Annotated in this window: 54 protein-coding genes and 1 pseudogene (1 of these 55 cut by a window edge); 28 read left to right on the forward strand and 27 right to left on the reverse strand. The window is 75.6% G+C overall.

What is annotated here, in order from left to right; translation table 11 throughout:
• Window positions 1–115: 115 nt before the first annotated feature.
• A complete protein-coding gene (locus tag ACI79T_RS17490; protein WP_456611363.1) occupies window positions 116–745 on the reverse strand; it encodes a permease in 630 nt (209 codons plus the stop codon).
• 346 nt (window positions 746–1,091) lie between these two features.
• Here ACI79T_RS17490 and ACI79T_RS17495 point away from each other — a divergent pair, with 346 nt between their 5' ends.
• The 3 genes from ACI79T_RS17495 to ACI79T_RS17505 all read left to right on the forward strand — a co-directional run bounded on the left by ACI79T_RS17495 (window position 1,092) and on the right by ACI79T_RS17505 (window position 3,650).
• On the forward strand, window positions 1,092–1,337 hold the full coding sequence (locus tag ACI79T_RS17495; RefSeq protein ID WP_456611364.1) for a BatC protein: 246 nt from the start codon (window positions 1,092–1,094) through the stop codon (window positions 1,335–1,337).
• A gap of 68 nt (window positions 1,338–1,405) precedes the next feature.
• Window positions 1,406–2,659 carry a cupin domain-containing protein gene (locus ACI79T_RS17500; RefSeq protein WP_456611365.1) on the forward strand — a complete coding sequence of 418 codons (1,254 nt, stop codon included), beginning with the start codon at window positions 1,406–1,408 and terminating at the stop codon, window positions 2,657–2,659.
• A gap of 13 nt (window positions 2,660–2,672) precedes the next feature.
• On the forward strand, window positions 2,673–3,650 hold the full coding sequence (locus tag ACI79T_RS17505; RefSeq protein ID WP_456611366.1) for a sucrase ferredoxin: 978 nt from the start codon (window positions 2,673–2,675) through the stop codon (window positions 3,648–3,650).
• A gap of 16 nt (window positions 3,651–3,666) precedes the next feature.
• Here ACI79T_RS17505 and ACI79T_RS17510 read toward each other — a convergent pair whose 3' ends face one another.
• Genes ACI79T_RS17510 through ACI79T_RS17520 form a run of 3 tightly spaced genes read right to left on the reverse strand, consistent with a single transcriptional unit; the run spans window position 3,667 to window position 6,111 of the window.
• Window positions 3,667–4,857, reverse strand: coding sequence for an alkaline phosphatase family protein (locus ACI79T_RS17510; RefSeq protein WP_456611367.1), 1,191 nt, complete (start codon window positions 4,855–4,857; stop codon window positions 3,667–3,669).
• Window positions 4,854–5,588, reverse strand: a complete 735-nt coding sequence (locus ACI79T_RS17515) for a methyltransferase domain-containing protein (RefSeq protein WP_456611368.1) — start codon at window positions 5,586–5,588, stop codon at window positions 4,854–4,856. The genes ACI79T_RS17510 and ACI79T_RS17515 overlap by 4 nt, the downstream gene beginning before the upstream one ends.
• A gap of 37 nt (window positions 5,589–5,625) precedes the next feature.
• A complete protein-coding gene (locus tag ACI79T_RS17520; protein WP_456611369.1) occupies window positions 5,626–6,111 on the reverse strand; it encodes a VOC family protein in 486 nt (161 codons plus the stop codon).
• A 173-nt stretch (window positions 6,112–6,284) separates the two neighbouring features.
• Between ACI79T_RS17520 and ACI79T_RS17525 the strand changes: the two genes are divergently transcribed.
• Window positions 6,285–6,470, forward strand: coding sequence for a hypothetical protein (locus tag ACI79T_RS17525; protein ID WP_456611370.1), 186 nt, complete (start codon window positions 6,285–6,287; stop codon window positions 6,468–6,470).
• A 62-nt stretch (window positions 6,471–6,532) separates the two neighbouring features.
• Here ACI79T_RS17525 and ACI79T_RS17530 read toward each other — a convergent pair whose 3' ends face one another.
• From ACI79T_RS17530 to ACI79T_RS17540, 3 genes are read right to left on the reverse strand one after another with little or no spacing between them, the layout of a single operon-like run.
• On the reverse strand, window positions 6,533–10,324 hold the full coding sequence (locus tag ACI79T_RS17530; protein WP_456611371.1) for a DNA polymerase III subunit alpha: 3,792 nt from the start codon (window positions 10,322–10,324) through the stop codon (window positions 6,533–6,535).
• Complete coding sequence (locus ACI79T_RS17535) at window positions 10,321–10,830, reverse strand: SAV_6107 family HEPN domain-containing protein (RefSeq protein WP_456611372.1); 510 nt, start codon at window positions 10,828–10,830, stop codon at window positions 10,321–10,323. Before ACI79T_RS17535 ends, ACI79T_RS17530 begins: the two co-directional genes overlap by 4 nt.
• Complete coding sequence (locus tag ACI79T_RS17540) at window positions 10,830–11,153, reverse strand: DUF6504 family protein (RefSeq protein WP_456611373.1); 324 nt, start codon at window positions 11,151–11,153, stop codon at window positions 10,830–10,832. The genes ACI79T_RS17535 and ACI79T_RS17540 overlap by 1 nt, the downstream gene beginning before the upstream one ends.
• Before the next feature lie 242 nt (window positions 11,154–11,395).
• Here ACI79T_RS17540 and ACI79T_RS17545 point away from each other — a divergent pair, with 242 nt between their 5' ends.
• Genes ACI79T_RS17545 through ACI79T_RS17570 form a run of 6 tightly spaced genes read left to right on the forward strand, consistent with a single transcriptional unit; the run spans window position 11,396 to window position 16,769 of the window.
• Window positions 11,396–11,908 (forward strand): YbaK/EbsC family protein, encoded by a 513-nt coding sequence (locus tag ACI79T_RS17545; protein ID WP_456611374.1) that lies wholly within the window; start codon window positions 11,396–11,398, stop codon window positions 11,906–11,908.
• Window positions 11,905–12,498, forward strand: coding sequence for a GNAT family N-acetyltransferase (locus ACI79T_RS17550; protein WP_456611375.1), 594 nt, complete (start codon window positions 11,905–11,907; stop codon window positions 12,496–12,498). The genes ACI79T_RS17545 and ACI79T_RS17550 overlap by 4 nt, the downstream gene beginning before the upstream one ends.
• Window positions 12,495–14,153: a phytoene desaturase family protein gene (locus tag ACI79T_RS17555; RefSeq protein ID WP_456611376.1), complete on the forward strand. Its 1,659-nt coding sequence runs from the start codon at window positions 12,495–12,497 to the stop codon at window positions 14,151–14,153. The genes ACI79T_RS17550 and ACI79T_RS17555 overlap by 4 nt, the downstream gene beginning before the upstream one ends.
• Window positions 14,150–14,968, forward strand: coding sequence for a carotenoid biosynthesis protein (locus ACI79T_RS17560; RefSeq protein ID WP_456611377.1), 819 nt, complete (start codon window positions 14,150–14,152; stop codon window positions 14,966–14,968). Before ACI79T_RS17555 ends, ACI79T_RS17560 begins: the two co-directional genes overlap by 4 nt.
• On the forward strand, window positions 14,965–16,113 hold the full coding sequence (locus ACI79T_RS17565) for a glycosyltransferase (RefSeq protein WP_456611378.1): 1,149 nt from the start codon (window positions 14,965–14,967) through the stop codon (window positions 16,111–16,113). The genes ACI79T_RS17560 and ACI79T_RS17565 overlap by 4 nt, the downstream gene beginning before the upstream one ends.
• Window positions 16,110–16,769 carry a flavin reductase family protein gene (locus ACI79T_RS17570; RefSeq protein ID WP_456611379.1) on the forward strand — a complete coding sequence of 220 codons (660 nt, stop codon included), beginning with the start codon at window positions 16,110–16,112 and terminating at the stop codon, window positions 16,767–16,769. The genes ACI79T_RS17565 and ACI79T_RS17570 overlap by 4 nt, the downstream gene beginning before the upstream one ends.
• A 60-nt stretch (window positions 16,770–16,829) precedes the next feature.
• Here the strand turns inward: ACI79T_RS17570 and ACI79T_RS17575 are convergent, their stop codons facing one another.
• Window positions 16,830–17,804: a carbohydrate kinase family protein gene (locus ACI79T_RS17575; RefSeq protein ID WP_456611380.1), complete on the reverse strand. Its 975-nt coding sequence runs from the start codon at window positions 17,802–17,804 to the stop codon at window positions 16,830–16,832.
• Window positions 17,805–17,971: 167 nt separating this feature from the next.
• Entirely contained in the window at window positions 17,972–18,670 is a 699-nt protein-coding gene (locus ACI79T_RS17580) for a CDP-alcohol phosphatidyltransferase family protein (protein WP_456611381.1), read from the reverse strand.
• A gap of 66 nt (window positions 18,671–18,736) precedes the next feature.
• Here ACI79T_RS17580 and ACI79T_RS17585 point away from each other — a divergent pair, with 66 nt between their 5' ends.
• The gene (locus ACI79T_RS17585) at window positions 18,737–19,537 is read left to right on the forward strand and encodes a lipase family alpha/beta hydrolase (protein ID WP_456611382.1); all 801 of its coding nucleotides are present in this window, start codon (window positions 18,737–18,739) and stop codon (window positions 19,535–19,537) included.
• Window positions 19,538–19,543: 6 nt separating this feature from the next.
• On the opposite strand, the gene ACI79T_RS17590 is transcribed toward ACI79T_RS17585, so the two are convergent.
• The 4 genes from ACI79T_RS17590 to ACI79T_RS17605 form a co-directional block, all read right to left on the reverse strand.
• Window positions 19,544–20,353, reverse strand: coding sequence for an ABC transporter permease (locus ACI79T_RS17590; RefSeq protein WP_456611383.1), 810 nt, complete (start codon window positions 20,351–20,353; stop codon window positions 19,544–19,546).
• Window positions 20,350–21,261, reverse strand: coding sequence for an ABC transporter ATP-binding protein (locus ACI79T_RS17595; protein ID WP_456611384.1), 912 nt, complete (start codon window positions 21,259–21,261; stop codon window positions 20,350–20,352). Before ACI79T_RS17595 ends, ACI79T_RS17590 begins: the two co-directional genes overlap by 4 nt.
• 5 nt (window positions 21,262–21,266) lie before the next feature.
• Window positions 21,267–22,376, reverse strand: coding sequence for a sigma-E factor regulatory protein RseB domain-containing protein (locus tag ACI79T_RS17600; RefSeq protein ID WP_456611385.1), 1,110 nt, complete (start codon window positions 22,374–22,376; stop codon window positions 21,267–21,269).
• Window positions 22,377–22,438: 62 nt separating this feature from the next.
• Window positions 22,439–23,020 carry a TetR/AcrR family transcriptional regulator gene (locus ACI79T_RS17605; RefSeq protein ID WP_456611386.1) on the reverse strand — a complete coding sequence of 194 codons (582 nt, stop codon included), beginning with the start codon at window positions 23,018–23,020 and terminating at the stop codon, window positions 22,439–22,441.
• 69 nt (window positions 23,021–23,089) lie between these two features.
• Between ACI79T_RS17605 and ACI79T_RS17610 the strand changes: the two genes are divergently transcribed.
• The 3 genes from ACI79T_RS17610 (at window position 23,090) to ACI79T_RS17620 (ending at window position 26,406) form a co-directional block, all read left to right on the forward strand.
• On the forward strand, window positions 23,090–24,637 hold the full coding sequence (locus ACI79T_RS17610; protein WP_456611387.1) for a class I adenylate-forming enzyme family protein: 1,548 nt from the start codon (window positions 23,090–23,092) through the stop codon (window positions 24,635–24,637).
• Window positions 24,634–25,401: a crotonase/enoyl-CoA hydratase family protein gene (locus ACI79T_RS17615; protein ID WP_456611388.1), complete on the forward strand. Its 768-nt coding sequence runs from the start codon at window positions 24,634–24,636 to the stop codon at window positions 25,399–25,401. Before ACI79T_RS17610 ends, ACI79T_RS17615 begins: the two co-directional genes overlap by 4 nt.
• Before the next feature lie 81 nt (window positions 25,402–25,482).
• A complete protein-coding gene (locus ACI79T_RS17620; protein ID WP_456611389.1) occupies window positions 25,483–26,406 on the forward strand; it encodes a hypothetical protein in 924 nt (307 codons plus the stop codon).
• Window positions 26,407–26,480: 74 nt separating this feature from the next.
• Here ACI79T_RS17620 and ACI79T_RS17625 read toward each other — a convergent pair whose 3' ends face one another.
• Window positions 26,481–26,846 carry an HNH endonuclease gene (locus tag ACI79T_RS17625; RefSeq protein WP_456611390.1) on the reverse strand — a complete coding sequence of 122 codons (366 nt, stop codon included), beginning with the start codon at window positions 26,844–26,846 and terminating at the stop codon, window positions 26,481–26,483.
• Between the two features lie 35 nt (window positions 26,847–26,881).
• On the opposite strand from ACI79T_RS17625, the gene ACI79T_RS17630 reads away from it, so the two are divergent.
• Window positions 26,882–27,520, forward strand: a complete 639-nt coding sequence (locus ACI79T_RS17630; RefSeq protein ID WP_456611391.1) for a hypothetical protein — start codon at window positions 26,882–26,884, stop codon at window positions 27,518–27,520.
• On the opposite strand, the gene ACI79T_RS17635 is transcribed toward ACI79T_RS17630, so the two are convergent.
• Complete coding sequence (locus tag ACI79T_RS17635; protein ID WP_456611392.1) at window positions 27,517–28,689, reverse strand: AI-2E family transporter; 1,173 nt, start codon at window positions 28,687–28,689, stop codon at window positions 27,517–27,519. The two genes, ACI79T_RS17630 and ACI79T_RS17635, sit on opposite strands and share 4 nt — an antisense overlap.
• A gap of 31 nt (window positions 28,690–28,720) precedes the next feature.
• The gene (gene metF / locus ACI79T_RS17640) at window positions 28,721–29,629 is read right to left on the reverse strand and encodes a methylenetetrahydrofolate reductase [NAD(P)H] (protein ID WP_456611393.1); all 909 of its coding nucleotides are present in this window, start codon (window positions 29,627–29,629) and stop codon (window positions 28,721–28,723) included.
• 129 nt (window positions 29,630–29,758) lie between these two features.
• Here metF and ACI79T_RS17645 point away from each other — a divergent pair, with 129 nt between their 5' ends.
• The 3 genes from ACI79T_RS17645 to ACI79T_RS17655 are packed head-to-tail and all read left to right on the forward strand — an operon-like array spanning window position 29,759 to window position 33,401.
• Complete coding sequence (locus tag ACI79T_RS17645; protein WP_456611394.1) at window positions 29,759–30,955, forward strand: polyprenyl synthetase family protein; 1,197 nt, start codon at window positions 29,759–29,761, stop codon at window positions 30,953–30,955.
• A complete protein-coding gene (gene crtI / locus ACI79T_RS17650) occupies window positions 30,955–32,451 on the forward strand; it encodes a phytoene desaturase family protein (protein WP_456611395.1) in 1,497 nt (498 codons plus the stop codon). The genes ACI79T_RS17645 and crtI overlap by 1 nt, the downstream gene beginning before the upstream one ends.
• Entirely contained in the window at window positions 32,448–33,401 is a 954-nt protein-coding gene (locus tag ACI79T_RS17655) for a phytoene/squalene synthase family protein (RefSeq protein WP_456611396.1), read from the forward strand. The genes crtI and ACI79T_RS17655 overlap by 4 nt, the downstream gene beginning before the upstream one ends.
• On the opposite strand, the pseudogene ACI79T_RS17660 reads toward ACI79T_RS17655, so the two are convergent.
• From ACI79T_RS17660 to ACI79T_RS17670, 3 genes and pseudogenes are all read right to left on the reverse strand, one after another.
• Window positions 33,398–33,607 (reverse strand): annotated as a pseudogene (locus ACI79T_RS17660) (lycopene cyclase domain-containing protein); the annotation flags it as partial. The gene ACI79T_RS17655 and the pseudogene ACI79T_RS17660 overlap by 4 nt on opposite strands.
• The gene (locus tag ACI79T_RS17665; RefSeq protein ID WP_456611397.1) at window positions 33,604–33,954 is read right to left on the reverse strand and encodes a lycopene cyclase domain-containing protein; all 351 of its coding nucleotides are present in this window, start codon (window positions 33,952–33,954) and stop codon (window positions 33,604–33,606) included. The gene ACI79T_RS17665 and the pseudogene ACI79T_RS17660, both read right to left, overlap by 4 nt.
• Before the next feature lie 60 nt (window positions 33,955–34,014).
• Complete coding sequence (locus ACI79T_RS17670; RefSeq protein WP_456611398.1) at window positions 34,015–34,338, reverse strand: Rv2175c family DNA-binding protein; 324 nt, start codon at window positions 34,336–34,338, stop codon at window positions 34,015–34,017.
• A gap of 13 nt (window positions 34,339–34,351) precedes the next feature.
• Here ACI79T_RS17670 and ACI79T_RS17675 point away from each other — a divergent pair, with 13 nt between their 5' ends.
• The 3 genes from ACI79T_RS17675 (at window position 34,352) to ACI79T_RS17685 (ending at window position 38,510) form a co-directional block, all read left to right on the forward strand.
• Window positions 34,352–35,503 carry an alpha-hydroxy acid oxidase gene (locus tag ACI79T_RS17675; protein WP_456611399.1) on the forward strand — a complete coding sequence of 384 codons (1,152 nt, stop codon included), beginning with the start codon at window positions 34,352–34,354 and terminating at the stop codon, window positions 35,501–35,503.
• 82 nt (window positions 35,504–35,585) lie between these two features.
• Entirely contained in the window at window positions 35,586–37,571 is a 1,986-nt protein-coding gene (gene pknB / locus ACI79T_RS17680) for a Stk1 family PASTA domain-containing Ser/Thr kinase (RefSeq protein WP_456611400.1), read from the forward strand.
• 12 nt (window positions 37,572–37,583) lie between these two features.
• Window positions 37,584–38,510 carry a deoxyribonuclease IV gene (locus ACI79T_RS17685; RefSeq protein ID WP_456611401.1) on the forward strand — a complete coding sequence of 309 codons (927 nt, stop codon included), beginning with the start codon at window positions 37,584–37,586 and terminating at the stop codon, window positions 38,508–38,510.
• A gap of 102 nt (window positions 38,511–38,612) precedes the next feature.
• Here the strand turns inward: ACI79T_RS17685 and ACI79T_RS17690 are convergent, their stop codons facing one another.
• From ACI79T_RS17690 to ACI79T_RS17700, 3 genes are all read right to left on the reverse strand, one after another.
• The gene (locus ACI79T_RS17690) at window positions 38,613–39,647 is read right to left on the reverse strand and encodes a threonine aldolase family protein (protein WP_456611402.1); all 1,035 of its coding nucleotides are present in this window, start codon (window positions 39,645–39,647) and stop codon (window positions 38,613–38,615) included.
• Window positions 39,640–40,977, reverse strand: a complete 1,338-nt coding sequence (locus tag ACI79T_RS17695) for a class II 3-deoxy-7-phosphoheptulonate synthase (protein ID WP_456611403.1) — start codon at window positions 40,975–40,977, stop codon at window positions 39,640–39,642. Before ACI79T_RS17695 ends, ACI79T_RS17690 begins: the two co-directional genes overlap by 8 nt.
• Window positions 40,978–41,048: 71 nt before the next feature.
• A complete protein-coding gene (locus ACI79T_RS17700; RefSeq protein WP_456611404.1) occupies window positions 41,049–42,077 on the reverse strand; it encodes a 6-phosphofructokinase in 1,029 nt (342 codons plus the stop codon).
• A 214-nt stretch (window positions 42,078–42,291) separates the two neighbouring features.
• Here ACI79T_RS17700 and ACI79T_RS17705 point away from each other — a divergent pair, with 214 nt between their 5' ends.
• Complete coding sequence (locus ACI79T_RS17705) at window positions 42,292–44,442, forward strand: methyl-accepting chemotaxis protein (protein WP_456611405.1); 2,151 nt, start codon at window positions 42,292–42,294, stop codon at window positions 44,440–44,442.
• A gap of 69 nt (window positions 44,443–44,511) precedes the next feature.
• On the opposite strand, the gene ACI79T_RS17710 is transcribed toward ACI79T_RS17705, so the two are convergent.
• Entirely contained in the window at window positions 44,512–44,997 is a 486-nt protein-coding gene (locus tag ACI79T_RS17710; RefSeq protein ID WP_456611406.1) for a polyadenylate-specific 3'-exoribonuclease AS, read from the reverse strand.
• Between the two features lie 109 nt (window positions 44,998–45,106).
• Between ACI79T_RS17710 and glpK the strand changes: the two genes are divergently transcribed.
• Window positions 45,107–46,582: a glycerol kinase GlpK gene (gene glpK, locus ACI79T_RS17715; RefSeq protein WP_456611407.1), complete on the forward strand. Its 1,476-nt coding sequence runs from the start codon at window positions 45,107–45,109 to the stop codon at window positions 46,580–46,582.
• Window positions 46,583–46,616: 34 nt separating this feature from the next.
• Here the strand turns inward: glpK and ACI79T_RS17720 are convergent, their stop codons facing one another.
• Both ACI79T_RS17720 and ACI79T_RS17725 read right to left on the reverse strand, forming a co-directional pair.
• Entirely contained in the window at window positions 46,617–47,906 is a 1,290-nt protein-coding gene (locus ACI79T_RS17720) for a cation:proton antiporter (RefSeq protein ID WP_456611408.1), read from the reverse strand.
• 100 nt (window positions 47,907–48,006) lie between these two features.
• Entirely contained in the window at window positions 48,007–48,921 is a 915-nt protein-coding gene (locus ACI79T_RS17725; RefSeq protein WP_456611409.1) for an SDR family oxidoreductase, read from the reverse strand.
• 114 nt (window positions 48,922–49,035) lie between these two features.
• On the opposite strand from ACI79T_RS17725, the gene ACI79T_RS17730 reads away from it, so the two are divergent.
• Genes ACI79T_RS17730 through ACI79T_RS17740 form a run of 3 tightly spaced genes read left to right on the forward strand, consistent with a single transcriptional unit; the run spans window position 49,036 to window position 52,122 of the window.
• Window positions 49,036–50,568: a flavin-containing monooxygenase gene (locus ACI79T_RS17730; protein WP_456611410.1), complete on the forward strand. Its 1,533-nt coding sequence runs from the start codon at window positions 49,036–49,038 to the stop codon at window positions 50,566–50,568.
• Window positions 50,565–51,515 (forward strand): alpha/beta fold hydrolase, encoded by a 951-nt coding sequence (locus tag ACI79T_RS17735; protein ID WP_456611411.1) that lies wholly within the window; start codon window positions 50,565–50,567, stop codon window positions 51,513–51,515. The genes ACI79T_RS17730 and ACI79T_RS17735 overlap by 4 nt, the downstream gene beginning before the upstream one ends.
• Window positions 51,516–51,525: 10 nt before the next feature.
• On the forward strand, window positions 51,526–52,122 hold the full coding sequence (locus tag ACI79T_RS17740) for a TetR/AcrR family transcriptional regulator (protein WP_456611412.1): 597 nt from the start codon (window positions 51,526–51,528) through the stop codon (window positions 52,120–52,122).
• A 48-nt stretch (window positions 52,123–52,170) separates the two neighbouring features.
• On the opposite strand, the gene ACI79T_RS17745 is transcribed toward ACI79T_RS17740, so the two are convergent.
• The gene (locus ACI79T_RS17745) at window positions 52,171–52,932 is read right to left on the reverse strand and encodes a lysophospholipid acyltransferase family protein (protein ID WP_456611413.1); all 762 of its coding nucleotides are present in this window, start codon (window positions 52,930–52,932) and stop codon (window positions 52,171–52,173) included.
• 111 nt (window positions 52,933–53,043) lie between these two features.
• Between ACI79T_RS17745 and ACI79T_RS17750 the strand changes: the two genes are divergently transcribed.
• The gene (locus ACI79T_RS17750; protein ID WP_456611414.1) at window positions 53,044–53,862 is read left to right on the forward strand and encodes an alpha/beta hydrolase; all 819 of its coding nucleotides are present in this window, start codon (window positions 53,044–53,046) and stop codon (window positions 53,860–53,862) included.
• Window positions 53,859–54,539, forward strand: coding sequence for a hypothetical protein (locus ACI79T_RS17755; protein ID WP_456611415.1), 681 nt, complete (start codon window positions 53,859–53,861; stop codon window positions 54,537–54,539). Before ACI79T_RS17750 ends, ACI79T_RS17755 begins: the two co-directional genes overlap by 4 nt.
• Before the next feature lie 205 nt (window positions 54,540–54,744).
• Here ACI79T_RS17755 and ACI79T_RS17760 read toward each other — a convergent pair whose 3' ends face one another.
• Window positions 54,745–55,579, reverse strand: partial view of an ROK family glucokinase gene (locus ACI79T_RS17760; protein ID WP_456611416.1) — the 3' portion only. The gene runs 155 nt beyond the window's last position; the window shows 835 of its 990 coding nt (coding positions 156–990); its start codon lies off the right edge, out of view — the gene reads right to left on this strand; it ends in the stop codon at window positions 54,745–54,747.

The following is a 55,579-nucleotide window of genomic DNA, read 5'->3' on the forward strand; positions in this document are numbered from 1 at the left end:
CCCCCCCCACCCCCCCGCCCCCCCCCCCCCCCCCCCCCCCCCCCCCCCCCCCCCCCCCCCCCCCCCCCCCCCCCCCCCCCCCCCCCCCCCCCCCCCCCCCCCCCCCCCGCCGCGGTCAGCGGACGGCGAAGCGGTCGTTCTCGGCGTCGTGCTTGCCGGGCCACATCTTGGCGCCGAGCACGCCACCCAGGGCCGCCGCGGCGATCGACAGGCCCAGTCCGAGCACCGCCCAGCTGGCGGCCGAGCGAGCCGCATCGGCGGCCTGGCCGGCCTGGATGTCGGGGATGTCGGCCTGCTGGATCCCGGCGATGTCGGTGACCGCGCCGGCCAGCGAGCCGAGGAGGGCGCCGCCACCGAACAGGGTGAGCAGCACGATCGTCACCACGGCGAGCGCCCACACGAGGATGCCGTGGAGGAGGCCCTCGCTGAAGCCGCGCCACAGCGCGGTCGCCCCGGCGGTCAGGCCACCGAGGAAGAGTGCGATCAGCCCGTTGATCCCGCTGATCAGGTCGGCGTTGTTCCCGGAGTCCGTGCCGAGGTCCCACCACCCCAGGGCCAGCGTGGCCAGCTGGAGGAGCAGGAACGTGGGCACCGCGACGATCAGCCCGGCCCACACCGGGCCCCACCGCACCCGGTCGCGCCGCGGCGGTGCGAGCGAGATCTGCGTGGGCCGCCCGAGGTGCTCGTCGCCGTGGCCGCCCTGCGGGGCGGCCGCGACGCGGGTGGCACCCTCCGTCGTCCCCACGGGCGTGGCGGCTCCTTCGTTGCGGACGTCGGTCCCGGTGCCGGAATCGATTCGTGCACGACCTTCGGTCATGACCCTCTCCTTCTCGTCGTCGTCTCAGCAGGTCGGGGGATCAATGCCCGGCCTGGTGGGCAGCCCACCCCGGGCGCCGAGCCGTAACCTGATCGAGACATTGCGCGCCCCGCCCGGCCACTCCTCCGCCACACTCCTCCCCCGGCCGCGAACGCCGAGGTCACCGCCCATGTGTGGACCGGGAGCGTGCGAGGTACAGCAGCCCCCGCAGGGCCGCCGTCCGGTGGCCCGGTCGATCGGATCGGAGGAGCCAGTGGCGCTCGACGACGAGGACATGACGAGCACGGAAGGCCCGGCCGACGGTGGTGCGTCCGGCACCCCCGGCACGCACGACGGTGGTGCTGACGGCGGCGCCGACGGTGGCGCCGACGGCGGTGCCGACAGCGGTGCGGAAGGCCCGGCCGACAGCAGCGCCGGCACCGCGGACCACGGCGCATCCGGCACCCCCGGGGGCCACGACGGCGGTGCTGATGGCGGCGCGGACGGTGGCGCCGACGGCGGTGCGGACGGTTCGGCCTGACCGAGAGCCCGACCCCGCAGGGCCGGGCGGAGCAGTCGCTCCGCCCGGCCCTGCGGCGGTGCACGGACATGGCGCCCGAGCTCTTCGCCGAGCAGTACTGGGCGCAGCGCCCGCTGCTCACGCGGGCGGCGGACACCGGTAACTCCTTCACCGACCTGCTCGACCTCCCCGCGGTCGACGAGCTGCTCTCCCGGCGCGGCCTGCGGACACCGTTCCTGCGGATCGCGAAGGACGGCGCCGTCGTCGAGGCGAAGCGGTTCACCACCTCCGGAGGGGCCGGCGCGGAGATCGCCGACCAGGTCTCCTCCGACGCGGTGCTGCGACTGTTCGCCGACGGGAGCACCGTCGTGCTGCAGGGCCTGCACCGGCTGTGGCCGCCGCTGATCGAGTTCGCCGACCAGCTGGCCGCCGACCTCGGCCACCCCACGCAGGTGAACGCCTACGTCACCCCGCCGTCCTCGCAGGGCTTCAGCCCGCACTACGACGTCCACGACGTGTTCGTGCTGCAGGTGGCCGGGGAGAAGCACTGGACCATCCACGAGCCGGTGCTCCCCGACCCGCTGCGCACCCAGGTCTGGACCGATCGCGCCGAGGAGGTCGCCACCGCGGCCGCGCGCGAGCCGGTCATCGACGCGGTGCTGCGCCCCGGTGACGCCCTCTACCTGCCGCGCGGCTACCTGCACTCGGCCAAGGCCCTCGGCGAGATCAGCGCACACCTGACCGTCGGCATCCACTCGGTCACCCGCTGGGCCGCCGCCGAGTCGGTGCTGGACCTGGTGCGCACCCTGGCGGCCGAGGACCGCACCTTGCGGGGGTCGCTGCCCCTGGGCGTCGACCTCGCCGACCCCGACGTGCTCGCCGACGACGTCGCCTCCGTCGTCGAGGGGCTGCACGAGTGGCTGGGCCGGGTCGACCCCGCGGAGGTGGCCGACCGCCTCCGGGCCCGCACCTGGGCCCAGGTGCGGGCCGAACCGGTGGCCCCCCTCGCCCAGGCCTCGGCCGCCGCCGCGGTCACGGCGGAGACGGTGCTGCGGCTGCGCCGCCGGCTGCGCTGCACGCTGCGCGACGCCGACGACGGGCGGATCACCCTCCTCGCCGGGCGCCGCACGCACTCCTTCCCCTCCGACGTGCGCCCCGCGCTGACCGAGCTCCTGGCCGTCGGCGAGCTGAAGGCCGGCGACCTCCCCGGCCTGGACCCGGCGGACCGGCTCACCCTGGCGCGCCGGCTGGTGACCGAGTCGATCGCCACCGTGCCCGACGCCGCCCTGCCGGCGACCGGGCGCGCGGCCGCACGCGAGGACGCGTCCGGCCCCGGTCGGTGACCCGGTGGCGGGAGTGACCGACCCCGCGAGCGGCGACGACTTCTGCCGCACCGACGCCCCCGCACGCCCCCCGGGCCGGCTGGACGGGAACCGCTGCTCGGTGCAGGCGCTGGAGCGCGGCGACTCCGGCATCGCCACGGCCTCGCCGGTCTCGCGCTGGCTGCTGATCGAGCAGCCGGGGCCGTGGGGACGCCAGGCGCTGCTCCAGTCCCGGTTCGACCCGCGCGTGGCCCCGCTGCTGGCCGCCCGAGCGGACCGCGAGGGCGTGCGGGTGCTGCTGGTCCGCCGTCCCGGCGACCGGCTGTCCGACTCCGGCCGGCGCTGGGCCTACGCCGACAGCCGGCCCGGGCAGGAGGGGCTCTGGTGGTCGGTGCGCGCGGCCGACGCCGACCTGCTCACCGCGCCGTGGGACGGCTCGATCGGCGAACCGGCGCAGGGCCGGACGTACCTGGTGTGCACCCACGGCGGGCACGACGCCTGCTGCGCGCTGCGCGGCCGGCCCCTCGCCCGCGCGCTGCCCGCACCCGGCCCGGCCGACGTCTGGGAGTGCAGCCACCTGGGCGGCGACCGCTTCGCCGCCAACGTGCTCGTGCTGCCGCACGGCTTCTACTACGGGCAGGTGCCCGGGGACGGCGGGTTGGTCGTCGCCGCGCACGACCGCGGCCAGGTGGCGCTGCCGTGGCTGCGCGGGCGGGCCGGGCTCACGGCGCCGGTGCAGGCGGCCCAGCACTACGCGCGCGAGGAGCTCGGTCTGCTCGGCGTCGACGACCTGGCGCCGCTGGGGGCGGCGCGGCTGCCCGGCGGGGAGCCGGACGTGGAGCGGTGGGAGGTGTCCCTCGCCGGACCCGCCGGCCCCGTCGCGGTCACGGTCGAGAGCCGCCCGTCACCGGAGCTGGTCCACCTGACCTGCCAGGCGGCGCGGCCGGGCCGGGTGCGCACCTGGCACCGGCTCGCGGTCACGCCCCGGCCGGGAGCCGCGGCGGGGAGCTGAGCGGACCGGACGCCGGTCAGGCGAGGGCGCGCCCCCGGGCGGCCAGCAGCGGGATCGCCAGCTCCGTCGCCGTGAGCGACCCGTGATAGGCGGCAAGCCGGCTCGGTCCGGGCTCCAGGCGGGGGCTCACCAGCACCCAGCTGCCCCGGGCCAGCGCCACGACGTCGCCGATGCGGGCGGCGAGCGCGTCGTCCACCGGGCCGAAGATCCCGCTCGCGACGGCCTCCTCGCGCCCCACGACCCAGGCGCGGTCGCCGAGGACACCGCGCCACCGGTCCAGGACGTCGGCCTCGGCCCCGGGCTCGGTGTGCACGTAGCGGGCGCGCGGCTCGCCGGCGAGCAGCCGCACGCCGTCGGCGAGATCGGGCTCGTCGTCGAGGTCGAGGCGGGTGTGCGCGGGGACGTCGAGCATGCCGTGGTCGGCGGTGACCAGCAGGGCGGCGTCGTCGGGCAGGCCGTCGACGAGCTGCTCGACGATGCGGTCGACCAGCGCGAGCTGGGCCCGCCAGCTGGGCGAGTCGACGCCGCGGACGTGGCCGGTGAGGTCGAGCTCGGCCATGTACCCGTAGACCAGGGCACGCGGACCCGCGTCCAGGGCCGACCGCATGAGCGCCGTCAGGTCCCCGGGGCCGACCGCGCCGGTGTACTCGGCGCCGCGGTAGGCGGCCACGGTGAGGCCCGACCCCGCGTAGGCCCACGGCCCCACCGCGGTGACCGCGACGCCGTCGGCTGCGGCGTGCTCGAAGACGGTGGGCCGCGCCTGCCAGTCGGCGGGGTCGGGGTCGTCGGCCCACTGGGTGTGGTTGAGGACGCGCCCCTCCCCCGGCACCTCGGTGACGAAGCCCAGGACGCCGTGGCTGCCCGGGGGCAGCCCGGTGCCGATCGTGGTGAGGCTGACCGGGGTGGTGCTGGGGCAGGGCGCCTGGAGGTCCCCGGCCGGGCTGGCCAGCGAGGCGAGGGTGGGGGCGAGGTCGGCGTGGGCGCGGACCAGGTCGGCACCCAGCCCGTCGACGAGCAGGACCGCCACCCGCCGGGCGCCGTGCAGCGCCGAGGAGAGGCCGAGCGGATCGGCGGACAGGTCACCCCGCGGGACGGGCGCGCCGAGCGTCGCGGCCACACCCGGCAGCACGTCGGCCAGGGTGGCCACGCCGTAGGCCGGCCGGTGCAGGTCGGGTGGGAGCCCGCCGCCGTCGACCGCGCCGGTCACGCGCGGGTGGCCAGCAGGTGGAGGCCGGCGGCCACCTCGCGGTAGGGCGAGGCCTCGGCGAGCGCCAGCTCGAGGGCCCGCACGGCGGCCGGGTCGGCGCCGGAGGCGGCCTCGAGCAGGTCCGCGACGACGGAGACGCCGCGCCAGCTGCCGGGAGCGAGGCCCGCGCCGTCGACGAGCGCGAGGAGGTCCTCGGGGCTGAACCGGCGGCGGACCGGCCGGCCGGGGACGCCCCGGTCGCCGAGCACCGCGAGCGCCTCCGCGGGCTGCCCGGCGACCGCCCGGGCCAGCACGGCCCCGGCCCGGTTGGCGACGGCGAGGCTCACCCGGCCGCCCGGGCACAGCGCGCCGGCGATCTCCCGCAGGGTCACCGCCGGGTCGTCGACGACCTCCAGCACGGAGTGGCAGAGCGCGAGGTCGTACCCCCCGTCGTCGTCGGCGAGCACCTCGTGCAGCAGGTCGCCGTCGCCCTGCACGCCGCGGACCCGCTCCCCCACCCCCGCCGTCTGGGCGCGGCGGTGCAGGGTGGCGAGGGCGTCGGCGCTGGGGTCGACCACGGTGACGCGGTGGCCGAGACGGGCCAGGGGGACAGCGAACATGCCACTGCCACCGCCGACGTCCAGCACCCGCAGGGCCGTGCCGGCGCTGACCAGCGGGTCGAGCGCGGCCCAGACGGCAGCGGTCCGGGCGGGCAGCTGCTCGGCGGTCGGCGCGGCAGGTTCGGTCGGCACCCACCGGAGCCTAGTGGCGCCGGTGCGGCCGCACCGTTCAGGCGGGGACGCTGTCGGCGGCCCGCCGGATGGCGTCGAGGTCGATGCGGCGCATCTGCAGCATGGCCTGGGTGGCCCGCTGGGCCCGGCCGGGGTCGGGGTCGTTCAGCAGGGACATCAGCTCGGTGGGGACGACCTGCCAGGAGACGCCGAACCGGTCCTTCAGCCAGCCGCACATGCTCTCCTCGCCGCCCTCGGTGAGCCGGGTCCAGTAGTGGTCGGCCTCTTCCTGGTCGGCGCACATGATCTGGAACGAGACCGCCTCGTTGAAGGGGAACTGCGGCCCGCCGTTGAGCGCGGTCCAGGGCTGCCCGTCGAGCGTGAAGTCCACCGTCAGCACGTCGCCCTCCTTCATGGGCGGCGGCATGTCGGGGCCGTAGCGGGTGACATCGCGGATCGAGCTGTCGGGGAAGATCGACGTGTAGTGCCGCGCCGCCTCCTCGGCGACGCCGTCGAACCACAGGCACGGGATCTGCTTGGGCATGATCGGTCCTCCTTCGTGCACCGGCCGGGCGCCGGTGCTGGTGGATGGACCGCTCGTGGCCGCCGGACTCATCGGTCGCCGGCGCCCCGCGCGTCGCCGGGTGATCGTTTACCGGTCCGTCGGCTGGGGGCACACCCCTCGGCGTCCACCCCGCCGACGATCGAGGAGTTCCCATGGCCCGCTCCACCCGTCCCCGCCTGGTCCGCGCGACCGCGGCCGCGTTCGCCATCACCGCCGCCGCCTTCACGACCGCCGCGTGCGGGGAGGACGTCGTCGACGACGGCGTCGAGCAGAACGTCGAAGAGGGTGTCGACGAGGTCGAGCAGGAGGTCGAGGACGCCACCGACGACGAGGGCTGAGCCCACCGGGATGGCCCGCTCCGGGCACCGCCCGCGAGTGCGAGGGCAGGAGGGGCCATCCCTCAGTGGCCGGAGCTGCCCGGGCTGGAGTGCCAGAGCTTCCGGGGCGGGCCGGACGCTGCCCGCCGCGCCGCGTCCTTGGTCTCGTCACCGGCCGGCTTGATGTCGGCGTAGGGCGACATCCGGAAGCCGGTCGGGTGCACGAGCACCGGCCGCACCATGACCGGCCGACTGCTGCGTGATGCCGCCGCCCCGGTGATCGCCTGCTCGGTGATCTCCCCCGGCGCCGCCATCAGCTCGGCGACCGACTCCAGCCCGCCGGCCTCCCACGCCTCGTGCAGCGCCGGCAGCTCCCAGGCCCCGGTGGCCCGCAGCGACATCCCCCGCGGGCCGGTGCGCCGCAGCACCCCGCGGATCACCAGCAGCCACGAGTGGAAGACCGTCGCGGCATAGGGCCCCTGCGCGTCCTCGAAGAAGGTCGAGTCGGTGCAGCCGGTGCCGTCGTCGAGGGTCACGAACACCACCCGGCGCCCGGACCGGATCGGCGGCGTCTGGGTGGCCACCTTGACCCCGGCGACCAGCACCTCCGCCCCGCTGCGGCAGCCGAGGAGCTCTCCGGCCGGGACCGCCCCGAGCGCCGACAGGAACGGCCGGTAGAAGTCGACGACGTGCCGGCTGGCGTCGAGCCCGAGCACCTCGAGTTCCGCCCGCACCAGCTCGGCGTCGGTGAACTCGGGCAGCCCGCTGCTCTCCGCCCAGGTGGGGGCGGTCGCGTCGTCCTGCCCCGCCGTCCCGACCGCCGGCTCCTCCTCCAGCCCCATCAGGTCCAGGCTCAGCTGCCCGTCGGACGTGGCCCGGGCGCCGCTGCGGCTCCACCGGTCCAGCTCGCTGATCTGCAGCAGCAGGTCCCGCCGGGTCACCTGGTGGCGCCGCCGGGTCGGCCGGCCGGCCTCCCGGTCGCGCATCCCGAAGCCGTAGAGCGAGTCGAACCCACCGGCCAGCACCAGCCGCTCGACCACCGGCCGGGACACCGATGCGCGCGACCAGAAATCCGTCAGTGACCGATAGGGCTGCCCGGCGACCACCCGCGCCACCTCGTCGTCGGAGATGCCCTTCACGTCGGCCAGGGACAGTCGGATGCCGTAGCGCGTGGGGTCGGGCATCGCCGTCGGCATCCACTCCGGGCGCCGCCACCCTCTACTCTCACCCTCCACCTCACGGTCAGGGTCCGCCGCACCGCCGTCCGCACCGTCGTCCGTGGTCAGCCGCTCGACGCGGTAGCTGCCGGTCGAGGCGTTGACGTCGAGGCCGAGCACCCGGACGCCGAAGTTGCGGGCGTCGTCGAGGATCAGCCGCTTCGGGTACATGCCGGGGTCGTGGGTGAGCACCCCGGCGAGGAAGGCTGCCGGGTGGTGGGTCTTCAGCCAGGCCGACTGGTAGGTGGGCAGCGCGAACGCCGCGGCGTGCGCCTTGCAGAAGCCGAACGACCCGAAGGCGGCCAGCACCTCCCACACCTGCTCGGCCACCTGCACCGGGTAACCGGCGGCCAGCGCCCGGGGCACGAACCACGCCCGCACCTCCGGGTGGGCGTCCTTCTCCCCCAGGGCGCGGCGCACCTCGTCGGCCTCGGCCAACGTGCAGCCGGCCATCCGGGCGACCACCTGCAGCACCTGCTCGTGGAAGACCACCACCCCGGCGGTCTCCGCGAGCGCGAACTCCAGGTCGGGGTGCGGGTACTGCGCCTCCCGCCACCCGTTCCGGGCCATGAGGAACGGGGTGACCATGTCGCTCTTCACCGGCCCGGGCCGGAACAGCGAGATGTCGATGATGAGGTCCTCGAAGGTCTGCGGCCCGAACTTGCCGACCAGCTCCCGCTGCCCCGGCGACTCGATCTGGAACATGCCGAGCGTGCGGGTGCTGCGGATCAGCTCGAAGGTCGTCGGGTCGTCTCGCGGGACGGCGTCGATGTCGACCGGCTCCTCACCGACCCGCTCGATCTCGTCGAGGGCGTGCGCGATCGCCGACTGCATCCGGATGCCGAGCAGGTCGAGCTTGAGCAGCCCCAGCTCCTCGACGTCGTCCTTGTCGAACTGGCTCATCGGATAACCCAGGTAGCTGCTCTCCACCGGGGTGCGGTCCAGCAGCGTGGCATCGGAGAGCAGCACTCCGCACGGGTGCAGCGCGATGTGCCGGGGCAGCCCGTCGAGCCGGGCGACGAGGTCGAACAGCAGGTCCAGGTCACCACTGCCGCCGGCCCGCTTCGAGCCCAGCCGGCTGGCCCGCAGCTCCGGCAGGTCGCGCAGCGCCGCGTGCACCTGGTTGGCCCGGATGTGCGGGAAGGCCTTGGCGACGGCGTCGACCTCCGCCTGGGGCAGCCCGAGCGCGGCGCCGACGTCGCGGATCGCGTGCCGCACCCGGTAGGTGTCCATCATCGAGATGCAGCTGACCCGGTGGGCGCCGAAGCGGTCGATGACCGCGTCGTAGACCTCCATCCGGCGGGCGGACTCCACGTCGATGTCGATGTCGGGCAGCTGGTGGCGCAGCGGCGAGAGGAACCGCTCCATCAGCAGCCCGTAGCGCAGCGGGTCGACGTCGGAGATGCCCAGCAGGTAGGTGACCAGGCTGCCGGCGCCCGAGCCGCGCGCGGCCGCCCGGACCCTCAAGCTCCGGATGAGGTCGACCACGTCGGCCACGGTGAGGAAGTAGGACGGGTACCCGAGGGACTCGATGACCGCGAGCTCGTCGGCCAGCCGCCGGCGCACCCGGGCCGTGGGCGCCATGCCACGCCGACCCAGCCCGGCCTCGCAGCGGGCCCGCAGCACCTGCACGGGACCCATGCCCCGTTCGGCCGGCGTGGTGACGACGTCGAGCTCGGGGTACCGGACGCTGCCGATGCCCAGGTCGCCCGCCGGATCGACGGCACACTGCTCGGCCAGCCGGGCGGTGCGCTCGAGCAGCCGCAGGGCGGCGTCCCGGTCGGGGCCGACGACGTCCTCGGCGACCTCGGCCATCTCCTTGCCCGACTTCAGGTAGCCCTCGGCCGTGGTGCGGTCGACGTGCCGCGCGCCGAGCGGCACCAGCCGCCGGGCGGCGTCCAGCACGTCGGCGGTCGGTGCGTCCAGGGCGTCGACGTAGCGGACGGCGTTGCTGAGCACCACCGGCACGCCCTGCTCGGTGGCGAACCGCAGCATCGCCTGGGCCCGCGAGCGGTCACCGCGCCCGCGGTGGTGCACCAGCTCCAGCGCCAGCCCCGGGCCGAACACCGCACGCCAGGCGTCCAGCTGGTCGGCGGCCAGATCGGCCCGGCCGGCCAGCAGCGCCCGCCCCACCGGGGAGTCGGGGCCGAGCAGCGGGGTCAGCCCGGTCGCGTGCTCGGCGGCGATCGCCAGCGAGCTCACCGGCTCCCCGCGGGTGCCACGCAGGTGGGTGGCGCTGGTGAGCCGGCACAGCGACCGCCAGCCGGCGCCGTCCCGCGCCAGGAAGGTGACCCGGGGCAGCCGCGGGTCGACGCTCGCCCCGCCGCGGGCCGGAGCCCGGCGGCCGGCCGTCGCGGCCCGCGACCGCGGGGGCCGCGACGCGGTGAGGTCCTCCCCCAGCACGTGCGCGAGCGCCGGGGGCACGCTGGTGCCCAGCGACGGCGCCACCGCCAGGTCGACGCCGAAGATCGGCCGCACCCCGGCCGAGCGGCAGGCCAGCGCGAACTTCACCGCGCCGTAGAGACCGTCCCGGTCGGTCAGGGCCAACGCCGGCATGCCGTGCTCGGCGGCGCGGGCTACCAGGTCGGCCGGGTGGTTGGCCCCGTACCGCATGGAGTAGCCGGAGGCGACGTGCAGGTGGACGAAGGGGTCGCTCACCGCCAGGGCCCGGCGGACCGGGACACGGCAGCGGACGCCGACCCGCCGACCACGTGCGGCCTCGGGTAGCGGGGCGACTCGGGCAGCGGCGTGCTGCCGAGCGCGGTCTCGACCACGCCGAGGAAGGCGCGGACGTCCCGCACCAGGTCGTCGGCCTCCCGCTCGGTGACCGCCCGGGACAGCCCCGCCTCGGCGGCGGCGCGCTTGCCCGCCCCGGCGGCGAAGAAGGTGGCCCACTCCCCCAGCTCCGGCGCCACCTGCCCGAGCAGCACCCAGGCGCTGCGCGGCCGGCGCCGCCCGCCCTCCGGCCGGGTGCGGGCGGCCAGCACCGCGGCGGCGGCGCGGAGCGCGGCGAGGTGGGCGGTGGCGTACCGCTCCCGCTGATCGGTGGCCGCGGCGGCCGCGGCCAGCCCCCGGTGGGCCTGGCCCAGCAGCGCCGAGGCAGCGGCGGGCAGGGCGGGGGGAAGCGGCAGCTGCTCGGCCGGCACGGCCCGTGCGGCGCCCATCAGTCGTGCACCCGCACGAGCCACCAGCGGTTGCCGGACGCGTCCCAGGACAGGTCGTAGACCCCGGCGAAGCTCATCCGGGAGCGCCCGGCCCGGACCGCCTCGACCCGCCAGACCTCCCGCGGTGCCACCAGGTCGGCGGACGCACCGCCCGTGCCGGCGTCCCGCAGCCACCACGGCGCCGTCTCGACCCAGGAGTCGAGCAGCTCGCCCACGACGTACCGGGACTGCCCGCGCCAGAACTGCACCGGGCCCAGGGGGCCACGCTCGACCTGCACCTCTTCGCCGACCCGTCCGACGACCTCACCCAGCACCCGGCTCATGCCCGACTCCCCACGCCTCACCCCGCGCACACGCCACCCCGGAACCCCCCGCCGGCGGGGAAGAGCCGGGAGAGGCGGGCTGCACGTCGTTCGAACAGGTGTTCGAACGCCCGTTTAGTAGACCCGAGCGCCCCGCCCTCGTCAAGCCGCGCCGCGCCGTGTCCCGGCGCCCGTGCCGCACCGCCCCGCGGGATGGCGGACACGCCGGGCGGAGCGACCGGGGACGGTGGCAGGATCGGCCCATGCCTCCGCCGGACCACCCCCGGGTCACCGACGTCGCGCGGCTGCTCCGCGCGGCCGGTGCCGCCGGCGAGGTACGCCACCTGCCCGACAGCGCCCGTACCGCCGCGGCGGCCGCCGCCCAGCTCGGCGTACCGGCCGGCGCCATCGCCAACAGCCTGGTGTTCGACGTCGCCGGCAGCCCCCTGCTGGTCCTCACCAGCGGCGCCCACCGGGTGGACGAGGCCCGGGTGGCCGAACTCCTCGGCGTCCCGGCGCTCACGCGGGCCACCCCTGACTTCGTGCGGCGGCACACCGGCCAGCCCATCGGCGGGGTCGCGCCGATCGGTCACCCGGAGCCGATCGGCACGCTGGTCGACGTCGAGCTGGCCCGCTACGACGAGGTCTGGGCGGCCGCAGGGCACCCGCACACGGTCTTCCCGACCAGCTACGACGAGCTGCTCCGCCTCACCGAGGGCACCCCGGCCGAGGTGGCGGCCGCGACCGACCACGCGCCGGAGGCGGTCGACAGATGACGGGAACCCGTCCCACCGCCCGCATCGTCGAGCTGCCCCCGCCGTGGATGCGGGAGCACATGCACGAGGTGCTCGTCGTCTACGGCCTGGCGATGGGCTACGACTCCGGCGTCGTCGCCGGGCGGTACAGCTACGCGATCCAGCACACCGAGCGGCCCGGCTTCCGCGCCGTGGGCGCCTTCGCGCAGACCCCGGAGGGCGAGCGGCTGGTCGGGTTCGGCTACGGCTACCTCATCGCCCCCGGCCAGTGGTGGCACGACCAGGTGCGCGCCGCGCTGGACCGCCGGACGGCCAAGAAGTGGCTGCCCGGGGCCTTCGAGGTGTGCGAGCTGCACGTCCACCCCGACGCGCAGAGCCAGGGGCTGGGCCGGCAGCTGCTGCACGCGCTGGTCGAGGGCCTGCCGCACCCGGTCGCCCTGCTCTCCACGCCCGACGCCGACACCAAGGCCTTCCGGCTGTACCGCGCGGACGGCTTCGTCGACCTGGCCCGCGGCTACCACTTCCCCGGCGACTCCCGGCCCTTCGCCATCCTCGGCGCCCGGCTGCCGCTGCATCCACCCGCCCCCTCCGCGCCGAACTCCCGGGCGTGACCGCTCCCCCTGCCCCGCCCGTGGACGTCGTCGTCGTCGGCTCCGGCCACAACGGCCTGGTGGCCGCCTGCTACCTGGCCCGGGAGGGCCTGCGGGTGGAGGTCGTCGAGTCCGACGACGTCCTCGGCGGCGCGGTGTCCACCGTCGAGCGCTGGCCCGGGGTGCGCGTCGACCGCGGCTCCAGCGCGCACGTCATCGTCCGGCACAGCGGCATCGTCGAGGAGCTGGACCTGGCGACGCACGGGCTCAGCTACATCGACTGCGACCCGTGGGGCTTCGCCCCGGCCCCGGTGCCCGGCGACCCGGGCCCGGCCGGCCGGCCGCTGGTCTTCTCCGTCGACCTGGACGCCACCTGCGCCTCGATCGAGGCGGCCTGCGGCCCGGCCGACGCCGCCGCCTACCGGCGCTTCGTCGCGGTGTGGCAGCCCCGCAGCCGCGCGGTGGTCGCATCCTTCGGCCGCGCCCCGTCCGCGGGCGCCCTGCTCCGCTCCTTCTGGCCGCTCGGCGCGCCCGCCGAGGGCCGGCCGCGCACGCCCGGAGGCGAGCTGGCCGTCGACTTCCTCGGCTCGGGCGACGCGCTGCTGGACCGCTGGTTCACCAGCGAGCGGCTCAAGGCGGCGCTGGCGTGGTTCGGCGCCCAGTCGGGCCCGCCGATGTCCGAGCCCGGCACCGCCGCGATGGTCGGCTGGGTGGCGCTGCTGCACGACGTCCCGCCGGGGCACCCGGTCGGTGGCTCGGGCGGCCTGACCCAGGCGCTGCGTCGGCGGCTGGAGTCCGACGGCGGCCGGGTGGTGCTCGGCGACGGCGCCGCGCGGCTGCTGGTCGAGGACGGGCGGGTCGCCGGGGTGGAGACCCGGTCCGGCCGGGTCGTGCGGGCGCCGTCGGTGGTGGCCGCGTGCCACATCGGGGTCACGCGAGAACTCGCCGGCGACGCCGCACCCCCGGTGCTGGCCGACGCCGCACCGCCGATCGGCAACGGCTTCGGCCTGGTCGTGCGCGCGCTGACCGACGCCCCGCCGTCCTACCCGGGCGTGCCCGCCGCCGACGCCCTGCAGGGCCTCCAGCTGCTGTGCACCGACCGCGCCCAGCTGGCCGCCGCGCACGGCGACTGGGGCGCCGGCCGGGTGCCGCGCGAGCCGGTGCCGCTGGCCATGTCGTTCTCCGCGAGCGACGACACGCTGGCCCCGCCGGGGCAGCACGTGGTCACCATCTGGGGCCAGTGGTACCCCTACGCGCTGGCCGACGGGGGCAACTGGGACGCGCTGGCCGACGCCGAGGCGCGGCGCCTGGTGGCCGCGGTCGACCGCTACGCCCCCGGGTTCGCCGCCTCGGTGCGGGAGACGTACGTGCAGACCCCGCTGGCCCTGGAGCGGGAGCTGTCGCTGCCCCGTGGCAACGTCATGCACGTGGAGATGGGCCTGGCCAGCATGTTCGCCTTCCGCCCGGCGCCGGGGCTGTCGGGCTACCGGGTGCCGGGCCTGCCCGGCCTCTACCTCGCGGGCGCCTCCACCCACCCCGGCGGCGGCGTCTCGGGCAACTCCGGGCGGACGGCGGCGCGCACCGTCCTCGCCGACCGCCGGGCGCTGCGGCCGCGGGCCCGGGCGGCGGCCGGCCGGGCCCTGCGCCGGCTGCGGGCCGGAGGGGCGGAGGCGTGACGGCCGCGACCGCCGCCACGCCGGTGCCGGGCCTGCGCCGCGTCGTCCCCGTGGCGCTGGCCGGCGCGCTCGTGGCCACGGCCATCGCCTACCCGCTGAGCTCCGGCGGTCTGCGCGACGTCGTCTCCTGGACCATCGTGCTGCTGGGCTCCACCCTGTCGGTGGTGCACGCGGGCCTGAGCCGGGGCGTCCGCACCGGGCTGGGCGTGCTGGTGCTGGTCGCGCTGGTGGCCCTCGGCTTCGAGTCGGTCGGCCTGGCCACCGGCTACCCCTACGGCAGCTACACCTACAGCGACACCCTCGGTCCCACGCTGCTCGGCGTGCCGTTCCTGGTCCCGCTGGCCTGGCTGATGATGGCCTGGCCCAGCTGGCTGCTCGGCGGGCTGCTGGCCCGCCCGGTGCGCGCCGGCCTGCGCCGGCCGGCCCGCATCGGCTGGGCGGCGGCGGTCTTCGCCGCCTGGGACGTCGTCCTCGACCCGCAGTTGGTGCAGGCCGGCTACTGGACGTGGGCCGACCCCTCCCCCGGACTCCCCGGCATCGACACCGTGCCGCTGACCAACCTCGTCGGCTGGCTGGTCGCCGGGGTGGTCCTCATGACGCTGCTCGACCTGCTCGTCGCACGTACCCGGGCACCCGGCGCGCCCCGCGTCGGGCCGGCGGCGCCGCTGTTCGCCCTGGCGTGGATGACCCTGGGCGGCGCCCTCGCGCACGCCGGCTGGCTGGGGCTGCCCGGGTCCGCGGCCTGGGGCGCGGGGCTGGGCGCGGGCGTCCTCGTCGTCCTCGCGGTGCAGCAGCGGCGGGCGAGACGCCGGTGAGCGGGCGCCTGCTCCGCGTCCTGGCCGGCGTCTCGGTGGCCGGCGCCGCACACGCCGCCGTCAACACCGCGCTGCTGCGCCGCCCACCGGCCGATCCGCCGCCCGTGCGCCGCCGGGTCACCGTGGTGCTGCCGGTGCGCGACGAGGCCGAGCAGGTCGCCGGCTGCCTGGCCGCGCTGCTCGACCAGCGAGGGCTGGACCGGCTGCGGGTGGTCGTGGTCGACGACGGCTCCACCGACGGCACCGCCGACGTGGTCCGCGCGGTGCACGACCGCCGGATCCGGCTGGTCTCCGCTCCCCCGCCGCCCCCGGGCTGGCTGGGCAAGCCGCACGCCTGCTCGGTCGGGGTGGACGCGGCGGCCGAGGAGAGCGACGACGACGGCGTGCTGGTGTTCGTGGACGCCGACGTCCGCCTCTTCCCCGACGCGATCGCCGCCGCCGTCGCCGTCCTCGACGCGCAGCAGCTGGACCTCGTCTCGCCGTGGCCCCGCCCGCTCGCGGTCGGGGCGGCCGAGCGCCTGGTGCAGCCGCTGGCGCCGTGGCTCTGGACGACGACGCTGCCGCTCCGCCTGGCCGAGCGCTCCGCCCGCCCGTCGCTGGCCGCCGCCAACGGGCAGTTCCTGGTCGTGCGGCGCAGCGCCTACCTGCGGGCCGGCGGGCACGCCACCGTCCGCGGCGAGGTGCTGGAGGACATCGCGCTGCTGCGGGCGGTGAAGCGCGCCGGTGGCCGCGGCGGGCCGGTCGACGGGTCGCGGCTGGCCGCCTGCCGGATGTACGAGGGCTGGCCGGCGCTCCGCGACGGCTACGCCAAGTCGCTGTGGGCGTCGGTCGGGGGGACGCCGGCCGGCGGGCTGGCCGCGGCGGCCGCGCTCACCGCCGTCTACGTCGTCCCGCCCGTGGCGGCGCTCGGCGGTTCCCGGGCCGGGCTGGTCGGGTACGCGGCGGCGGTCGCCGGCCGCGTCGCCAGCGCGCTGTCCAGCGGCAGCCGGGCCTGGCCCGACGCCCTCGCCCACCCGGTGTCGGTGCTGGTGCTCGACGCGCTCATGGTGCGCTCGGTGCTGGGGCGGCGACGCGGCACGCTGCGCTGGCGCGGCCGGACGGTGGACGCGAGGAGCGCGGGCACATCGGCGACGATGGGCCGGTGACCTCACCCGACCAGCCTCGGCCGCGCACCTCGTTCGACCCGACCGGGATGGACGCCGGCGCGTTCTACCGGGTGCTGAACTCCGTCGTCGTCCCCCGGCCGATCGCCTGGGTCTGCAGCCGCTCGGCCGAGGGCGTGCACAACCTGGCGCCGCACTCCTTCTACACCGTCGCCTGCGTCTCGCCGCCGATCGTGCAGTTCACCTCGGTCGGCCGGAAGGACTCGCTGAACAACGTCGAGGCCACCGGCGAGTTCACCGTGAACCTCACCCCGGAGGCACTGTTCGAGCAGGTCAACGCCACGGGCACCGACTTCCCACCGGACACCAGCGAGGCCGAGCACACCGGGGTGCGCCTGGAGCCGGCCGACACCGTCGCGGCGATGCGCGTGGCGGAGTCGCCCGTGTCGATCGAGTGCACGCTGCACTCCACGATCCGCCTCGGTGACAGCACCGTCGTCCTCGGCCAGGTGCGGCACATCAGCGTGTGGGCCGAGGCGGTCCGCGACGGCCGGCCGCGGATCGAGCACCTCAAGCCGCTGGCGCGCCTCGGCGGGAACGAGTGGACGACGGTCGGCGAGGTGCGCGAGATCGCCCGCATCCCCTACCGCGCCTGGGCCGAGGACCCCTCGATCGGGCAGCGACTGCGCGACGGGTGAGCCGCGGACCGGTCGCGGGGGCCGCCGCGTGGCCGCGGCGTCGTCCGGCGGACGACGGTGTCACGCCAGGTGGGCGGCCACCTCGTCGGCGGCCTCGGCGCCGAAGGCCTCGGCGAAGCGGGCCAGGAAGCTCTCCCGGGGCAGGTCGTACTCCTGCGTGCCGATGACCTCGACCGCCGCGGTGGCGACGGCGGATCCCAGCTGGGTCGAGCGCTCCAGGCCCAGGCCCCACGTCCGGCCGGCGATGAACCCGGCGCGCAGCGCGTCGCCGCCGCCGGTGGGCTCGACCGGCTTGGTCTCGGGCACGGCGATGACCGACAGCGGCTCCTCGCCGGCGCGGCGCACCACGACGCCGTCCGCGGCGCGGGTGGTCACCCAGGTGCCGACCCGGGCCAGGACCTCGTCGGCGCTCCAGCCGGTCTTCTGCAGCAGCAGCGCCGACTCGTACTCGTTGGTGAACAGCAGCTCCGCGCCGGTGACCAGGTCGCGGATCATCTCGCCGTCGGCCCAGGCCAGCTGCTGGCTGGGGTCGGCGACGAACGGGTAGCCGCGGTCCCGGCACTCCTGGGTGTGGCGCACCATCGCGGTGGGGTCGTTGGGGCCGACGACGACGAGGTCGGGGCTGCCGATGCGGTCGACGACCGGCGCCAGCTCGATCTGCGAGGCCTCGGCCATCGCGCCCGAGTAGAAGGAGGCGATCTGGTTGTTCGCCTCGTCGGTGGTGCAGACGAACCGCGCGGTGTGCTTGAGCTCCGACCAGTGCACGCTGCGGGTGTCGACGCCGTGCCGGGACAGCCAGGCCTCGTAGTCGGCGAAGTCGCTGCCGACGGCGCCCACGAGCACCGGCGAGAGACCGAGCAGGCCCAGCCCGTACGCCATGTTCGCGCCGGCGCCGCCGCGGTGCTGCACGAGGTCGTCGACGAGGAAGGAGAGCGAGACGTTCTCCATCTGGCCCTCGACGAACTGCTCGGTGAAGCGACCCGGGAAGGTCATCAGGTGGTCGGTGGCGATGGAGCCGGTGACGACGACGGGCACGGGAGGGGCTCCTCGGGGACGGTCCTGGCGCCGGGCGCGGTGCGCCGGTACGCGGGGAGCCGCAGCGGTGAACGGGTGGGGAACGGCAGTGGTCGCCGCATCGCACAGACTAGGTGCCGCGCCGCGAGGACGCCCTGCCGAGGTGGCCGCCACCCCTCCCGGACCGGTCAGCCGGCGGTGGGGACCTCGCCCGAGCCGGGGCCGCCCAGCTCCCCGCGCAGCCACCGGCCCAGCTGCACGGTGCCGACCGCACCGAGCAGCACCCCCGCGGCCGCGCCGGCGGTCACCGTCAGCACCGCGCCGTCCACCCCGGCCACCTCGAGCCCGGACACCACGCCCGCCCCGCCGAGCGTGAGCCCGGCCATCGCCACGCGGGTGGGCCGCTCCCACAGCGAGATCGGGCCGGTCCGGTGGACGCCGGCCTGCCCGGCGCGGGCGCGCAGGTAGTCGGGCAGCCAGCACAGCGCGCCGAAGGCGACGGCCAGCCAGCCGGGTGCGCCGGCGACCCACATCGCCGCCGCGTACGCCACCTCGGTGAGCCGGTCGACGACGGAGTCGAGGACGAAGCCGCGCTGCGACGCGCGGCCGGTGCCGATCGCCAGCGCGCCGTCCAGGCTGTCGAGCAGCCCGGACAGCCCCACCAGCAGGCCGGCCACGACCAGCCAGGCACCGCCGGTGGCCGCCGGGGGCACCGCGGCCACCGCGACGACCACCCCGGCGGCGGTGGCGACGACCGGGGGCAGGGCGGCGAGCGGCCGGGCCAGCGCGTGCGCCAGTGACAGCCACCCGCGCACGAGCGGCGCCTGCGTGTCGGCGCCGCCGTGCCAGCGCGACCACTCGGCGAGGTACTCCTCCCGGTCCAGCACGCCGTCCCCTCCCGCGACCGGGCGCCGTCCGGTGGCGCCGGCGCCTGCACCAGGGACAGTAGGTGAGTGCTCGCCGGCCTCTCCCCCGCCCGCCGCCGTCTGGTCGTGGCGGTGCTCGCCCTCGTCACCGCCGCCGTCGTGGCCCTCGGGGTGCTGCTGGTCACGCGCGCCCCGGAGGTCGAGGGTCCCGCTCCCACGGCGCGGCCGGGCCCGGTGCTGCTGGTGCCCGGGTACGGCGGGGGGACGGCGTCCCTGCAGACGCTGGCCGACCGGCTGGCCGCGGCGGGCCGCGATGCGTCGGTGGTGCCGTTGCCCGGCGACGGGACGGGTGACCTGGGCGAGGCGGCCGCGGCGCTCGACGACGCGGCCCGCGCGGCCCTGGCCCGCACCGGGGAGGAGAGCGTGGACGTCGTCGGCTACTCCGCCGGCGGGGTGATCGCGCGCCTGTGGGTCGCCGGCGACGGCGCGGGGGTGGCCCGTCGAGTGGTGACGCTCGGCTCGCCGCACCACGGCACGGGCCTGGCCGACCTGGCCGGGCAGATCGCCCCGGCCTCCTGCCCGGAGGGGTGCCGGCAGCTGGCCACCGACAGCCCGGTCCTCGCCCGGCTCAACGCGGGCGACGAGACGCCGGGTGGGACGGGCTGGGTGTCGGTCTGGACCACGCTCGACCGCACGGTCACCCCGCCGGACTCGGCCCGGCTCGACGGTGCGCTGAACCTGACCGTGCAGTCGGTCTGCGCCGACAGCCGGGTCGGGCACGGCCAGCTGCCCGGCGATCCACTGGTGCAGGCGATCGTGCTCGAGCAGCTCACCGCCGGGGCGCCGGTGCCGCTGGAGGCCGCCGACTGCGCCCGGCTGAGCGGCTGACTGCGGTCAGCTGGTGATGTCCTTGGTGGTGAAGTTCGCCCAGGCGGCGGCGAGCAGCACGCCCACGTAGATCCCCTGCAGCGCGATGCCGCGGGTGATGTCCCGCCAGAGGATCGGGTCGCGGAAGAAGTCGACGAACGCCAGCCAGTAGCGCGTCGGGAGATACGGCGCGAGAGGCGAGGCGGCGTCGAGGGTGAACAGCAGCGACGACGTGACGAGCACGGCGAGCGCACCCATCGTCGCCCCCAGCGGGGAGTCGGTGGTGGTCGAGAAGAACAGCGCGAACGCCGCGACACCGAGCATCGACACCGCGACGTAGCCGATCGCCAGCAGGGTGCGGACGGCCAGCTCCTCCGGCGTCAGCGACGTCCCGGACACCGACGTCGCGGCCCCCGGTTCCGCGTCGAACAGCGTCGTCCCGACGAGGTAGCCGACGGCTGCCACCACCACCACGGTGACCAGCACGAAGGCGAGGACGGCCACGAGCTTGGCCACCAGCAGCCGGGTCCGCCCGGCCGGCCGGGCCAGCAGGTAGCGCAGCGTGCCGGCCTGCGCCTCGCCGGCGACCGAGTCGCCGGCGACCACGGCCACCGCGATGGGCAGGAAGAGCGGCAGCACGATGGCCAGCGCGGCCAGGGGGTACAGCGCGCCGTTGGTCAGGACGGCGGAGAGGAACGGTGGGCCCTCGCCGGGCCGGGGCGCCAGATCGGTCCAGGCGAGCAGCACCGCCACGAGCACCGGCAGCGCGTTGAGGACGGCGATCGTCGCCCAGGTGCGGGGCCGGCGGAACAGCTTGCGCAGCTCGACGGCGATCACCGCGGGCGCTCCACCCGGTCGGCGCTGGTGGCCGCGGCCGCCAGGACCACCTCCTCCAGCGTCGGGCGCTCCGGCGCGAGACCGGTCACCGCGATCCCCGCCCCCACCAGCAGCGCGTTCACCTCGGCGGGATCGCCGCCGCGCACCACCACCCGCTCGCCGTCGACGGCGGCGACCCGGCCGTCGAGGGTCGTCCGCACCCGCTCGGGGGTGGGCGTGCGCACGACGGTCGCGCCGGTCGGGGCGGTCAGGGTGGCGAGGTCGTCCTGCAGCACCAGCCGGCCGCGGTCGAGCACGCCCACGCGCGAGCAGAGCTGCTCGACCTCGGCCAGCAGGTGGCTGGACAGGAAGATCGTCGTCCCGCCGCGGTGCAGCTCCAGGAGCAGCTCCCGGATCTCGGAGATGCCCTGCGGGTCGAGCCCGTTGGTCGGCTCGTCGAGGACCAGCAGCTCGGGGCGCCGGAGCAGCGCCCCGGCGAGGCCGAGGCGCTGCCGCATGCCCAGCGAGTACGCCTTCACCGGCCGGCGGCCCACGCCCCCCAGCCCGACCTGGTCGAGCACCTCGGCCACGCGCCGGCGCCGGTCGCGACGCGCCCCACCGGGACCGGCGGCGTCCAGCAGCGCGAGGTTCTCCCGGCCGGAGAGGTGACCGTAGGCGGCGGGCGCCTCGATCAGCGCGCCCACCCGGGGCAGCACGCGGCGGGCGGCGCGCGGCATCCGTTCGCCGAGCAGCTCGATCTCCCCGCGGGTGGGGAGCACGAGGCCGAGCAGCATCCGGACGGTCGTCGTCTTTCCGGAGCCGTTGGCGCCGAGGAAGCCGTAGACGTCGCCGGCGCGCACGTCCAGGTCGATGCCGTCGACCGCCCGGAGCCGCCCGTACTGCTTGGCCAGGCCCCGCGTCGCGATCACCGTGCTCACCGCTGCCGCCCCAGCACCGGCAGCTGCGCGGCCGCCTCGACCAGCGCGTCGGGGCTGATGGTCCCGGTGAGCAGGAACGGTTCCGCGTCCTGGGGGTCCACGAGCATGAGCCCGACGGGTCCGGCCGCGATGCGGGTGCTGGTCTCGTCGGTGACGGCGGCCGGGCTCTGCGCCAGCGTGCGGCGCAGGCCCTCCGCCAGCCGGCGCGGGACGGGGGCGACGACGAGCAGCGTGACCCCGCGCCCGTAGAGCCCGATGCCGGGCGGTGCGCCTTCGAGCGTCCGGCGCGGCAGGCCGGCCACGGTGGCGGGGAATCGCACCGGGCCGAGCCGGCTCCCCGCCTCCAGCACGATTTCGGCCTGCTCCGCGGTGCGCACGGTCGCGCCGGGGGGTGGGACGAAGGCGGTGGTCGTGGCGTCCGGGACCGACAGGTCGAGGTCCAGGAACCGGGTGTCCAGAGCGGGCACCTCGGCCCCTTCGCCGAGCACCACCACCTGCAGCGGCAGGCCGCTCGCCCGGTCCACCCACACGTCCACCCGCTGCACCGCCGAGGCGGGCTCCGCCGGGGTCAGCCGCAGCCCGAGGGCGTCCCGTCCGGCGACCCGCCGGGCCCCGGTCCGCGTCAGCTCCGCGCCGGTGGCCTCGGACAGCAACCGGCGGCCCAGGGTCGAGGGCAGCAGGTCCGGCGGCGCGGGCAGGGCGAACGGCGTGGCGGCCGCGCGCGTCGCGGCGGCGCGCTCGTACTCCCACGTCCAGGTGCCCCGGGCGTCCCGGTGGATGCCCGTCTCGCCGGCCGCGGTGACGACGGCGACGCGGTGGTCGTCGGGGCCGCGCCACCACACCCGCATCTCGGTGCGGTCGCTGAACAGGTCCGCGACGGAGTCGAGCTGGCGGGTCACCGGCAGGGCCAGCCCGCCGGCGGACTCGGCGTACCCGGAGTAGGTGACGTCGTCCGAGGCGAGGACCGCCGCACGCAGCTCTGCCGCGGGGATCGCCGGGTCGGCGACCGGCAGCGCGCCGACCACCGCCGGCAGCGCCACGAGGACGGCGACGACCACCCCCACGACGGCCCAGCGCGGAGCCGCCGCCCGCGTTCCGGACGCCATGGCGGCCACCGTAGCCCGCGGCCACCGGCCCCGCGGGTCGCCGCGAGACCTCCGGCGGAGGCTCAGGGCGAGACGGCGGGATCGGCCCGGAGGACGCGGTCGGCCCACAGCTGCAGCACCCGTCGGTCGAGGTCACCGTCCGGGCGCAGGACGCTGGTGAGGGCCAGGCCCCGGTAGAGCGCGAGCAGGGCCTCGATCTCCGTGCGGTCCTGCGGGGAGTGCGGGAAGAACCCCGTCACCAGGTCGCGCACCGCGGCGCCCACCCGGCGCTCGGCCGGGAGGAGCGCCTCGCGGAGGACGGGCTCGGTGCGAGCGGCTGACCACAGCTCCAGGCCGGCCAGGAAGAGCGGCCCGGACATCACCCGGTGCAGCAGGTCGACCTCGCTGCTGACCCTGCCGGTCGCGGCCTCCGCCCGCACCTGCTGGATCTGGGCGTCGGCGACGTGCGAGACCGCCGCCACCAGCAGCGCCTCCTTGGTGGCGAAGTGGTGCAGGAGCGCGCCGCGGGACACCCCGGCACGGTCCTGCACCCGCTGCGTCGTCGTCCCCGCGTACCCGTGCTCGACCAGGCAGTCGATGGTCGCGGCGAGCAGTCGCCCCCGGGTGTCCGCCCGCCGCTGCTCCTGGGTCCGTCGCTCTGCCACGGACACAGGGTAGGTGGTGACAAACCGTCCGGACGGACTGTAAGTTCCCGGGCGACTCGAGAGGGAGTGATGGCCGTGCTGACGGTGGAACTGGTGCGACGGGGCGCCCGGCGGTTCGCGGACCGGACGGCGGTGCTGAGCGGCGACGCGTCGCTCACCTTCCGGGAGGTGGACGACACCGCCAACCGGATGGCGAACGTGCTCATCGGCCTGGGGGTGGCGCGCGGCGACCGGGTCGGCCTGCTGGTCGACAACGGCCTCTGGTCGGTGCCGATCGACTTCGCCTGCCTCAAGGCCGGCGTCGCCCGGGTGCCGCTCAACGCCCGGCTGTCGGCCGACGAGCAGGCCCGCATGCTCGTCGCCACCGGCGTCCGGCTGCTGGTGCACGGCGCCGCGCTGGCCGAGCGGGCAGCAGAGCTCGCCGCCCGGGTCGACGGGCTCCGACTGGTCAGCCTCGGGCAGACCCCCGACGTCGAGACGCTCGACCTGCTCGACGAGATGGCCGCCGCCAGCGCCGCCGACCCCCGGCTGCCGGCCGAGCCCACCGACCCGGTGCTGATCCTCTACACCTCGGGCACCACCGGCTCGCTCAAGGCCGTGGTGCACACCCAGGCGAGCTACGCGGCGATCTGCGCGAACATCCTGGGGAACCTGGTCTCCCCCGGCCGCGACTCGGTGATGCTGCACGCGGCCTCGCTGATCCACGCCAGCGGCACGTTCGTGCTGCCGTACTGGATCCGCGGCGGCGCCGCCGCCGTCCTCCCGGGCTTCGACCCGGCCGGCTACCTGGACTCGCTCGCCCGTTACCGGGCCACCGAGATCAACCTGGTGCCCACCATGCTCGGGATGCTGCTGTCGTCCGGGGCCGCCGAGCGTGCCGACGTCTCGAGCCTCCGGACGGCGGTGTACGGGGCCAGCCCGATGCCCGGACCGGTGCTGGCCCAGGCCCTCGACGTGTGGGGCCCGCGCCTGGTGCAGTACTACGGGCAGACCGAGGCGCCGCTGGCCATCGCCGTGCTCGACGCCGTCGACCACACCGACCCGACCCTGGCCGGAACGTGCGGCCACCCCTCGGTCGACGCCGAGGTGCGCATCGTCGGTAGCGACGGCGGTGCGCTGCCGGCCGGGGAGATCGGCGAGCTCCGGGTGCGCGCACCGTTCGGCATGGCCGGCTACCACGACGCGCCGGGCCTCACCGCCGAGACGATCGACGCCGACGGCTGGATCGCCACCCGCGACCTCGCGCGGCTGGACGACCGCGGCTACCTGACGCTGGTCGACCGGACCAGCGACATGATCATCACCGGCGGCTACAACGTCTACCCGCGTGAGGTGGAGGACGTGCTGATGGCCCACCCGGCGGTGTCCGGCGCGGCCGTCGTCGCCGCCCCGGATCCGACGTGGGTCGAGGCGGTGACCGCGTTCGTCACGCTCCGCCCCGGCGCCTCGGCCACCCCCGACGAGCTGCGGGAGGCGGTGCGCGGCGCGCTGGCCGGGTACAAGGTGCCCAAGACGGTGCACGTGGTCGACCAGCTGCCCCTCTCCCCCGTCGGCAAGGTCCTGCGCCGGGCCCTGCGGGAGCCGCTGTGGGCCGACGCCGCGGAGCGCTCGTCATGAGCGGGGCGGTGACCGTCGAGCGGAGCGGTCCGGTGACCACCGTGCGGCTGTCCCGGCCGGCGGCGCGCAACGCCGTCGACGGGCCCACGGCCGCGGCGCTGGCCGACGCCTTCCGGGCCTTCGACGCGGACGACGAGGCCTCGGTCGCGGTGCTGCACGGCGAGGGCGGCACCTTCTGCGCGGGCGCGGACCTGCGGGCCATCGGGACCGACCGCGGCAACCGCACCGAGCCCGACGGGGACGGGCCGATGGGCCCCACGCGGATGCGGCTGCGCAAGCCGGTGATCGCCGCGATCGCCGGGCACGCGGTGGCCGGCGGGCTGGAGCTGGCGCTGTGGTGCGACCTGCGCGTGGCCGACGAGACCGCGGTGCTCGGGGTCTACTGCCGTCGCTGGGGGGTGCCCCTGGTCGACGGCGGCACCGTGCGGCTGCCGCGGCTGATCGGCACCTCCCGGGCCATGGACCTGGTCCTCACCGGGCGAGGGGTGGACGCCACCGAGGCGCTGCAGATCGGCCTGGTCAACCGGGTCGTCGCCGCCGGGCAGGCGCTGACCGAGGCGCAGGCGCTGGCCGCCCGGATCGCCGCCTTCCCGCAGACCTGCCTGCGCGAGGACCGGGCGTCGCTGCTGGAGCAGGACGGCATGGAGGAGCCGGCGGCGATGGCCAACGAGTTCCGCCACGGCCTGGCCTCCCTCGCCGTGGACGCGCTGCCGGGTGCCGCCCGGTTCGCCGCCGGTGAGGGCCGGCACGGGAGCGGGGTGTGAGCTGCCCGCGCCGGACCGCGTCGGTCCGCCGTGCGGCGGCGCCCGTGGGGTAGAGAGTTCCCCGTGGACGGGCCAGAGCGGGTGAGCGGGACCGATCGGTCCACGCCCGGCGACGGGTCGCCGCTGTGGCCCGAGCGCTACCTCACCGACGGCCGCATCCTCATCACCCCCCGCCGGCGGAGCGAACGCCGGAGAGCCGAGGTGGCCGGCCGGTGGACGGCGACGGTGCGCGACCAGGTCGTCGGGCTGGACTGGCTGACGTGGATCGGCCGGGAGTGGTCGCGGATGTCGTCCGGCATGAAGCTCGTGCTCGCGGTGGTGATCTTCCTCTTCACCGCCGGCGTGGGGTTGCTCGTGCCGCTGGCCGGTGTGCTGCGGTACCGGTACGTCCGGGACAACCCCCCGCCCGGGTCGCCGACGCCCGTCGGGACACCGCTGTCACCGGAGGCAGCCCTGGCGACGTGGGACACCACCGAGGCGCGGATCGCCGGCGCCGCGAGCAGGGCCTGGTCGGAGACGCTCCGGGAACCGGCCTGGCACTCCCCCTTCCTCGCGCAGAGCCGCGCCGCCTTCGACGGCCAGGCGGAGGTGGACCAGATCGTCGACCTCGCCCTGCGGATCCGGAACGCGCGGCTGACCCTCGGCGTCCGTCCCGCCGGGCCGGCCGCGGAGTACTGGGACCGCCAGGACCAGGCGCTGGAGACGGCCGCGCGGCAGCTGGGGAACCGCGCCGACGCGCTGATCCGGTACCGGGACCAGGCGGCGCAGCTTTCCGCGGAGCTGCAGCAGCTCACCGAGCTGGAACGCCTGGAGCGCAGCGCCGCGGAGATCGACGGGCTCACCGTCGAGACGGCCTACGCCCCCGGCGCGGCAACCCCCGGCATGGGTCCGCTGACCGAGGAGATCGCGGGCATCCGGATGGCGATGACGGAGCTGGTGGACCTCATGACCCGGACGCGGGCACCCCTCGCCCAGCCGCCGGGCCCCCTGCCCGACGACCGCTGACGACGGAGCGCCCGGCGCGGCGGTGGGTCAGCCGGTGCGGGAACGTTCTGGTTCGCCGGTGATGCGGGGGAAGATCAGGATCTCGGTGCCGTCGGGCCGGTAGGTGTGCCATCGGCCCGGGGCATCCCGTTCGATCCGGAAGCCGTGGTGGACACGAGGTGCGAGTGCCGCTCGCACAGCAGCGCTGAGTTCTGCAGGGAGGTCTCCCCGCCGTCGACCCAGTGCACCAGGTGGTGCACGTCGCACCAGTGGGCCGGGGCGTCGCAGCCGGCGAACACGCACCCCCGGTCGCGGTACTCCACCGCCCGGCGCAGCGGCGGCGGCACCACCCGGTGTCGGCGGCCCAGGTCCAGGAGCTCCCCGTCGGGGCCGACGACGATGCGGGAGACGTTGCCGTCGCACGCCAGCCAGCGACGCAACGCCCCCGGGTCGCCCAGCACGCGTGCCCGGGACCTGTCCGGGGCAGGACCCGGTCATGGCACCTCCGATCAGCGACGCCCTCGTCGTCGACGTCCTGCGCCGGGTCGACCGGTTGCTCACCCCGCTGGCCACCCGGCTCGGCCGGCCTCCCGCGCTGCCGCGGCGCGAGCGTGACGAGTGGTGGGCCGACCAGGTCTCCCGGGTCGCGGCCGGGGTCTCGGCCGTCCCCCGGTTCGCCGGCAAGCTCGCCGACCTGCTGCCGCTGCAGAACACGGTGGGCACCGCCGTCCAGTCGCTGGTGGTGCTCGGCGTCGCCGGGGAGCACGGCGTGGAGGCGCCGGCCGAGCGGGTGTCGCTGCTGGCCCGGGTGCTGCTCGACCGGGACCTGAGCCCCGGCCGGGTCGAGCCGCTGCTGACCCCCGCCAAGGGCACCTACGTGGAGGGCGCGCTGGGCAGCAAGGACGAGCGCCGCGGGGTCAGCGGGGCCGCCCGCACCCTGTGGCGCGCCGCCCGGCTGCTCGGCCGGATCGACGACGCCCTGGACGCGCGCCCCAAGGGGAAGCTGCTGGCCCGCGCGATCTCCAACCTCCCCGTCGTCGGCGTGGCCGGCGGGTACGTCTCCGAGCGGGAGGGCCTGCGCCGGGCCGCGGCGGAGGCGGCGGACGTGCTGGAGGCGCCGACGACGCGCCCCTAGGCCGGGCGCCCGGGCGGCGCGCCCGCCGCGTCGGCCGGTGCGTCGGACGGTGCGTCGGACGGGGCCCCTTCCCCGCCCCCGTCGCCCCAGCCGGGCCCCGCGTCGGGCTCCCGGCCGCGCACGTAGTCGACGACACGGGCGAGGCAGGCCGTCAGGGGCACCGCGAGGAAGGCACCGAGGACGCCGTACGTCACCCCGCCCACCGTGACGGCGAGGATGATCACGAACGGGTGCAGGCGTAGCACCGGGCTCAGGATCAGCGGCTCCAGGAGGTTGCCCTCCGCCTGCTGGACCACCACCACCACCGCCAGGACCAGCAGCGCCGTCGTCAGCCCCTGGTCGGCGAGGGCGACGAGGACGGCCAGCAGGCCGGACACGAAGGCGCCCACGATCGGGAAGAAGCCGCCCAGGAAGATCAGCAGCGCCAGGGGCAGGGCGAGCGGTACGCCGAGGAGCAGCAGGCCGATGCCGATGAACACCGCGTCGACGAGCGCGACGAGCATCTGCCCGCGGAAGTAGGCGCCGAGGGTCCAGAACAGCTGGCCGGACACCCGGTCGGCGTGCCGGCGCGTGCGCTCCGGCAGCAGGCTCGCGATCCCCGACCAGATCCGCTCGCCGTCGCGCAGGTAGAAGAAGAGCGCGACGAGGAAGAGGATCACGCCCGTCGCCACGTCCCCCAGGGTCCGTGCCACCTGCAACCCCTGGTCGAGGACGTCGTTCCCCCCGCCGACCGCACCGACCGCCTGCTGGGCCATGTCGGCCAGCCCCCCGTCGCCGACGTCGAACGGAAGTGAGAACGGCGTCTCCGCGACGAACTCGCCGAGGTCGCTGATCGCCTCCTCGACGCTCCCGGCCAGTTCGGGCAGCTCGGCGGCGAAGCGGGGCACGAGGAACCACAGAGCCAGGCCGAGCAGGGCGAGCAGTCCCACGACGAGGACGAGCGCCACGACCGTGTCGGGCACGCCCCTTCCCCTCAGCCAGCGCGCGACCGGCCAGAGCACCGCCGCCGGGAAGAGCGCGATCGCCAGCGGGGTCGCCACGACGCTGACCTGGCGCAGCACCAGGTAGGCCAGCACGAGGACGCCGACCAGCCCCAGCAGGGCCCACGCGCGGCGGCCGGCGCGCCCCAGCACGGCATCGCCGTCCGGGCGCTCCCCCCGCGCACTCATGCCGGGACCGCGGAGTGCAGGCCCGGCGTCATCAGCCGATGGCCGCGGGCGCGCCGCTGGCCAGGTTGGTGAACACCTCGCGGGTCGCCGTCGACCGGTTCATGGTGATGAAGTGGATGCCGGGCACGCCCTCGTCCAGCAACCGCCGGCACAGGTCGGTGGCCACCTCGACGCCGAGGGCCCGCACCGCTGCCTTGTCCTCCGGGCGGTCGCCGTCCAGCGCGGCGAAGCGCTCGGCGAGGTCGGGCGGGAACGCCTGGCCGGAGAGCTGCACGATGCGGGTGATCTGCCGGACGTTGGTCACCGGCATGACCCCGGCGATGACCGGCACCTCGCAGCCCCTGGCGACCACCCGGTCGCGCATCCGCAGGTAGTCGTCGGGCCGGAAGAACATCTGGGTGATCGCGTAGTCGGCGCCCGCCCGGCACTTGGCGACGAACATCTCGACGTCGGTGTCGAAGTCCGGCGAGCGCGGGTGCCGCTCGGGGAAGGCTGCCACGCCGACGGAGAAGTCGCCGATGGAGCGGATCAGCTCCACCAGCTCGGCGGCGTAGCGCAGCCCCTGCGGGTGGGCGACCCACTCCGCCTGCGGATCGGCGCCGGGCGGGTCGCCGCGCAGCGCCATGATGTTGCGCACCCCGGCGGCGGCGAGCCGGCTGATCACATGGCGCAGCTCGGCGACGCTGTGGTCGACGGCGGTGAGGTGCGCCAGCGGCGTCATGGTGGTGTCCGCCGCGATGCGCTCGGTCATCGCCACGGTGCCCTCGCGGGTGGAGCCGCCGGCCCCGTAGGTCACCGACACGAACGACGGGCGCAGCCGCTCCAGCTCGCGCAGCGCCGTCCACAGCTGCTCCTCCCCCGCCGGCGTCTTCGGCGGGAAGAACTCGAACGACCACGTGGGCCGGTCGCTGGCGAGGAGCTCGCGCACGGTCGGGGTCACGGCACCCGAGGGTAGTGGCGCCCGGACGGCGACCGGCGGCAGTGCCGCCGAACTTCGCCGCCGAGGGTGCATCCGGGCCGCACGCGGGCACCGAAGAGGCTCTGAACAGGACCCGAGGACGGAGTGACGATGGAGCGGAGCACGGCGGCCACCCTCGTGATGGGGCCGCGTCCCATCGGGTTGGGCGATACTGACCTCATGATCGCCGGGGCGCAGCAGCGCGAGTCCGCCCGCCCCGCACCACCGCTGGCGGCCGCCGACCTCGACCGGGTGCGCGCCGCGGTGGCCGACGCCCTCGTCGGCTTCCTCGACCAGCAGCGCGCCACCCTCGCCGGCATGGACCCCAGCCTCGTCCCGGTGGTCGACGAGGTCTGCGCGGTCGCCGAGGGCGGCAAGAAGCTGCGCCCGTCCTTCGCCTACTGGGGGTGGCGCGGCGCCCGCGGACAGGGCCCCGGCACCGCAGAGGACGACGACGCGGTGCTCCGCGCCGTCGCGGCCCTCGAGTTCGTGCACGCCAGCGCCCTCGTGCACGACGACGTCATGGACGCCGCCGGCACCCGGCGCGGCCGCCCGACCACGCACATCGGCTTCGCCGACCGGCACACCTCGCACGGTTTCTCCGGCGACCAGGAACTCTTCGGCGTCGGCGCGGCGATCCTCGTCGGCGACCTCGCCCTGGTGTGGTCGGACGAGATGCTGCGCTGCTCCGGCATCTCCGAGGCGGCCCTGGGCCGGGCGCGGGCGGTCTGGGACACGATGCGCACCGAGGTCACCGCCGGGCAGTACCTCGACCTGCTGCGCGCGGCCGGGGGGCTGCCGGGGCCCGACGGCGCGCTGACCGTCGCCCGCTACAAGAGCGCCGGGTACACCGTGCAGCGGCCGCTCCAGCTCGGCGCCGCCATCGCCGGCGCCGGCCCGGCCGTGGTCGAGGCCTTCGCCGCCATCGGCCTGCCGCTGGGCGAGGCGTTCCAGCTGCGCGACGACCTGCTGGGGGTCTTCGGCGACCCGGAGGTCACCGGCAAGTCCGCCGACGACGACCTGCGCGAGGGCAAGCAGACGCTGCTGGTCGCGCTGGCCGAGGAGGTGGCCGACGACGCCGGACGGCGGCTGCTGCGCGAGCTGCTCGGCAACCCCGACGCCGGGGCGGAGGAGTTCGAGGCGCTGCGCGCGCTGCTGGTCTCGACCGGCGCCCGCGACCGCGTCGAGCAGCGCATCACGGTCAGCACCGCCCGGGCGCGCGACGCCATCTCCGAGGCGCCCATCGCCGACGACGCCCGCGCCGCGCTCGACGCGCTCGCGGTCGCCGCCACCACCCGCACCGCCTGATGATCCGCACCGTTCCGGGTCGCACCGACCGCGTCGTCGTCATCGGGGCCGGGCTCGCCGGGCTGGCCACCGCCCTGCGGCTGCGCGGCGCCGGCCGCGAGGTCGTGGTCGTCGAACGGGACGCCGGTCCCGGGGGCCGGGCCGGGCGGATCGAGCGCGACGGGTACGCCCTGGACACCGGCCCCTCGGTGTTCACCGCACCGGAGGTCGTCGCCGACACCCTCGCCGCCGTCGGCGAGAAGCTCGAGGACCGGCTCACCCTGCGCCCGCTGCGGACCAGCTACCGCGCCCAGTTCGCCGACGGCACGCACCTGGACGTGCACGCCGACCCCGACGCCTTCGCCGCCGAGGTCGCCGCCCTCTGCGGGCCGGCCGAGGCCGAGGCGTTGCGGCGCTACCTGGCCGACCTCGCCGAGCTCTACCGGCTGCAGCTGGACACGTTCATCGACCGCAACCTCGACTCCCCGCTGGACCTGCTGGGCCCCCAGCTGCTGAGCCTCGCCCGCCGTGGGGGCTTCCGGCGGCTGTCCGGTCACGTCGAGCGGGCCTTCACCGACGACCGGCTGCGCCGGCTGTTCAGCTTCCAGGCCCTGTACGCCGGGGTCTCCCCCTTCCGCGCGATCGCCGCCTACGCGGTGATCGCCCAGCTGGACATCGGCGCCGGCGTCTGGCATCCCGAGGGCGGCATCGCCGCGGTGCCCCGGGCCCTGGCCGACGCCGCGGCCGACGCCGGCGTGGTGTTCCGCTACGGCGCGCCGGTCGCCGAGCTGGAGACGTCGGGCGGCCGGGTCGGGGCCGTCCGCCTGGCCGACGGCGAGCGGCTGCCCACGGACGCCGTCGTCGTCACCGCCGACGCCCCGCACACCCTGGTGCCGGGCCTGCGCGGCCCGCGCCGGCCGGTGTACTCGCCGTCCTGCGTCGCGCTGCACCTGGGCGTGCGGGCGCCGCTGGCCGGCCAGGCGCACCACACGATCAGCTTCGGCGCGGCCTGGTCGCAGGTCTTCGACGAGCTGACCCGCGACGGGCAGCCGATGAGCGACCCGAGCCTGCTGATCAGCATGCCGTCGGTCACCGATCGCAGCCTCGCCCCCGACGGCGGGCAGGTGCTCAGCGTCGTCGCCCCGACGCCGAACCTCGACCGCCGCAGCGGCGGCAACCCCGACCTGGACTGGGCCGCGCTGGCGCCCCGCTACCGCGAGGAGCTGCTGGCGACGCTGGAGGCGCGGGGCTTCACCGGGGTCACCGACGCGATCGAGGTCGAGCACATGGACACCCCGCTGACCTGGGCCGAGCAGGGCATGGCCGCCGGCACGCCGTTCGCGCTGGCGCACACGTTCGGCCAGACCGGCCCGTTCCGCGCCCCGACGCTGCCCCGCCGGGGCCCGGAGAACGTGGTCCTCGCCGGCTCCTCGGTGCAGCCCGGCGTCGGTGTGCCGATGGTGCTGATCAGCGGCCGGCTGGCGGCCGAGCGCATCACGGGGGTGCAGCCGTCATGACGGCGCTGCGGCCCCCGGGCACCCAGGCCCACCGGCAGGAGCAGCTGCGCGCCGCCTACCGGCTCTGCGCGCAGATCGCCGCCGAGCACGGCAAGAGCTACCACCTGGCCACCCGGCTGCTCACGCCCGACCGCCGGACGGCGGTGCACGCCCTCTACGCCGCCGCGCGAGTGGCCGACGACCTGGTGGACGTGCCCGGCGACGACCCCGAGGGCGACCTGGCCGAGTGGTCGCGCGCCGCGCTCGCCGAGCTGGCGGCCGGCTGGTCGGAGGACCCGGTGCGGCTGGCGCTGGTGCACACCTACCGCCGCTACGACATCCCGGTCGAGCACCTCGTCGACTTCCTCGCGGCCATGACCAGCGACCTGGACGTCACCGGCTACGCCGACCTCGACGCCCTCGACCGGTACATGTGGGGCTCGGCGTCGGTCATCGGTCTGCAGGTGCTCCCGGTCCTCGGCACCGCGTCCGGGGTGCTCCGCGAGGAGGCGGCCCCGCACGCCATCGCCCTGGGCGAGGCCTTCCAGCTGACCAACTTCCTCCGCGACGTCGCCGAGGACGCCGACCGCGGCCGGGTCTACCTCCCGGCGGACCTCATGGCCGCGCACGGGGTGACCCGGGAGCAGCTGCTGGAGCGGCGGCACGACGCCCGGTTCGCCGCGCTGATGCGCGAGATGGTGGCGATCGTCCGCCGGCGCTACGACGACGCCGCACCGGGCACGCCGATGCTCGCGCCGGAGTCGCGCGACTGCGTGCGGGCCGCCACCGACCTGTACGGCGGCATCCTCACCGAGATCGAGCGGGCGGACTACCGGGTGCTCGACGGCCGGGTGTCGGTGTCCAAGCCGCGGCGCCTGGCGGTGTTCGCCCGCCGGTTGACCGCCGCCCAGCTGGCCAGGGTGAGGGTCACCATGGCGAACCCGAAGAGCAGGTCCTCGACCGGCGCGTAGGCGATCCGCGGTCCCCAGATGGTGGCCGGGTCGTAGGTGACCACGTCCAGGCCGGTGAGCACGCCGTTCATCAGCAGCTGGAAGGTCACGATGATCGCGTAGGCCACCCAGAACACCGGACGGGTGACCATCCGCGTCCGGTAGACGGCCAGGTCCACGACGAGCACGCCGACGACCGCGAGCACGGCCAGCGTCGAGTAGCTCATCGCCCGAGCTCCGCTTCCTCGGCGGGGTAGCCGGCGTCCCACCGCGTCACCTTCCGCACCGCCTCCAGCGCGAGCACCGAGCAGAGCGGGACGACGAGGAAGAACAGCACCTCCTCGAGCGGGATGCCGCCGGGCAGCCGGACGCCGAGAGTGCGCACCTCGCTGTAGTCCCAGTGCCCCTGCGCGATGGCGTAGAGCACCCACACCACGAAGACGACGAACTCCGGGACGACGGCGAGCAGCAGCCGCCGCCAGCGCGCGTAGACCCGGACACCCAGCACCAGCTCGAGCGGCGCGGTGACCACCAGGCAGCCGGCCAGCAGGCCCAGGTAGGTCAACTGCTCCACGTCAGCAGCTTCCCGCGCGCCCGGTCGTCCGGATGCACCAGGCTCCCGGATGCACCCGGCTCAGAGCGCCAGGGCCTGGGCCCGGCGGGTCACCTCGGTGTGCCGGTTGTCCCGGAGCGCCTGCACCGGCGTGCCGGGCAGCGAGTCGTCCTCCCGGAACAGCCAGTCGAACGCCTCCTCGTCGCTGAACCCGCCGTCCTGCAGGACGGTCAGCAGACCGGGCAGGTGCTTGAGGACGGCGCCGTCCTGGATGAAGTCCGCCGGGATCTTGCCGTTCCCGCTGCCGGGGACGGCCATCAGCTTCCGGTCGCGCAGCAACTGCCGGACCCGGTTGGGCGAGGTGCCCACGAGCTGGGCGACCTCCGCGGGGGTGAGCGTGTCCATAGAGTGCGAGCCTATGGCGAGCATGGAGTCAGCGAGCAGCCCGTTGCCGGGACAGCCTGGGCACGACGTCGGCGCGGAGGTCGCCGAGGATCCCCGCCCGGAGCTGCCGTACCTCGACCTGGAGCTCCTGGAGGCCCGCTCCCGGGAGCTGCTGCCCGAGCCGGTCTACGACTACTACGCCGGGGGCGCCGAGACCGAGACGACGATGCGCGAGGCCACCGCGGCCTGGCGCGCGTGGCGGCTGCGGCCCCGGGTGCTGCGCGGGATCACCACGGCCCAGCTGGGCACCGAGCTGCTCGGCGCGCCGGTGAGCACGCCGATCGGCGTCGCCCCGTGGGCGTACCAGGCCATGGCCCATCCCGACGGGGAGCTGGCCACCGCCCGCGCCGCCGCCGCCACGGGAGCGCTGATGACCGTGTCGACGAGCGCGAACAACAGCCTCGAGGAGGTGGCCGCGGCCGCGCCGGGCAGCCCGCAGTGGTTCCAGCTGTACCGGCTGCACTCCGAACGGCACACCGACGACCTCGCCCGCCGCGCCGGCGACGCCGGCTACCGCGCCCTCGTCCTCACCGTCGACGTCCCGGTGCTGGGCCGCCGCCGGCGCGACATGGGGCACGACTTCGTCCACCGCGCCGGCGTCCGGATGGCCAACCGGCCACCGGAGGGCGAGGAGCCGACCCTGGACGGCCTGGCGACCGCCACCTGGACCTTCGACGAGATCGCCCGCTTCGGCGAGCTTTCCGGGCTGCCCGTCGTGGTCAAGGGCGTCCTGCGGGGCGACGACGCCGTGCGCTGCGTGCAGGCCGGCGCGGCCGCGGTCTGGGTCACCACGCACGGTGGCCGCCAGGCCGACCCCGCCGTCTCCAGCGCCTACGCGCTGCCCGAGGTGGTCGACGCCGTGGGCGACGACGTCGAGGTCTACGCCGACGGCGGCATCCGCTCGGGTTCGGACGTGCTCACCGCGCTCGCCCTCGGCGCGTCGGCGGTGTTCCTGGGACGGCCGATCGCCTGGGGGCTCACCACCGGCGGCGAGCGGGGCGTCGCCGCCGTGCTCGACGGGCTGAGCGCCGAGCTGGCGCACGCCATGGTCGTGTGCGGCCTGGCGGACGTGCGGTCGCTGCCCCGGGACACCGTGACCCCGGCCGGGGTGATCCGGGGCACCTGACCATGCGCACCAGGCGCACCAGCCGCCCCCGGCACCGCGTGGTGGGGCCCGGGCTGCCGGTGACCCTCCTACACTCGGCGGGGTGGACACCGCCGTGACCGACCCCGTGGTCGGCCTCGTTCTCGAGGGGCGCTATCGCCTCGAGGAGCGGCTGGCGCGAGGCGGCATGTCCACCGTCTACGCGGCCACCGACCTGCGGCTGCACAAGACCGTCGCGGTCAAGGTGATGGCCGAGCACCTCGCCCACGACCCGACGTTCGTCGACCGGTTCACCCGCGAGGCGCGCGCCGCGGCGATGCTCAGCCACGTCAACGTGGTGGGGGTCAGCGACCAGGGCAGCGACCAGGGCCTGGTGTTCCTCGTCATGGAGCTGGTGCGCGGCCGCACGCTGCGCGACCTGCTCAGCGCGCGCGGCCGGCTCACCGTCGGCGAGGCGTTCGCCGTGCTGGAGCCGGTGCTGGCCGGGCTCACCGCCGCGCACCGGGCCGGGATCGTGCACCGCGACATCAAGCCCGAGAACGTGCTCATCGGCGTCGACGGCCTGGTCAAGGTCGCCGACTTCGGCCTCGCCCGCGCCGTCGTCGGCACCGGGCAGACCAGCCAGACCGGCGGCGTGCTGATCGGCACCGTCGCCTACCTCTCCCCCGAGCAGCTCGAGCGCGGCCGCGCCGACGCCCGCAGCGACATCTACGCGGCCGGCATCGTGCTCTTCGAGATGCTCACCGGGCACCCGCCGTTCGGGGGCGACACCCCGCTGGCCGTCGCCTACCAGCACGTGCACCACGACGTCCCCGCGCCGTCGGCCGAGGTCCCCGGGCTGCCCTGGCAGGTCGACGAGCTGGTCGCCCGCACCACGCGGCGCGACCCTGCCGGCCGTCCGCTCGACGCCGGGGCCTTCCTGGCCGAGCTGCACGACGTCCGCAAGGACCTCGGCATCGAGCCGGTCCCGGTGCCGACCGGCCAGAGCACCGCCGGTCCGGGCACGCTCCGGCCGACCAACCGGCCCACCCGCCCCCGGCCCGGGCACCCCAGCGACCCCGGCACCGCGGTGCTCGGCGGGCGCGGCTCCCGCGCCGCGCGCACCAGCACGCTGCCGGGCATGGGCGCCGGCCCCACCACCGACGTGCACGGACGGCGCCCCGGCCCCGCCCGGCCCCGCCCCGGCGTCCCCGACCACGTCCGTCGGCGCCGGGCCCGGCTGGCCATCGCGATCGTCCTGCTGCTGGCCATCACCGTCGGCGCCGTCGGCTGGTGGCTGGGCTCGGGCCGCTTCACCGACGTCCCCGTGCTGACCGGCAAGCAGGAGTCCGCCGCGATCGACCTGCTCCAGGACGCCGGCCTCGACCCCGACCCGGTCGTCTACGAGTGGAGCGAGACGGTGCCCGACGGCCAGGTGGTCTCCACCGACCCGGCGTCGGGCGAGGTCATCCGCGGCACCGACGTCCGCGTCGTCGTCTCCAAGGGCCCCGAGCGCTACGTCGTCGCCCCCGACCTGGTGGGCCGGCCGGTCGAGGAGGCCGAGGCCCGCATCCAGGAGGAGCTGCCGGTCCAGGTCACCCGCGTCGAGGACTACGACGACGCCGTGCCCGCCGGCAGCGTCATCCGGTTCGACCCGCCCGCGGGCACCCAGCTGATGCGCGACCAGGTGGTCACGGTCGTGGTCAGCCAGGGCCGGGAACCCGTCGCGGTGCCCGACGTGACCGGGCAGAGCCCGGAGCAGGCGACGAGCAACCTCGAGGCGCAGGGCTTCACCGTGCAGCGCGCCGAGGACGGCCGCAGCGACGCCGTCGACGTCGGTGAGGTCATGTCCGTGGACCCAGGCCCGGCGGCCGGGCCGGTGCCCTACGGCAGCACCGTGCGGATCCAGGTCTCGGCCGGCGTCCCCCTGGTCACCGTCCCGGACGTCGTCGACATGCCCGAGGCCGAGGCCATCGCCACGCTCCAGGCCGCGGGCCTGCAGGTGGAGGCCACCCGGTTCTTCGGCGACCGGGTCATCCGGCAGAGCATCAAGCCCGGGGAGACCGTCGAGAAGGGCACCAAGATCACCATCCTGCTCACCTTCGGATAGGCGTTGCTCCCCGTGTCGAACACCTCCCCCGGGGTGCCGCCCGTCGGCGCGCACATCCAGATCAAGGGCGGCCTGGCCAAGGGCGGGCTCCCCTACACCGACGCCGTCGGCGCGCGCGCCGTGCAGGTCTTCGTGGGCAACCCGCGCGGCTGGAAGCTCACCGACGGCGACGCGAAGCAGGACGCGCTGTTCACCGCCGGCTGCACCGAGCGGGGCGTGCGGTCGTTCATCCACACGCCGTTCCTGGTGAACGTCGGCTCCCCCACCGAGGCGACCGTCGAGCAGTCCCTCGCGTCGATCGCGCACAACCTGCGGCGCGGGGCGCAGCTCGGCTGCCAGGGCGTCGTCGTGCACGCGGGCTCGGCCGTCGGCGAGGACCGCTACGAGTCCGCGCTGCGCCAGCTGCACGAGCGGCTGCTGCCGGTGCTGGAGGCGGCGGACCCGGCGGGCCCGCGGCTGCTCGTCGAGCCGACCGCCGGCGGCGGCAAGGCGCTGGCCGCCACCGTCGAGGAGCTCGGCCCCTACTTCGCGGCCCTGGAGGACCACCCGCTGGTCGGTGTCTGCTTCGACACCTGCCACGCCTGGGCCGCCGGGCACGACCTCGCCGTCCCCGGCGGGATGACCGCGACGCTCGACGCGCTCGAGGCCACCGTCGGCCCGGGCCGGCTCGGCCTGGTGCACGTGAACGACTCGCTCGACGAGTGCGGCTCCAAGCGGGACCGGCACACCACGATCGGCGAGGGCTCCATCGGCTCCGGCCCCTACGGCACCGGCCCGTTCGCCGAGCTGCTGCGGCACCGCACGACCGCCGGGGTGCCGATGGTGGTGGAGACGCCGAGCCTGCGCGACGGCGACCCGTGCGGCGGCCACGCCGCCGACATCAAGCTGCTCAACTCGCTGATCGGGGACCCGATCGCCCCTGCCGCCGTCCGCGGCTGAGGCGGGTCGGCCCGGACCGGGAGGGGTCGAGCCGCGTGCGCACGCGGGTCGACCCCTCCCGGAGCGGGTCGAGCCGGGCGGGACGGCGCGACACCCGCCCGCCTAGCGGTCGAGGAGCTCCGAGCGGTCGAGGAGCTCCGCGAGGACGTCGGCGGCGCGGTCGATGCCGGCGCGGTCGACGTCGAGGTGGGTGACCATGCGCAGCCGGCGCGGGTTCACCTGGCCGACCAGCACGCCCTGCGCCCGGGCCGCCTCGGCGACCTGCTGCGCCGGGACGTCGTCGAGCACCACCATGTTGGTCTCCACCGCCGCCGGGTCGACCCCGAGCCGCTTGGCCAGCAGCTGCGCGTGCTCGTGGTCCTCGGCCAGCCGGGGCAGGTGGTGGTCGAGCGCGTGCAGCCCGGCGGCGGCGAGCACCCCGGCCTGCCGCATGCCGCCGCCGAGGCGCTTGCGCCACAGCCGCGCCGTCGCGATGCGCTCCGCCGAGGCGACCAGCACCGAGCCGACCGGCGCGCCGAGCCCCTTGGACAGGCAGACCGACGCGGTGTCGGCGAGCCGGCCGTAGGTGGCCAGGTCCGTGCCGGAGGCGGCCGCGGCGTTCCAGATGCGGGCGCCGTCGAGGTGCACGGCGACGCGGGCGCCCCGCGACCAGTCCCACAGCCGGCGCAGCTCACCCAGCGGCTGCACGAGCCCGCCGCCGCGGTTGTGCGAGTTCTCCACGGCGATCGCCGCGGTGGCGGTCAGGTGCCAGTCACCCTTGGGCCTGACCTGCTCGATCAGCTGCCGGGCGTCCAGCCGGCCGCCGTCCGACACCACCGTGCGGGTCGAGATGCCGAAGATCGCGGCGGCCGCACCCATCTCGTAGGTGACGACGTGCGCGTCGGCGTCGCAGAGGATCTCCTGGCCGGGCTCGCAGACCAGCCGCATGCCGATCTGGTTGCCCATGGTCCCCGACGGCACGAACAGCGCCGCCTCGTGGCCGAACATGGCCGCCACCCGCTCCTCGAGCGCGGTGATCGTCGGGTCCTCGCGGTAGACGTCGTCGCCGACCTCGGCCTCGGCCATGACCCGGCGCATCGCCTCGGTCGGCCGGGTGACGGTGTCCGAGCGCAGGTCGACCAGGGGGTGCTCAGCCACGGAGCATCTCCGCGACGAGGAACGCCAGCTCCAGCGACTGCCCGGTGTTCAGCCGCGGGTCGCAGGCGGTCTCGTACCGGCTGTTGAGGTCGTCGTCGCTGATCTCCATGGCCCCGCCGAGGCACTCGGTGACGTCCTCACCGGTGAGCTCGACGTGGATGCCGCCGGGCCAGGTGCCCAGCGCCCGGTGCACGTCGAAGAAGCCCAGCACCTCGTCGACGACGCGGTCGAAGTGGCGGGTCTTGTAGCCGCTGGGTGACTCGTGGGTGTTGCCGTGCATGGGGTCGCACTGCCACACCACCTGGTGGCCGCTGGCGGTCACCTTCTCCACGATGCCCGGCAGCACGTCGCGGATCTTGCCGTTGCCCATCCGGCTGATCAGCGTCAGCTTCCCCGGGACGCCGTCGGGGTCGAGCCGCTCGACGAGCTCGGTCGCCTGCTCCGGGGTCGTCGTCGGGCCGATCTTCACGCCGATGGGGTTGGCCAGCTTCGACACGAACTCGATGTGCGCGCCGTCCATCTGGCGGGTGCGCTCCCCCACCCACACGAAGTGTGCCGAGAGCGCGTACGGGCGGCCCTCGTGCATGCGCAGCAGCGCGCGCTCGTAGTCGAGGATCAGCGCCTCGTGCGAGTTGAACAGCTCCACCCCGCGCAGCGCGTCGGACTCGATGCCGCAGGCGCGCATGAACGCCAGCGCGCGGTCGATCTCCCGGGCGATGACCTCGTAGCGCACGCCGGCCGGCGAGCTGGCGACGAAGTCCTTGTTCCAGTCGTGGACGGCGTGCAGGTCGGCCATCCCGCCGCGGGCGTAGGCGCGGATCATGTTCATCGCCGCGGCCGAGTTCGCGTAGGCGCGCACCAGCCGGTTCGGGTCCGGGATGCGCTGCTCCATCACCGGCTCCAGCGAGTTGACCATGTCGCCGCGGTAGGACGGCAGCCCGAGCGCGTCGGTGTCCGACGAGCGCGGCTTGGCGTACTGCCCGGCCACGCGACCGACCTTGACCACCGGCACGCTCGCCCCGTAGGTGAGGACGACGGCCATCTGCAGCAGCGTGCGGGTGGTGGCCTGCAGGTGCGGCTCGGTGTTGAGGTCGAAGGTCTCCGCGCAGTCCCCGCCCTGGAGCAGGAACGCCTTGCCCTGGGCGACGTCGGCCAGCTGGGACCGCAGCGTGTCGACCTCGGCCGGGGCGACGATCGGCGGCACCGTGGACAGCGTGCCCAGCACCGCGTCGAGGGCCGCGCGGTCGGGCCACCGCGGCTGCTGGGCGGCGGGGAGTTCCCGCCACCGGTCCAGGCCGGGCACCGTCTGCACAGGTTCGGGGAGACTCACGCCCCCGAGGGTACGGCGGAACCCCGCCCCGACCAGAGGGGATGTCGCCCGTTCCACACTTCCGGCGACGGTCAGCCGAAGAAGACCTCGGCCTCGGCGTACCGCTCGGCCGGGACGAGCTTGAGCTGCGCGGTGGCCTCCCCCAGCGTGACGCGGACGATGTCCGTGCCGCGCAGCGCGACCATCACCCCGGACTCGCCCGCGTGCACCGCCGACACGGCGGCCAGGCCGAACCGGGTGGCCAGCACCCGGTCGAACGGCGACGGGGTGCCACCGCGCTGCACGTGCCCGAGGACGACGGCACGGGCCTCCCGGCCGGTCCGCTCCTCGATCAGCGCGGCCAGCGCCGGCCCGACGCCGCCGAGGCGCACGTGGCCGAAGGCGTCCTTCTCCCCCGTGGCCAGCACCATGCCGCCGTCCTTCGGCTTCGCCCCCTCCGAGACCACGACGATCGGCGAGAACCCGGAGGCGAACCGGTGCCGCACGTGCTCGACGACCGCGTCGACGTCGAAGGGGCGCTCGGGGATGAGGATGACGTTGGCCCCGCCGGCCATGCCGGCGTGCAGCGCGATCCAGCCGGCGTGCCGGCCCATCACCTCGACCACCAGCGTGCGGTGGTGGCTGTCGCCGGTGGTGTGCAGCCGGTCGATGGCCTCCATGGCGACGCCGACGGCGGTGTCGAAGCCGAAGGTGTAGTCGGTGGCGTCGAGGTCATTGTCGATGGTCTTGGGCACCCCGACCACGCGGATGCCCCCGGTCTCGGCCAGCCGGGCGGCCACCCCGAGGGTGTCCTCGCCGCCGATCGGGATCAGCGCGTCCACGCCGGAGCGGCGCAGCGTCCCGAGCACCCGCTCGGGGCCGCCGTCGACGGAGTACGGATTGGTCCGGGAGGTGCCGAGCACCGTCCCGCCGCGCGGGAGCAGGCCCCGCACCGCCGCCAGGTCCAGCGGGACGCTGTCGTCCTCGAGCAGACCGCGCCACCCGTCCCGGAAGCCGACCACCTCGTCGCCGAGCTCGCCGACGCCCTTGCGCACCACGGCGCGGATGACCGCGTTGAGGCCGGGGCAGTCGCCGCCGCCGGTGAGGATGCCGATGCGCATGGACGCCTCCGGGGAGCTGCCGGCCGGGCCCGACCGGCGGTCGCGGTCATGATGCCGCAGGTGGGGCCCCTGGTCGAAGGGTGCGCGTGCGCCGCCCGCCGCCGGGCGGCACCCGCATCACGATTCGACGACTCCCGTACCGCAGCGGCGCCGGCCTGCCGAGGTAGGTCGTAGCAGCGGCACGGGGCCGCTGCTCAGATCCGGAAGGCCGAACATGCGCTGGACCCATCCGCCCACCTGGGCGACGCCGTCGGCCTGGGGCATCCGCGCGAAGGTGGTGGCCCTCGCCGTCAGCAGCGTCGTGGTCACCGGCGTGGCGATGGGCGGGGTGAGCGCCTGGCAGAGCAGCGACTTCGCCGACGCGGCCGCCCGCGACATGGACGCCCTGGTGGCCTCGGACATCAGCCGCGCCGCGCAGGGCGCCTACGACCTCGTCGCCACCCAGGGCGCATCGACGGCGATGAAGGTCGACTACGACCTGAACGCGGCCCGGTACGTCCTGCAGCAGTCCGGGGGCTTCTCGATCGACGGCTCCGGGAAGAACCTGGTCGCCTGGGACGCCAAGAACCAGATGAACGGCGAGGTCACGCCGCTGCAGCTGCCGCGCGTGCTGGTCGGCGGCCAGTGGCTGGGCAAGAACAGCGACGTCGCCGTGCCCACGCCCGTCGTCGACGACATCATGTCGATGGTCGGGGCCACCGTGACCATCTTCCAGAAGACGCCTGCGGGCGACTACCTGCGCGTGGCGACGAACGTGAAGGCCGCCTCGGGAGCCCGCGCGATCGGCACCTACATCCCGGCGACCAACCCCGACGGGCAGCCGAACCCGGTCGCCGCCGCGGTGAGCAGCGGCCAGACCTTCCGGGGCAACGCGTTCGTCGTCGACTCGTGGCTGGTGTCGGCCTACGAGCCGATCCTGGGCCCCGCCGGTGACGTGATCGGCGTCCTCTACGTCGGCGTGAAGCAGACGAACCTGCCGGCGCTCCGCCAGGGTCTCGAGGCGACCGCCATCGGCGAGAACGGCAACATCGAGGTCTACGGCGGCACTGGCGACCGCGCCGGCACCGTCCTGGTCAGCCCGAGAGGGGCACGGGACGGAGAGCAGCTGATCGAGGCCACCGACGCCGACGGCACGCCCTACGTGCGGCAGATCGTCGACGCGGCGGTCCAGCTGGGGGACGGCGAGCAGGCCACCGTCCGCTACGACGACCCCGAGGCCGGCCCGACGACCGTGCGGGTCTCCTACTACGCGCCGTGGGACTGGGTGATCGCGACCGTCGCCCGGGACGCGGACTTCGCCGCGGCGAAGGACGCGCTGCACGAGGGCCGCACCTCGATGGTCTGGGCGATGGTGCTCGCCGCGGTGGTCATCGCCGTCGTCGGTGGGCTGATCTCGCTGTGGGTCGGCCGCCGGCTCACCCAGCCGCTGGTCTGCCTGCGCGACCGCATGGCCGAGATCGCCGACGGCGAGGGCGACCTGACCCAGCGCATGGACGACTCGCGCGACGACGAGGTCGGCCAGCTGTCGGGCGCGTTCAACCGGTTCGTCGACAAGGTGGCCGGCACCGTCCGCGACATCCACCGCTGCGCGCAGGAGGTCGCCGGCTCCGCCGCAGGCGTCTCCGCCGTCGCCGACGGGCTGGCCACGCGGGCCGCGCGCAGCCGTGACCAGGCGCAGGGCGCCCACGGTGTGGCGGCGGAGATCAGCAGCAGCGTCTCCTCGGCCGCCGCGGGCGCCGAGGAGATGGGCGCCTCCATCACCGAGATCGCGCGCAGCGCCGCGGAGGCCGCGGACGTCGGCCGCCAGGCCGCCTCGCTCGCCGAGGAGACCGAGGCCACCATCGCCGCGCTCGGCGCCAGCTCGGCCGAGATCGGTGACGTGGTGAAGGTGATCTCCGGCGTCGCCGAGCAGACGAACCTGCTCGCGCTCAACGCCACCATCGAGGCGGCCCGGGCCGGGGACGCGGGCAAGGGCTTCGCCGTCGTCGCCAACGAGGTGAAGGAACTCGCCCAGGAGGCGGCCAAGGCCAGCGAGGAGATCGCGCAGCGGGTGCAGGGCATCCAGGGCGAGACCACCGCCGCGGTGCGCTCCATCGCCCGCATCGCCGAGGTGGTCCGCTCGATCAACGACCACCAGACGACGATCGCCAGCGCCGTGGAGGAGCAGACGGCGACCACCCGCGAGCTCACCCGCAGCGTGGCGACCGCCGCGGAGGGCGCCGGCACGGTGACCACCACGCTGACGACCGTCCGCCAGGACGCCGACGACAGCGCCGCGGACGTGGACCGGGCCCGCTCGGCCGCCCGGGAGCTCGACGGCCTGTCCAAGGAGCTCAACCGGCTGCTCGGCGTCTTCACCGTGTAGTCCGCTGCACCCCCGCGTCATGGGACGCCGCAGGCCCCCTCCCGCTCCGGGAGGGGGCCTGCTGCGCGTTCAGGAACCGGCGGCCTCGATCGCGTGCCAGCGGGCCAGGTTGTAGCGGGCGTCGACCAGGGCGTCGTGCGTCCCGGCGGGCTTGGGGGGCAGGGCCGGCTGCCCACGGTCGTCCCAGCGCTGGCGCAGCTCGCGGGTGAACCGCGGGATCGGCCGGGGCAGCGCGGGCATCGCGCCCCACAGCTGGCACAGCGCCACGTGGTCGTAGGCGGCGAACCACGCCCACAGCTCGATCTCCTCGCCGGGTCCGGTGAGGAAGGCCAGCAGGTCGTCGCGGATCCGGTCCCGGCTGCGCCAGGCCCGGTCCGCGGGCGGCGGCAGCTGGTCGAGCACGTTGCGGCGGACCCACGGGATCGCGCGGTCCGGGTCGAACTCCGTGCTCACCGCGTAGAACTCGCGCCCGGTCTCGTCCACGACCCCGATCGACACCAGGTCGATCGTCGTGCCGTCCTCGATGAACTCGGTGTCGTAGAAGAAGCGCCGCACCGCACCACCGTAGGCGGGCGGACGACGGCGCCTCCGCCGGTGCGCCAGCGGCCCCGCCCTGCCCCGACCGCGACCTGAGCCCCGGGGCCTGCGGCGCTACCGTGCACCCATGCCGGTACTGGCCATCGATGCAGGGACCACCGGGGTGACCGCGCTGGTCGTGGGCGAGCAGGGCGACGTCCTGTCCCGGGGCTACCGCGAGTTCGCGCAGCTGTTCCCGCGCCCGGGCTGGGTGGAGCACGAGCCCGACGACATCTGGACGGCGACGGTGGCCGCCTGCCGGGAGGCGCTCGCCGGCACCGACGAGCAGCCCACCTGCATCGGGCTCACCGACCAGCGGGAGACCGCCGTCGTCTGGGATCCGCGCACCCTGCGCTCCCCCCGCCCGGCCATCGTCTGGCAGGACCGCCGCACCACGCAGATCTGCGACCGGCTGCGGGACGAGGGCGTCGAGGAGCGGGTCGCCCGGATGACCGGGCTCCGGCTGGACCCCTACTTCACCGGCACCAAGTTCGCCTGGCTGGCCGAGCACGAGCCGCAGGTCTGGTCCGGTGTCCGCGACGGCTCGCTGGTGCTCGGCACCGTCGACTCGTACGTGATCGCCCGGCTGACCGGGGGCGCCGCGCACGTCACGGATCCGACCAACGCCAGCCGCACGCTGCTCTTCGACCTGGAGAAGGGCGCCTGGTCCGACGAGCTGTGCGACCTGTTCGACGTCCCCCGGTCGGCGCTGCCCGAGGTGGTGCCCAGCTCCGGCGTCGTCGGCACCACCGATCCCGACGCGTTCCTGGGGCTGTCGCTGCCGGTCGCCGGCATCGCCGGCGACCAGCAGTCCGCGCTGTTCGGGCAGGCCTGCTACTCCCCCGGCATGAGCAAGTGCACCTACGGCACCGGCTCGTTCGTGCTCACCAACACGGGGTCCGACATCGTGCGCTCCGACGCCGGCCTGCTCACCACGGTCGCCTGGGACCTGGGTGACGGGCTGGTCTACGCGCTCGAGGGCGCCATCTTCGTGACCGGCGCCGCCGTCCAGTGGCTGCGCGACGGCCTGGGCCTGATCGACTCCGCGAACGAGATCGAGGGGCTGGCCCGCACGGTGCCCGACTCCGGCGACGTCGTCTTCGTGCCGGCGCTGACCGGCATGGGCGCCCCGCACTGGGACCCGCACGCCCGCGGCGCGATCCTCGGTCTCACCCGCGGCACCACCCGGGCGCACCTCGCCCGCGCGACGCTCGAGGCGATCGCCTTCGAGGTGCGCGACGTCGTCGACGTGATGGTGGACGAGGCCGGGCTGGAGGTCCCGGAGCTCTCGGCCGACGGCGGGGCGAGCGCGAACGACCTGCTGCTGCAGCTGCAGGCCGACCAGCTCGGCGTGCCGGTCCGCCGTCCGCAGGTGACCGAGACGACGGCGCTGGGCGCGGCCTTCCTCGCGGGCCTGGGCACCGGCGTCTGGGGCAGCACCGACGAGCTGCGCGCCACCTGGGCCCTCGACCGGCGGTTCGACCCGGTGGCCGGACGGCGCGAGGACGGCCGGCACGACCGCTGGAAGGACGCCGTCGGCCGCGCCGGCTCCTGGACCCGCTGACCCCGGCCACGGCGGACCCGGCCCGTTCCGGCGGTCAGACCGGCGTGACCGGCGCCTTGTCCTCGGTGCCGTACACCTTCCGGGCTCGGCGGAGCCGCCTGCGGTCCAGCCAGTGGATCACCGGACCGGCCGTGATCCCGTGCAGGATCACCGAGCCCAGCACGACCAGCACCGTGATCCGCCAGAGCTGCTCGCCGCCGGCGATGTCGCCCTCGCTCAGCCCGTAGCTGACGTAGTACAGCGAGCCGATGCCGCGCACGCCGAAGAAGGAGACCACCCAGCGCTCCCGGCGGCCGGTGGTGCTGCCGACGAAGGCCAGCCGGCCGGCGAGCGGACGGATCACCAGCAGGAAGGCCGCGGTCAGGAGGAGCTCACGCCAGCCGATCCCGGAGAGGATGCCCCGGCTGACCGCACCACCGACGAGCAACAGGAGGACGACGGTCAGCAACCGCTCCAATTGCTCGACGTGGGCGTGCAGCATCTGGTGCCGGCCGTGGGTCTTCTCCGCGGCCCGCACCGTCACAGCGCAGACGAACACGGCGATGAAGCCGTAGCCCTCGACGAGCTCGGCCGCTCCATAGGCCATGAAGATCGCGCTGAACGCGACGAAGCCCCCCGCGCGCTCGGCCAGGTGCACCTGGTCGGCGACCCGCGAGAAGAAGAGGAACCGGAGCACCCAGCCCACGGCCACGCCGGCCGTCACCCCCGCGGCGATCCGCCACACCACGTCGACCGCCAGCCACTCCGCCAGCCACCCGGAGGGGGCCAGGCCCGCGGCTGCCACGGCGACGGCCGCGTACGTGAACGGGAACGCGAGGCCGTCGTTGAGCCCCGCCTCCGAGGTGAGGGCGAACCGGGCCTCGTCCTCGCTCTCCTCGTCGTCGGAGGGCTCCCCGACCTGCACCTCGGTGGCCAGGACGGGGTCGGTCGGGGCCAGCGCGGCGCCGAGCAGGATGGCGGCGGCCGCGCCCAGACCCAGCAACCACCCGCCGAGCAGCGCCACCGCCAGGATGGTGAGTGGCATCGTGACCGCCAGCAACCGCCAGGTGGAGCTCCAGCGGCGCCAGCCCAGCGGCCGGTCCAGCGCCAGCCCCGCACCCATCAGGCTGACGATGACGACGAGCTCGGTGAGGTGCACCGCCACCGTCTCGTGCTCGACAGGGTCGGGCGACGGCAGCCCGTCCACGACGGCGAAGGCGAGCACCCCCAGGCCCACCATCACCATCGGCATGGACAGGGGTGCCTTGCTCAGCAGCTTCGGCAGCACCCCCGCGAGCAGGGCAGCGACGCCGGCGGCGGCGTACGCGAGTCCGGTCGGATCCATCCGGTCAGCGGGCCCTGACGATCGTCATGGCACCAGTCTGCGGTGGCCGTGCCCGTCACGCCCCTCGTCGGAGCGGTCCCCGTCGACCCGTCGGCACGTCCTACGCGGTGCCGGCCGAGCGGTCGCCGACCGAGTTCGGGCCGAACTCGCGCCCCTGCAGCGCCGCGATGTCGCGCTCCAGCTGCGGCACCCGCCTGGCCGAGACCGCCATCGCCACCTTCTCGGCGAGCACGCCCGTGACCAGCTGGCGCAGCGCCGCCACGGTGCCGACCGAGCGGGGCACGAAGACCCGGCGGCCGCGGGTCTCCAGGTTCTCCACCAGCGCCTCGGCGCACGCCTCGACGGAGGTGAAGGCACCCAGCGGGCCGGGCAGCTGCCGGCGCGTGGCCCGGAAGGTGGGCAGCGCCGCCTCGGTGTCGCGGACCATGTCGGTGTCGATCCACGTCGGGTGCGCGCTGGCCACGGTGACCCCGCGGTGGGCGACCTCCAGGCGGAGCGCGTCGCCGAAGCGCTCCACGCCCGCCTTCGACGCGCAGTAGGCGCTCATGCCGGGCAGCACCGTGAAGGCGGCCGCCGAGCTGATCAGCAGCACGTGCCCGCGGCGCTCCGCGATCGCCGGCAGCGCCGCGTGGGCGGTGAGCATCGTGCCGATCAGGTTGACCTCGATGGTGCGGGCCAGCGCATGCGCCGACGACGTCATCACCGTGGTGAGCGGCGCGATGCCCGCGTTGGCGACGACGACGTCCAGCCCGCCGAAGGTGTCCACGGTGCGCCGCACCGCCGCGGCCAGCGCCTCGGGGTCCGTGACGTCGGCCTCCACCCACAGGTGCTCGGGCCCGAGCTCGTCGGCGACCGCGGCCAGCTGCTCGGGCTCCAGCCCGACCAGCGCCACACGCGCTCCGCGGGCGGCCGCCCTGCGGGCCAGCTCGGCACCGATGCCGCGGGCGGCCCCGGTGACGAGCACCGATCTGCCGGCGAGGGACGTGCGCGGGCGCCTGCCGAGTCCACGGGCCATGGGTGGGTTCCTCCGGAGATCGTCGCGGTCGGATTGAGCACTGCTCAACGCCGTTGTAGCTTGTTGAGCGTTGCTCAGCAAGCCGTAGAAGAGGAGCCGCCCGTGGTGACCAGCGTGAGCGAGACACAGTCCGCGTCCTCCGCCCGAGCGGGCGGGGCGGCGCGCGAGGTCCGGGTGGCGATCATCGGCTCCGGCTTCGCCGGCCTGGCGATGGCCATCAGGCTCCGCGAGCGCGGGGAGACCGACTTCCTGCTGCTGGAGCGGGCGGACGACGTCGGCGGCACGTGGCGGGACAACACCTATCCGGGTGCGGCCTGCGACGTGCAGTCGCACCTGTACTCGTTCTCGTTCGCCCCCAACCCGGACTGGCCGCGCTCCTACTCCGAGCAGCCCGAGATCCAGGCCTACCTCCAGGCCACGGCCGACCGCTTCGGCGTCCGGGCGCACTGCGTCTTCGGCGCCGACGTCACCTCCGCCCGCTGGGACGACGCCGAGCGCCGCTGGCTGGTCACGACGACCGCCGGCGACGTCCGCGCCCAGGTGCTGGTGTCCGCGGCCGGTGCGCTGGCCGACCCGACCTACCCGGCGATCCCGGGGCTGGAGGGCTTCGCGGGCACCGTCATGCACTCGGCGCGCTGGGACTCCGACCACGACCTGACCGGGGAGAAGGTCGCCGTCATCGGCACGGGTGCCTCGGCGATCCAGCTGGTCCCGGCGATCCAGCCACAGGTGGAGAGCATCGCGGTCTACCAGCGCACTCCGGCGTGGGTGGTCCCCCGCACCGACCACCCGGTGAAGCCGTGGGCGCAGCGGCTCTACCGCCTGGCGCCCGGCCTCCAGCGGGCCGTCCGCGGCGTGCTCTACGCGTCCCGCGAGTTCCTGGTGATCGGCATGGCCAAGCGGCGCCGGTTCCTCGGGCCCGTCGGCAAGCTGGCGAAGGCGCACCTCGAGCGCCAGGTCCGCGACCCGAGGCTGCGGAAGGCGCTGACGCCGGACTACACGATCGGCTGCAAACGCATCCTGATCAGCAACGACTACTTCCCGGCCGTGGCAGCGCCCAACGCCGAGCTGGTCACCGCCGGCATCGCCGAGGTGCGGCCGCACTCCGTCGTCACCGTGGACGGCGTCGAGCGGCCCACCGACACGATCGTGCTCGCCACGGGCTTCCACGTGACCGACCTGCCGATCGCCGGGAAGATCGCCGGGCGGGACGGGCGCACCCTCGCCGAGGTCTGGGCCGGCGGGATGGTGAGCAACCGCAGCACGACGGTCGCGGGCTTCCCCAACCTGTTCCTGCTGGTCGGCCCGAACGTGGGCGTGGGCCACACGTCGATGGTCTACATGATCGAGTCGCAGGTCGCCTACGTCGACGACGCGCTGCGGACCATGGACGCCGAGGGCCTGGCCGTGCTGGAGACCACCCCGGCCGCCCAGGAGGCGTACCGGGCGCTGATCGCACGGAAGTCGGCGGGCACCGTCTGGCTCACCGGCGGCTGCGCCAGCTGGTACCTCGACGAGCACGGCCACAACACCACGCTGTGGCCCGACTTCACCTTCCGGTTCCGGCGGCTCACCCGGTCGCTGGACCGGGAGAACTACGTCGGCATCCCGGCCACCGCGCCGGTCGGCACGGAGGAGGCCGCGTGAGCGCCACCCGCACGGTCTGCAAGCACACCGCCGCCGTCGCCACCGGCGACGGCGCCCGGCTGCACGCCACGGTCGAGGGTGCCGACTCCGCAGCGGTGACCGTGGTCCTGGCCCACGGCTGGACGCTGTCCCAGGCGGCCTGGGACGACGTCGCCGCCCTGCTCGCCGACCGGATCGCCGACGGCGACGTGCGCCTGGTGCGGTACGACCAGCGCGGGCACGGCCGCTCCACCTGGTCCTCTCCCCGCCATCCGGAGCCCGGGCTCAGCATCGACCGGCTCGGCGCCGACCTCGCCGACGTGCTCGACCAGCTGGCGCCCACCGGCCCGGTCGTCCTCGGCGGCCACTCGATGGGCGGCATGACGATCATGTGCCTGGCCGCGGCCCGGCCCGAGCTGTTCGGCGACCGGGTGCGGGGGGTGGCCCTGGTCTCCACCTCCGCCGGCGACCTCACCGCCGACCCCCGCACGGCGGCCGGCCGGATGGCCACGGTGCGGCCCCGGGTGCTGACCGCCGCCCTGGCCGGCGCGCGCGTGCTGGAGCGGCTGCGCGCCCTCGTCCCGCCGGCCCACCCGCGCCACCGAAAGATGGTCCGCGAGCTGCTGTACGGGGCCGACGCGACCGACGAGATGGTGCTGGCCGGGGCGGAGATCATGCACGCGTCCACGCTGCGCTCGTTCATCGAGTTCATGCCCGCCCTCGGCGATCACGACAAGCGCACGGAGCTCGCGGCGCTCGCCCGCGTGCCGGTGGAGATCTTCGTCGGCGACAGCGACAAGCTCACGCCTGAACGGCACAGCCGGCAGCTCGGCGAGGCGCTGCCCGCGGCCCGGCTGCACCGGGCCGAGCGCACCGGCCACATGCTGACCCAGGAGCGACCGCAGCTGGTCGCCGACGGGCTGCTGCGGCTCGTGGCCGCCGCCACCACCGGCCGGGCGGTGGCGTGAGAATGCGGTCATGACCGCCTCGCCAGCAGAACCGGGTCGAGGCCGGCGGTCCGCGGGTGACCGGCGGGCGCAGCTGGTGCAGATCGGGCTCGAGCTGCTGCCCACCACGCCGGTGCAGGAGCTGACCATCGACGAGGTGGCCCGCCGCGCCGGCATCAGCCGCAGCCTGCTGTTCCACTACTTCCCGAGCAAACGGGACTACTACGCCGCCGTGACCCGTGCCGCGGCGGAGCTGCTGTGGGCCCACCTGCTCCCCCGCCCCGGCGCGCCCGCCGGGGCGCCGGACGACGACACCGTCGGCGGGATGCTCGACCGCTACGTCGGCTGGGTGGAGACCTTCCGGGAGACACACCTGGCCTTCGTGCGCGGCGCCGCCGGGGGCGACCCCTGGGTGGCCGAGGTGTACGCGGAGACCCGCGACCGGCTGGTCGAGGTCGGCCTGCAGGCACTCGGGCTGCCCGACGACGCACGGCGCCGTCAGCTGGTGCTGGCGTTCTTCGCCTTCACCGAGGAGCTGGTCGCCCAGTGGGTGCTGGAGCCCACGATGCCCCGGGCCGAGCTGCTCGCGCTGCTGCGCGACGTCCTGCACCGGCTGCTGCCCCGCTGAGGAGCCCTGCCAGGGCCCGGTCCCACGGGGAGCGGCGGGTCGGCTCGGCTAACCCGCCAGCGACGTCGGGGCGCGGTCGGCCGCCTCGGTGGCCGGCGGCTGCAGCGTGGCGATGACGTCGTTCGCGGTGGCGCCGGTGGCGTCCATCGACTTCTTCACCGTGGCGCCGTAGACGTCGACGTACTCCTGGCCCGACAACGTCATGATCTCGTACATGATCTCGTCGGTGATCGAGCGCTCGACGAAGCGGTCACCGGCCAGGCCCTCGTAGCGGCTGAAGTCGAGCGGCTCCCCGAACCGCACGTGCACCCGTCGCATCTGCTTGCCGAACGGGAGCGTGCGGGTGGTGTAGACCATCGCGAGCGGGATCACCGGGACGCCGGTCTCCAGCGCCATCCGCGCCACGCCGATCTTGCCGCGGTAGAGGCGGCCGTCGGGCGAGCGGGTGCCCTCGGGGTAGATGCCCAGCAGCTTGCCGTCGCGCAGCGTGCGGATGCCGGTCTGGATCGCGCCCTCGGCGGCCGAGGCGCTCGACCGGTCGATGGGCACCTGCCCGGCGCCGGTGAAGAAGGCGCGCTGGAGGAAGCCCTTGACGCCGGTGCCGGTGAAGTACTCGGCCTTGGCCAGGAAGGTGACCCGCCGCCGCAGCTGCATCGGCATGAATACCCAGTCGGCGGCGGACAGGTGGTTGCTCGCCAGGATCGCGGCGCCCGTCGCGGGCACGTGCTCGGTGCCCTCGGCCTTGGGACGGAAGACGAGCGTCATCGCCGGGCCGATGGCGACGTACTTGAGGAACCAGTAGAACAACACGCCTCCCTCGGGGACTGCCAGACTAGGGAGCCTGGGGCCCGAATCACAATCGGAGCGCCATCGTGAGGTAGCTGACACCGGCGTCGACGCCGGACGCCGAGGAGGAGCACCGTGCCCGGACCGACCCCAGCACCCGAGGTCATGCCCGGCGCCGAACCGTTCGACTTCCCCGGGGGCGACGGGCCCGAGGGCCGCACCGGCGTGCTGCTGGTCCACGGCTTCACCGGGACGCCGATGAGCATGCGGCCCTGGGGCGAGCACCTGGCCGCCGAGGGGTTCGCCGTCCGGTGCCCCCTGCTCCCGGGCCACGGCACCCGCTGGCAGGACTGCAACGCCAGCACCCACGACCAGTGGACGACGACGGTCGAGGGCGCCTTCGACGAGCTGGCCGCCGGCTGCGACCGGGTGTTCGTCGCCGGGCTGTCCATGGGCGGCACGCTGGCCACCCGGCTGGCCGAGGTCCGGCCCGGTGACGTCGCCGGCCTGCTGCTGGTGAATCCGGCGCTGCTGACCCAGCGGCTGGACGCCAAGCTGCTGCCCCTGCTGGCGCGCCTGACCCCGAGCTGGATGCCGATCGCCAGCGACATCAAGAAGCCCGGAGTGGTCGAGCTCGCCTATCCCAAGCTGCCCACGCGGGCGATGATGCAGCTGCGCGGCCTGTGGGCCGCCACCCGCGCCGACCTGGGCCGGGTCACCGCGCCGGTGATCGTCTTCCACAGCACCGAGGACCACGTCGTCGAGCCGGTCAACAGCGCGATCCTGCTCGCGGGGGTCGGCAGCGCGGACACCACCGAGGTCGTCCTGGAGGACAGCTACCACGTGGCGACGCTGGACAACGACGCTCCGCTGATCTTCCGCCGGTCCGCGGAGTGGATCCGCGCCCGCGTGCCCGCCGACGAGGCCGACGCGTCACCGGCGGACCACCGATGACCGACCGGCGGGGACGGGGCCGCCGCGACAACGGCCTCGACGCCGCGCTGTGGAGCCCGGTCCGGGACGTCGACCCGCGCGTGGGCGAGCACCTGCTCGACGTCCTGGAGGCGGCCGGCATCGCCGCGTACCTGGAGCCAGCCGCCGACGTGGCGCCCTACACCCGGTCGGTGTTCCTGCCGAGCCCGCCGTCGGACCGGTTGTTCGTGGACCGCGCCCGCCGGGCGGAGGCGCGAGGACTGGTGGAGCAGCACGCCGACGAGCACCCCGTCGAGCCGCGGGTCCCGCGCCGGGCGGGCGGCGACGTCGACGAGGACGCCGAGTGGCGCCGCATCGTGGCCGCCTTCGAGGCCGAGCACGGCCGCATGGCCGTCGACGAGGAGCCGTCCCCGGCGCCCCCGCCCCCGCCGCACGAGGTGCCGGTCCTCGACCGGCCCGACGAGCACTACGAGCCCCCGCCGCCACCGCCGCTGCCCGCCCCGGCGCCGGCGGTGCTGTACGCGGTGCTGCTGGTCGCGGCGGGCATCCTGCTCATCGGCGCACCCTCGGTGATCGGCCTCTCGGCCGACGCCGGACTGGTCGTGGGCGTGGCGGTGCTCGCCGGCGGCGTGGCGCTGCTCGTCTCCCGGATGCGGGACCGTTCCTCGGACGACGGCGACGACGGCGCGGTGGTCTGAGCCGCCCCGCGGTGGTCGTCGCGAGTGGGGCCCGGAGGGTTCCGCGCAGCGACGACGGTCCGGCTCAGCGCAGCAGGGGGACGGCACGTGGCCGCGGTGGTCGTCGCGAGTGGGGCCCGGAGGGTTCCGCGCAGCGACGACGGTCCGGCTCAGCGCAGCAGGGGGACGGCACGTGGCCGCGGTGTCGTCCGGAGGACGACAGTGATCACGCCTCGCCCTCGGCGACCGCCCGGCGGACGAGGTCGGCGGCGCCGACGATGCCGGCCTGGGCGCCCAGGTCGGCGGCGACGATGCGCGGCCCCGGGCGGAACCCGCGGCCGGGCAGCGCCCGCTCGAGCCGCTCGCGCGCCGGCCCGAGCACCATCTCGCCGAGCACGCTGACCCCGCCGCCGATCACCACGATCTCGGGGTCGAGCACGGCGGCCAGGTCGGCGATGCCCTGCCCGAGCCAGTACCCGACCTCGGTGACCAGCTCCAGCGCCAGCGGATCGCCGTCGTAGGCGGCCCGGGCCACGTGCTCACCGGTCAGCCGGTCGGGCTCGCAGTCCACCCGCTCCAGGAGCAGGGCCGCGGCGGCCGGCGAGGTGCGGGCCACCTCGCGCGCGGTCTGCCCGAGGGCCGTGCCGCTGGCGTACTGCTCCCAGCACCCGCGGTTGCCGCAGGCGCAGAGCCGTCCGTCGGGCACGACGCGCATGTGCCCCCACTCCCCCGCGACGCCGTGCGAGCCGCGGCGCAGGCGCCCGTCCAGCACGATGCCGCCGCCGATCCCGGTGCCCAGCGTGATCATGAGGGCCAGGTCGGCGCCGCGGGCGGCGCCGTAGCGGTACTCGGCCCAGGCCGCGGCGTCGGCGTCGTTGCCGACCCACAGGGGCCGCTGCAGCCGCGCGCCGAGGTCCTTGCGCAGCGTGGAGTTGCGCCAGGCCAGGTGCGGGCTGAACAGCACAGTGTCCCCGGTGCGGTCGAACCACCCGGCGGCCCCGACGCCGACCCCGACGAGCTCGCCCTCGATGCCCTCGGCCAGCTCGTCGACGACCGAGGCG

This window comes from Blastococcus sp. SYSU DS0619, assembly GCF_054051035.1.

What these genes read in the sequence shown, in the direction of transcription:
- ACI79T_RS17495 (WP_456611364.1), top strand. Translation starts at nt 1,092, where the DNA reads ATGACGAGCACGGAAGGCCCGGCCGACGGTGGTGCGTCCGGCACCCCC.
- ACI79T_RS17500 (WP_456611365.1), top strand. Translation starts at nt 1,406, where the DNA reads ATGGCGCCCGAGCTCTTCGCCGAGCAGTACTGGGCGCAGCGCCCGCTG.
- ACI79T_RS17520 (WP_456611369.1), bottom strand. Translation starts at nt 6,111, where the DNA reads ATGCCCAAGCAGATCCCGTGCCTGTGGTTCGACGGCGTCGCCGAGGAG.
- ACI79T_RS17525 (WP_456611370.1), top strand. Translation starts at nt 6,285, where the DNA reads ATGGCCCGCTCCACCCGTCCCCGCCTGGTCCGCGCGACCGCGGCCGCG.
- ACI79T_RS17535 (WP_456611372.1), bottom strand. Translation starts at nt 10,830, where the DNA reads ATGGGCGCCGCACGGGCCGTGCCGGCCGAGCAGCTGCCGCTTCCCCCC.
- ACI79T_RS17540 (WP_456611373.1), bottom strand. Translation starts at nt 11,153, where the DNA reads ATGAGCCGGGTGCTGGGTGAGGTCGTCGGACGGGTCGGCGAAGAGGTG.
- ACI79T_RS17545 (WP_456611374.1), top strand. Translation starts at nt 11,396, where the DNA reads ATGCCTCCGCCGGACCACCCCCGGGTCACCGACGTCGCGCGGCTGCTC.
- ACI79T_RS17550 (WP_456611375.1), top strand. Translation starts at nt 11,905, where the DNA reads ATGACGGGAACCCGTCCCACCGCCCGCATCGTCGAGCTGCCCCCGCCG.
- ACI79T_RS17600 (WP_456611385.1), bottom strand. Translation starts at nt 22,376, where the DNA reads ATGGCGTCCGGAACGCGGGCGGCGGCTCCGCGCTGGGCCGTCGTGGGG.
- ACI79T_RS17610 (WP_456611387.1), top strand. Translation starts at nt 23,090, where the DNA reads ATGGCCGTGCTGACGGTGGAACTGGTGCGACGGGGCGCCCGGCGGTTC.
- ACI79T_RS17615 (WP_456611388.1), top strand. Translation starts at nt 24,634, where the DNA reads ATGAGCGGGGCGGTGACCGTCGAGCGGAGCGGTCCGGTGACCACCGTG.
- ACI79T_RS17630 (WP_456611391.1), top strand. Translation starts at nt 26,882, where the DNA reads ATGGCACCTCCGATCAGCGACGCCCTCGTCGTCGACGTCCTGCGCCGG.
- ACI79T_RS17635 (WP_456611392.1), bottom strand. Translation starts at nt 28,689, where the DNA reads ATGAGTGCGCGGGGGGAGCGCCCGGACGGCGATGCCGTGCTGGGGCGC.
- ACI79T_RS17645 (WP_456611394.1), top strand. Translation starts at nt 29,759, where the DNA reads ATGGAGCGGAGCACGGCGGCCACCCTCGTGATGGGGCCGCGTCCCATC.
- crtI (WP_456611395.1), top strand. Translation starts at nt 30,955, where the DNA reads ATGATCCGCACCGTTCCGGGTCGCACCGACCGCGTCGTCGTCATCGGG.
- ACI79T_RS17655 (WP_456611396.1), top strand. Translation starts at nt 32,448, where the DNA reads ATGACGGCGCTGCGGCCCCCGGGCACCCAGGCCCACCGGCAGGAGCAG.
- ACI79T_RS17670 (WP_456611398.1), bottom strand. Translation starts at nt 34,338, where the DNA reads ATGGACACGCTCACCCCCGCGGAGGTCGCCCAGCTCGTGGGCACCTCG.
- ACI79T_RS17675 (WP_456611399.1), top strand. Translation starts at nt 34,352, where the DNA reads ATGGCGAGCATGGAGTCAGCGAGCAGCCCGTTGCCGGGACAGCCTGGG.
- ACI79T_RS17700 (WP_456611404.1), bottom strand. Translation starts at nt 42,077, where the DNA reads ATGCGCATCGGCATCCTCACCGGCGGCGGCGACTGCCCCGGCCTCAAC.
- ACI79T_RS17705 (WP_456611405.1), top strand. Translation starts at nt 42,292, where the DNA reads ATGCGCTGGACCCATCCGCCCACCTGGGCGACGCCGTCGGCCTGGGGC.
- glpK (WP_456611407.1), top strand. Translation starts at nt 45,107, where the DNA reads ATGCCGGTACTGGCCATCGATGCAGGGACCACCGGGGTGACCGCGCTG.
- ACI79T_RS17720 (WP_456611408.1), bottom strand. Translation starts at nt 47,906, where the DNA reads ATGGATCCGACCGGACTCGCGTACGCCGCCGCCGGCGTCGCTGCCCTG.
- ACI79T_RS17725 (WP_456611409.1), bottom strand. Translation starts at nt 48,921, where the DNA reads ATGGCCCGTGGACTCGGCAGGCGCCCGCGCACGTCCCTCGCCGGCAGA.
- ACI79T_RS17740 (WP_456611412.1), top strand. Translation starts at nt 51,526, where the DNA reads ATGACCGCCTCGCCAGCAGAACCGGGTCGAGGCCGGCGGTCCGCGGGT.
- ACI79T_RS17755 (WP_456611415.1), top strand. Translation starts at nt 53,859, where the DNA reads ATGACCGACCGGCGGGGACGGGGCCGCCGCGACAACGGCCTCGACGCC.